Annotated in this window: 53 protein-coding genes and 3 tRNA genes (2 of these 56 running past the window's edge); 12 read left to right on the forward strand and 44 right to left on the reverse strand. The window is 58.6% G+C overall.

Features of this window, described 5'->3' with window-relative positions:
• The 20 genes from fusA to ONZ54_RS20965 all read right to left on the reverse strand — a co-directional run.
• Positions 1–1,862, reverse strand: partial view of an elongation factor G gene (gene fusA / locus ONZ54_RS20870; RefSeq protein WP_005318585.1) — the 5' portion only. The gene continues 244 nt to the left of window position 1, outside the view; the window shows 1,862 of its 2,106 coding nt (coding positions 1–1,862); it begins with the start codon at positions 1,860–1,862; the stop codon falls past the left edge of the window.
• 74 nt (positions 1,863–1,936) lie between these two features.
• Entirely contained in the window at positions 1,937–2,407 is a 471-nt protein-coding gene (gene rpsG / locus ONZ54_RS20875) for a 30S ribosomal protein S7 (RefSeq protein ID WP_005318583.1), read from the reverse strand.
• A 93-nt stretch (positions 2,408–2,500) separates the two neighbouring features.
• Positions 2,501–2,875 carry a 30S ribosomal protein S12 gene (gene rpsL / locus ONZ54_RS20880; protein WP_005306278.1) on the reverse strand — a complete coding sequence of 125 codons (375 nt, stop codon included), beginning with the start codon at positions 2,873–2,875 and terminating at the stop codon, positions 2,501–2,503.
• A gap of 183 nt (positions 2,876–3,058) precedes the next feature.
• Complete coding sequence (gene tusB / locus ONZ54_RS20885) at positions 3,059–3,337, reverse strand: sulfurtransferase complex subunit TusB (protein WP_271787060.1); 279 nt, start codon at positions 3,335–3,337, stop codon at positions 3,059–3,061.
• 7 nt (positions 3,338–3,344) lie between these two features.
• Positions 3,345–3,701 carry a sulfurtransferase complex subunit TusC gene (gene tusC, locus ONZ54_RS20890; protein WP_219593104.1) on the reverse strand — a complete coding sequence of 119 codons (357 nt, stop codon included), beginning with the start codon at positions 3,699–3,701 and terminating at the stop codon, positions 3,345–3,347.
• A 9-nt stretch (positions 3,702–3,710) separates the two neighbouring features.
• Positions 3,711–4,103 carry a sulfurtransferase complex subunit TusD gene (gene tusD, locus ONZ54_RS20895; RefSeq protein WP_271787061.1) on the reverse strand — a complete coding sequence of 131 codons (393 nt, stop codon included), beginning with the start codon at positions 4,101–4,103 and terminating at the stop codon, positions 3,711–3,713.
• 86 nt (positions 4,104–4,189) lie between these two features.
• On the reverse strand, positions 4,190–4,570 hold the full coding sequence (locus ONZ54_RS20900) for a RidA family protein (RefSeq protein WP_005318574.1): 381 nt from the start codon (positions 4,568–4,570) through the stop codon (positions 4,190–4,192).
• Between the two features lie 25 nt (positions 4,571–4,595).
• Positions 4,596–5,312, reverse strand: coding sequence for a helix-turn-helix transcriptional regulator (locus tag ONZ54_RS20905; protein ID WP_005318572.1), 717 nt, complete (start codon positions 5,310–5,312; stop codon positions 4,596–4,598).
• A 196-nt stretch (positions 5,313–5,508) separates the two neighbouring features.
• Positions 5,509–9,813, reverse strand: coding sequence for a DNA-directed RNA polymerase subunit beta' (gene rpoC, locus ONZ54_RS20910; RefSeq protein WP_005318570.1), 4,305 nt, complete (start codon positions 9,811–9,813; stop codon positions 5,509–5,511).
• 91 nt (positions 9,814–9,904) lie between these two features.
• The gene (rpoB, locus tag ONZ54_RS20915; RefSeq protein ID WP_271787062.1) at positions 9,905–13,933 is read right to left on the reverse strand and encodes a DNA-directed RNA polymerase subunit beta; all 4,029 of its coding nucleotides are present in this window, start codon (positions 13,931–13,933) and stop codon (positions 9,905–9,907) included.
• A 222-nt stretch (positions 13,934–14,155) separates the two neighbouring features.
• Positions 14,156–14,518 carry a 50S ribosomal protein L7/L12 gene (rplL, locus tag ONZ54_RS20920; protein ID WP_005318565.1) on the reverse strand — a complete coding sequence of 121 codons (363 nt, stop codon included), beginning with the start codon at positions 14,516–14,518 and terminating at the stop codon, positions 14,156–14,158.
• A 51-nt stretch (positions 14,519–14,569) separates the two neighbouring features.
• Positions 14,570–15,070 carry a 50S ribosomal protein L10 gene (gene rplJ / locus ONZ54_RS20925; protein ID WP_005318563.1) on the reverse strand — a complete coding sequence of 167 codons (501 nt, stop codon included), beginning with the start codon at positions 15,068–15,070 and terminating at the stop codon, positions 14,570–14,572.
• Between the two features lie 256 nt (positions 15,071–15,326).
• Positions 15,327–16,028: a 50S ribosomal protein L1 gene (gene rplA, locus ONZ54_RS20930; protein WP_005318560.1), complete on the reverse strand. Its 702-nt coding sequence runs from the start codon at positions 16,026–16,028 to the stop codon at positions 15,327–15,329.
• Positions 16,029–16,032: 4 nt separating this feature from the next.
• Entirely contained in the window at positions 16,033–16,461 is a 429-nt protein-coding gene (gene rplK, locus ONZ54_RS20935; RefSeq protein ID WP_005318556.1) for a 50S ribosomal protein L11, read from the reverse strand.
• A gap of 133 nt (positions 16,462–16,594) precedes the next feature.
• Complete coding sequence (gene nusG / locus ONZ54_RS20940; RefSeq protein ID WP_005318554.1) at positions 16,595–17,146, reverse strand: transcription termination/antitermination protein NusG; 552 nt, start codon at positions 17,144–17,146, stop codon at positions 16,595–16,597.
• Positions 17,147–17,155: 9 nt separating this feature from the next.
• Positions 17,156–17,527 (reverse strand): preprotein translocase subunit SecE, encoded by a 372-nt coding sequence (secE, locus tag ONZ54_RS20945; protein WP_005318552.1) that lies wholly within the window; start codon positions 17,525–17,527, stop codon positions 17,156–17,158.
• A gap of 60 nt (positions 17,528–17,587) precedes the next feature.
• Positions 17,588–17,664 (reverse strand) — tRNA-Trp (locus tag ONZ54_RS20950).
• 53 nt (positions 17,665–17,717) lie between these two features.
• Entirely contained in the window at positions 17,718–18,902 is a 1,185-nt protein-coding gene (tuf, locus tag ONZ54_RS20955; RefSeq protein WP_011898272.1) for an elongation factor Tu, read from the reverse strand.
• 174 nt (positions 18,903–19,076) lie between these two features.
• A tRNA-Gly gene (locus ONZ54_RS20960) sits at positions 19,077–19,151 on the reverse strand.
• Positions 19,152–19,189: 38 nt separating this feature from the next.
• Positions 19,190–19,274: transfer RNA gene (locus tag ONZ54_RS20965), tRNA-Tyr, on the reverse strand.
• A gap of 261 nt (positions 19,275–19,535) precedes the next feature.
• Between ONZ54_RS20965 and coaA the strand changes: the two genes are divergently transcribed.
• Positions 19,536–20,474 (forward strand): type I pantothenate kinase, encoded by a 939-nt coding sequence (gene coaA / locus ONZ54_RS20970; RefSeq protein ID WP_011898271.1) that lies wholly within the window; start codon positions 19,536–19,538, stop codon positions 20,472–20,474.
• 80 nt (positions 20,475–20,554) lie between these two features.
• Here coaA and birA read toward each other — a convergent pair whose 3' ends face one another.
• Both birA and murB read right to left on the reverse strand, forming a co-directional pair.
• Positions 20,555–21,520, reverse strand: a complete 966-nt coding sequence (birA, locus tag ONZ54_RS20975) for a bifunctional biotin--[acetyl-CoA-carboxylase] ligase/biotin operon repressor BirA (RefSeq protein WP_271787063.1) — start codon at positions 21,518–21,520, stop codon at positions 20,555–20,557.
• Complete coding sequence (gene murB / locus ONZ54_RS20980) at positions 21,517–22,554, reverse strand: UDP-N-acetylmuramate dehydrogenase (RefSeq protein WP_059113710.1); 1,038 nt, start codon at positions 22,552–22,554, stop codon at positions 21,517–21,519. Before murB ends, birA begins: the two co-directional genes overlap by 4 nt.
• A gap of 127 nt (positions 22,555–22,681) precedes the next feature.
• Here murB and ONZ54_RS20985 point away from each other — a divergent pair, with 127 nt between their 5' ends.
• Both ONZ54_RS20985 and ONZ54_RS20990 read left to right on the forward strand, forming a co-directional pair.
• Positions 22,682–23,335: a potassium channel family protein gene (locus ONZ54_RS20985; RefSeq protein WP_005318531.1), complete on the forward strand. Its 654-nt coding sequence runs from the start codon at positions 22,682–22,684 to the stop codon at positions 23,333–23,335.
• A complete protein-coding gene (locus ONZ54_RS20990) occupies positions 23,332–24,687 on the forward strand; it encodes a TrkH family potassium uptake protein (protein ID WP_059168186.1) in 1,356 nt (451 codons plus the stop codon). Before ONZ54_RS20985 ends, ONZ54_RS20990 begins: the two co-directional genes overlap by 4 nt.
• An 80-nt stretch (positions 24,688–24,767) precedes the next feature.
• On the opposite strand, the gene ONZ54_RS20995 is transcribed toward ONZ54_RS20990, so the two are convergent.
• Positions 24,768–26,738, reverse strand: coding sequence for a DNA topoisomerase III (locus tag ONZ54_RS20995; RefSeq protein WP_271787064.1), 1,971 nt, complete (start codon positions 26,736–26,738; stop codon positions 24,768–24,770).
• A 366-nt stretch (positions 26,739–27,104) separates the two neighbouring features.
• Here ONZ54_RS20995 and ONZ54_RS21000 point away from each other — a divergent pair, with 366 nt between their 5' ends.
• Both ONZ54_RS21000 and torA read left to right on the forward strand, forming a co-directional pair.
• Positions 27,105–28,235, forward strand: a complete 1,131-nt coding sequence (locus ONZ54_RS21000) for a NapC/NirT family cytochrome c (RefSeq protein WP_271787065.1) — start codon at positions 27,105–27,107, stop codon at positions 28,233–28,235.
• A 22-nt stretch (positions 28,236–28,257) separates the two neighbouring features.
• Entirely contained in the window at positions 28,258–30,738 is a 2,481-nt protein-coding gene (gene torA, locus ONZ54_RS21005; RefSeq protein ID WP_271787066.1) for a trimethylamine-N-oxide reductase TorA, read from the forward strand.
• Positions 30,739–30,888: 150 nt separating this feature from the next.
• Here the strand turns inward: torA and ONZ54_RS21010 are convergent, their stop codons facing one another.
• From ONZ54_RS21010 to ONZ54_RS21025, 4 genes are all read right to left on the reverse strand, one after another.
• A complete protein-coding gene (locus ONZ54_RS21010) occupies positions 30,889–31,350 on the reverse strand; it encodes a hypothetical protein (RefSeq protein WP_058395093.1) in 462 nt (153 codons plus the stop codon).
• A gap of 130 nt (positions 31,351–31,480) precedes the next feature.
• The gene (locus tag ONZ54_RS21015) at positions 31,481–32,830 is read right to left on the reverse strand and encodes a sensor histidine kinase (RefSeq protein WP_021139858.1); all 1,350 of its coding nucleotides are present in this window, start codon (positions 32,828–32,830) and stop codon (positions 31,481–31,483) included.
• 37 nt (positions 32,831–32,867) lie between these two features.
• A complete protein-coding gene (locus ONZ54_RS21020; RefSeq protein ID WP_005318517.1) occupies positions 32,868–33,524 on the reverse strand; it encodes an AHA_4052 family stress response regulator transcription factor in 657 nt (218 codons plus the stop codon).
• Between the two features lie 106 nt (positions 33,525–33,630).
• On the reverse strand, positions 33,631–33,963 hold the full coding sequence (locus ONZ54_RS21025) for a PepSY domain-containing protein (protein WP_271787067.1): 333 nt from the start codon (positions 33,961–33,963) through the stop codon (positions 33,631–33,633).
• A gap of 63 nt (positions 33,964–34,026) precedes the next feature.
• On the opposite strand from ONZ54_RS21025, the gene ONZ54_RS21030 reads away from it, so the two are divergent.
• Positions 34,027–34,275 (forward strand): PepSY domain-containing protein, encoded by a 249-nt coding sequence (locus ONZ54_RS21030; RefSeq protein WP_005318514.1) that lies wholly within the window; start codon positions 34,027–34,029, stop codon positions 34,273–34,275.
• Positions 34,276–34,322: 47 nt separating this feature from the next.
• On the opposite strand, the gene ONZ54_RS21035 is transcribed toward ONZ54_RS21030, so the two are convergent.
• Together ONZ54_RS21035 and msrP are read right to left on the reverse strand one after the other, a co-directional pair.
• Positions 34,323–34,955, reverse strand: coding sequence for a protein-methionine-sulfoxide reductase heme-binding subunit MsrQ (locus ONZ54_RS21035; RefSeq protein ID WP_271787068.1), 633 nt, complete (start codon positions 34,953–34,955; stop codon positions 34,323–34,325).
• Between the two features lie 73 nt (positions 34,956–35,028).
• Positions 35,029–36,033 carry a protein-methionine-sulfoxide reductase catalytic subunit MsrP gene (msrP, locus tag ONZ54_RS21040; RefSeq protein WP_219614743.1) on the reverse strand — a complete coding sequence of 335 codons (1,005 nt, stop codon included), beginning with the start codon at positions 36,031–36,033 and terminating at the stop codon, positions 35,029–35,031.
• Positions 36,034–36,405: 372 nt separating this feature from the next.
• On the opposite strand from msrP, the gene ONZ54_RS21045 reads away from it, so the two are divergent.
• Positions 36,406–36,888 carry a DUF1097 domain-containing protein gene (locus ONZ54_RS21045; protein WP_271787069.1) on the forward strand — a complete coding sequence of 161 codons (483 nt, stop codon included), beginning with the start codon at positions 36,406–36,408 and terminating at the stop codon, positions 36,886–36,888.
• Between the two features lie 55 nt (positions 36,889–36,943).
• Here ONZ54_RS21045 and ONZ54_RS21050 read toward each other — a convergent pair whose 3' ends face one another.
• From ONZ54_RS21050 to cydH, 4 genes are all read right to left on the reverse strand, one after another.
• Positions 36,944–38,224, reverse strand: a complete 1,281-nt coding sequence (locus tag ONZ54_RS21050) for a sigma 54-interacting transcriptional regulator (protein WP_005318504.1) — start codon at positions 38,222–38,224, stop codon at positions 36,944–36,946.
• Positions 38,221–38,736, reverse strand: coding sequence for a hypothetical protein (locus ONZ54_RS21055; RefSeq protein WP_058395097.1), 516 nt, complete (start codon positions 38,734–38,736; stop codon positions 38,221–38,223). The genes ONZ54_RS21050 and ONZ54_RS21055 overlap by 4 nt, the downstream gene beginning before the upstream one ends.
• Positions 38,737–38,744: 8 nt before the next feature.
• Positions 38,745–40,145, reverse strand: a complete 1,401-nt coding sequence (locus ONZ54_RS21060; RefSeq protein WP_058395098.1) for a sensor histidine kinase — start codon at positions 40,143–40,145, stop codon at positions 38,745–38,747.
• Between the two features lie 104 nt (positions 40,146–40,249).
• On the reverse strand, positions 40,250–40,342 hold the full coding sequence (gene cydH, locus ONZ54_RS21065) for a cytochrome bd-I oxidase subunit CydH (RefSeq protein ID WP_096071838.1): 93 nt from the start codon (positions 40,340–40,342) through the stop codon (positions 40,250–40,252).
• A 126-nt stretch (positions 40,343–40,468) separates the two neighbouring features.
• Here cydH and ONZ54_RS21070 point away from each other — a divergent pair, with 126 nt between their 5' ends.
• Complete coding sequence (locus ONZ54_RS21070; protein WP_059113720.1) at positions 40,469–41,029, forward strand: 2-amino-4-hydroxy-6-hydroxymethyldihydropteridine diphosphokinase; 561 nt, start codon at positions 40,469–40,471, stop codon at positions 41,027–41,029.
• Here the strand turns inward: ONZ54_RS21070 and ONZ54_RS21075 are convergent.
• Positions 40,955–41,659: an SDR family oxidoreductase gene (locus ONZ54_RS21075; RefSeq protein ID WP_111588569.1), complete on the reverse strand. Its 705-nt coding sequence runs from the start codon at positions 41,657–41,659 to the stop codon at positions 40,955–40,957. The genes ONZ54_RS21070 and ONZ54_RS21075 overlap by 75 nt on opposite strands.
• 141 nt (positions 41,660–41,800) lie before the next feature.
• Between ONZ54_RS21075 and ONZ54_RS21080 the strand changes: the two genes are divergently transcribed.
• A complete protein-coding gene (locus ONZ54_RS21080) occupies positions 41,801–42,205 on the forward strand; it encodes a CBS domain-containing protein (protein WP_059113722.1) in 405 nt (134 codons plus the stop codon).
• Here ONZ54_RS21080 and ONZ54_RS21085 read toward each other — a convergent pair.
• On the reverse strand, positions 42,202–42,738 hold the full coding sequence (locus ONZ54_RS21085) for a DUF2301 domain-containing membrane protein (RefSeq protein ID WP_271787070.1): 537 nt from the start codon (positions 42,736–42,738) through the stop codon (positions 42,202–42,204). The two genes, ONZ54_RS21080 and ONZ54_RS21085, sit on opposite strands and share 4 nt — an antisense overlap.
• 85 nt (positions 42,739–42,823) lie before the next feature.
• Between ONZ54_RS21085 and ONZ54_RS21090 the strand changes: the two genes are divergently transcribed.
• Positions 42,824–43,588, forward strand: coding sequence for a substrate-binding periplasmic protein (locus tag ONZ54_RS21090; RefSeq protein ID WP_021139847.1), 765 nt, complete (start codon positions 42,824–42,826; stop codon positions 43,586–43,588).
• Positions 43,589–43,609: 21 nt separating this feature from the next.
• On the opposite strand, the gene asnC is transcribed toward ONZ54_RS21090, so the two are convergent.
• Entirely contained in the window at positions 43,610–44,071 is a 462-nt protein-coding gene (gene asnC / locus ONZ54_RS21095) for a transcriptional regulator AsnC (RefSeq protein ID WP_005318482.1), read from the reverse strand.
• A gap of 153 nt (positions 44,072–44,224) precedes the next feature.
• On the opposite strand from asnC, the gene asnA reads away from it, so the two are divergent.
• A complete protein-coding gene (gene asnA, locus ONZ54_RS21100; RefSeq protein ID WP_271787071.1) occupies positions 44,225–45,217 on the forward strand; it encodes an aspartate--ammonia ligase in 993 nt (330 codons plus the stop codon).
• A 217-nt stretch (positions 45,218–45,434) separates the two neighbouring features.
• Here asnA and ONZ54_RS21105 read toward each other — a convergent pair whose 3' ends face one another.
• The 4 genes from ONZ54_RS21105 to rluD all read right to left on the reverse strand — a co-directional run bounded on the left by ONZ54_RS21105 (position 45,435) and on the right by rluD (position 50,930).
• Entirely contained in the window at positions 45,435–46,259 is an 825-nt protein-coding gene (locus ONZ54_RS21105) for an MBL fold metallo-hydrolase (protein ID WP_271787072.1), read from the reverse strand.
• A 60-nt stretch (positions 46,260–46,319) separates the two neighbouring features.
• Complete coding sequence (clpB, locus tag ONZ54_RS21110; protein ID WP_096118907.1) at positions 46,320–48,893, reverse strand: ATP-dependent chaperone ClpB; 2,574 nt, start codon at positions 48,891–48,893, stop codon at positions 46,320–46,322.
• A gap of 171 nt (positions 48,894–49,064) precedes the next feature.
• Complete coding sequence (pgeF, locus tag ONZ54_RS21115) at positions 49,065–49,814, reverse strand: peptidoglycan editing factor PgeF (protein WP_271787073.1); 750 nt, start codon at positions 49,812–49,814, stop codon at positions 49,065–49,067.
• A 135-nt stretch (positions 49,815–49,949) separates the two neighbouring features.
• Complete coding sequence (gene rluD, locus ONZ54_RS21120) at positions 49,950–50,930, reverse strand: 23S rRNA pseudouridine(1911/1915/1917) synthase RluD (protein ID WP_005318472.1); 981 nt, start codon at positions 50,928–50,930, stop codon at positions 49,950–49,952.
• 117 nt (positions 50,931–51,047) lie between these two features.
• On the opposite strand from rluD, the gene ONZ54_RS21125 reads away from it, so the two are divergent.
• On the forward strand, positions 51,048–51,803 hold the full coding sequence (locus ONZ54_RS21125; RefSeq protein ID WP_034523948.1) for an outer membrane protein assembly factor BamD: 756 nt from the start codon (positions 51,048–51,050) through the stop codon (positions 51,801–51,803).
• Between the two features lie 124 nt (positions 51,804–51,927).
• Here the strand turns inward: ONZ54_RS21125 and ONZ54_RS21130 are convergent, their stop codons facing one another.
• The 4 genes from ONZ54_RS21130 to ONZ54_RS21145 all read right to left on the reverse strand — a co-directional run.
• On the reverse strand, positions 51,928–53,256 hold the full coding sequence (locus ONZ54_RS21130; protein ID WP_271787074.1) for a CoA-disulfide reductase: 1,329 nt from the start codon (positions 53,254–53,256) through the stop codon (positions 51,928–51,930).
• Between the two features lie 87 nt (positions 53,257–53,343).
• Positions 53,344–54,744, reverse strand: coding sequence for an L-cystine transporter (locus tag ONZ54_RS21135; RefSeq protein ID WP_271787075.1), 1,401 nt, complete (start codon positions 54,742–54,744; stop codon positions 53,344–53,346).
• 239 nt (positions 54,745–54,983) lie between these two features.
• A complete protein-coding gene (locus ONZ54_RS21140; protein WP_271787076.1) occupies positions 54,984–56,291 on the reverse strand; it encodes an L-cysteine desulfidase family protein in 1,308 nt (435 codons plus the stop codon).
• A 24-nt stretch (positions 56,292–56,315) separates the two neighbouring features.
• Positions 56,316–56,934, reverse strand: partial view of a helix-turn-helix transcriptional regulator gene (locus ONZ54_RS21145; protein ID WP_021139839.1) — the 3' portion only. Its footprint extends 50 nt past the window's final position; only the last 619 of its 669 coding nucleotides appear in the window; its start codon lies beyond the right edge, outside the window; the stop codon is at positions 56,316–56,318.

Consider the following 56,934-nt stretch of genomic DNA (forward strand, 5'->3'; position numbering starts at 1 on the left):
TCCGGAGTCTCGACTTCGACCTTCATGATCGGTTCGAGCAGTACCGGATTGGCTTTCATGTAACCAGACTTGAAGGCCATGGAAGCAGCGATTTTGAACGCCAGTTCGGAGGAGTCGACATCATGGTAAGAACCGAAGTGCAGACGCACGCCCAGATCCATTACCGGATAGCCTGCCAGCGGGCCGGATTTCAGCTGCTCACGGATACCCTTGTCAACACCCGGGATGTATTCACCAGGAATCACGCCGCCTTTGATGTCGTTAACGAACTCGTAGGCTTTGCCGGCTTCCAGCGGGTACATGTCGATAACGACGTGACCGTACTGACCACGACCACCAGACTGCTTGGCGTGCTTACCTTCGACATCCTTGACGGTTTCGCGGATGGTTTCACGGTAGGCAACCTGAGGCTTACCTACGTTCGCTTCAACCTTGAACTCGCGACGCATACGGTCAACGATGATATCCAGGTGCAGCTCACCCATACCGGCGATGATGGTTTGGCCAGATTCTTCGTCAGTCCATACGCGGAAAGACGGATCTTCCTGCGCCAGACGGCCGAGTGCCAGACCCATCTTCTCTTGGTCAGCCTTGGTTTTCGGCTCAACCGCGATGGAGATTACCGGCTCCGGGAATTCCATACGCTCGAGGATGATCGGTGATTTTTCGTCACACAGGGTGTCACCAGTGGTCACGTCTTTCAGACCGATGGCGGCAGCGATATCGCCTGCGCGAACTTCTTTGATCTCTTCACGCTTGTTGGCATGCATCTGAACGATACGGCCGAAACGCTCGCGCTTCTCTTTGACAGAGTTCAGCACTGAGTCACCGGAGTTAACCACACCGGAGTAAACGCGGAAGAAGGTCAGGTTGCCTACGAACGGGTCGGTGGCAATCTTGAACGCCAGAGCAGCGAACGGCTCGTCATCAGATGCATGACGCTCGTCTTTGGTAACGCCGTCCAGCTTCAGGCCGTCGATGGCAGCTACGTCGGTCGGAGCCGGCAGATAGTCAACCACGGCATCCAGCATGGCCTGTACGCCCTTGTTCTTGAACGCGGAGCCACAGGTAACCAGGATGATTTCATTGTTCAGAACGCGCAGACGAAGAGCTTTCTTGATCTCTTCCTCGGTCAGTTCTTCACCACCCAGGTATTTTTCCATCAGGTCTTCAGACGCTTCAGCAGCGGCTTCAACCAGGGACATGCGCATTTCTTGCGCCTGTTCCAGCAGCTCGGCCGGGATCTCTTCGTAATCGAAGGATACGCCCTGGTCAGCTTCGCTCCAGTTGATGGCTTTCATCTTGACCAGGTCGATAACGCCCTTGAAGTTCTCTTCTGAACCGATGTTCAGTTGCAGAGGAACCGGGGTACCTTTCAGACGGGTCTTGATGTGCTCAACGCAGCGCAGATAGTTCGCACCGGTACGGTCCATCTTGTTGACGAACGCAATACGGGGAACTTTGTATTTGTTAGCCTGACGCCATACGGTCTCAGACTGTGGCTGTACGCCACCTACGGCACAGTACACCATCACGGCGCCGTCCAGAACACGCATTGAACGCTCTACTTCGATAGTAAAGTCAACGTGGCCGGGGGTATCGATGATGTTGATACGGTGCGGTTGGAACTGTTTACCCATACCGGACCAGAAAGCGGTGGTCGCGGCGGAGGTGATGGTGATACCACGCTCTTGTTCCTGTTCCATCCAGTCCATGGTGGCTGCGCCATCGTGAACTTCACCGATCTTGTGACTTACACCGGTGTAAAACAGAACGCGCTCGGTAGTAGTAGTCTTACCGGCGTCGATGTGAGCGGAGATACCGATATTACGATAACGCTCAATGGGGGTTGTACGAGCCATTGTCATCCTCTTACTAGGAGCGGACCCCTAGATAACTGAAGGTGCGCAGAGCCAAAAGACCCTGCGCAAGCGGATTACCAGCGGAAGTGAGCGAAGGCCTTGTTCGCTTCAGCCATACGGTGAACGTCTTCACGTTTCTTGACAGACGAACCCTTATTGTCAGCGGCATCCAGCAGCTCGCCAGCCAAACGCTGAGCCATTGATTTTTCACCACGTTTACGAGCGGCGTCAACCAACCAGCGCATTGCCAGGGCATTGCGACGGACCGGACGAACTTCTACCGGCACCTGATAGGTTGCACCACCGACACGACGAGATTTAACCTCGACGGCCGGACGAATGTTGTCCAGGGCTTCTTCGAATACGGCCAAGTGATCTTTGCCAGATTTGGTGGCAATGATGTCCAGCGCGCCATATACGATGGCTTCGGAAACAGATTTCTTACCGTCAACCATTACTACGTTGACAAATTTAGCCAGCAGCTCTGATCCGAACTTGGGATCCGGCAGGATTTTACGCTGACCAACAACACGACGTCTTGGCATTTCAAATTCTCCGTAACTTCAGGGGTTACCCAAAACTAGAAAGTTATCTAACTAGAAACGAATTAACGTTTGGCCTTACTTAACGGAGAACCATTAAGCTTTCGGACGCTTCACGCCATACTTGGAGCGAGCCTGCTTACGGTCTTTAACACCGGCACAGTCCAACGCACCACGAACGGTGTGGTAACGAACACCTGGCAAGTCTTTTACACGACCGCCACGGATCAGCACAACGGAGTGCTCTTGCAGGTTGTGACCTTCACCACCGATGTAGGAGGTGACTTCGAAGCCGTTGGTCAGACGTACACGGCATACTTTACGCAGTGCAGAGTTAGGCTTCTTCGGGGTGGTGGTATATACACGAGTGCACACGCCACGCTTCTGAGGGCACGCTTCCAGCGCAGGCACGTTGCTTTTAACAACGAGCTTGATGCGTGGCTTGCGAACCAACTGGTTAATAGTTGCCATCAAAAGGCTCCTGATAATGACTTCATAAACATGTGAAAAATCCTCCCCGCAGATACGGGGACGCGAAATTTTATGCCCTGTTGTCAAGGGAGTCAAGATTTATACAATCCGTGCCGTAAAAGGGCACAATGGATCCCTTGTAAAGAGTCATAACTGACTGAACTTCATCGATAAAAATGGATGCTAGCCGCCCCAGGTCTGTGGTGACCCTTTTTCGACGATCAACGCGACCAGACCTGCCATATCCAGATCCATCCCGATCCTCTGCTGCAATCCCCTCGCCTGCAAGTCTTCTCGCATCACATAGAGCGGAATATCTGCCAATCGCTCGCACCATTGAGGGGCCGTAGCCGCGATAACGGCATCCTGCATCAGCACCAAGAGATCATCCGACTGGCGATAGCAGAGCGCCTGTTCCAGATCCCGGCTCAGGAAGGGGGACGTCAGTATCAGCTGTATCATGGTCACCTCAAAAACAGATATGGGTAGCGCATTGGCCCCACTGGCGGCAGATATCGGCACGGGAGAGGCTCTCAGCAGGGATCAGCAGGTCATCCATCGTCAGACCTCGTTCGGCAAGCGAGTCGGCACACACATAGACTTCCTCGATGTCATACAGCTCCAGCAGCTTGAAGGTCGGTGCATAGTGGCGCTGCAAGATGGCTTGAGGCTGCTGCTCCCTGACCAGCTGCAAGACACCGTCACCGATGAGGAACAGGGCGAGCGACTCAGTCAGCGCCGAGGTCGCCAGCAAGGCATCCAGCCCTTCCCGTCCAGCGGCGGTACCATGGGGACCACGCCGGCAGATGAAAGCTATCTTGTTCATCTCACCCTCCTAGAACTGGACAAAGCGATCGGCGGTCAGGCTGGCTTCGGCCAGCTGACCCAGCCCACTCAAGCAAAATGGTGCCTGCAGGTTGAACTGCACCTTGCCTGCCCCCTTCGCCTCAGCCTCATCAAGCACACCACGCCGCATGGCGGCGGCAACGCACACATCGATACGTATCCCCTGCCCTATGGCCAACTCACGCCACAGCGCCACCAGGTTGCTCTCATCGGAGGCGGGAGCGTGCAGTTCGTTGCTATTGCAGACCCCATCTTGATAGAAGAACAGGTGTGATAGCCGGTGCCCTTGTTCGACGAGGCTCAAGGCAAAACGGTAGGCGGTGCTGGCCGACTGGGTGCCATAGGCAGGCCCCGTCACCAGCAGGGCGAAACTCAGACTCATATCCGGACTCCTGTGCAGGTCTCTGTCCATTCTACGCCAAAGACAAAAAAGCCCCTCCAGGGAGGGGCTCTTCATTCAGCCGTGGATCAGACGTAAGCGATGGCTTCGACTTCAACCAGCACATCTTTGGGCAGACGGGCCACTTCCACACAAGAGCGGGCCGGCGCCGAGTCACCAAAGTAGCGTGCATAAACCTGGTTAAAGGCAACGAAGTTGTTCATGTCGCTGAGGAAACAGGTGGTCTTCAGCACCTTGCTGGTGTCGGCACCCGCCGCCTTCAATACTGCAACCAGGTTCTTCATCACCTGCTCGGCCTGCGCTTCGACGCCGCCAGCCACGATCTCCATGGTGGCAGGATCAAGCGGGATCTGCCCGGAGGTGAAGACCAGCTCGCCCAGTTTGGTAGCCTGAACATACGGACCAATTGCGGCTGGTGCCTTGTCGGTTGCAATAACTTCTTTAGCCATTCTTGTCTATCCCCTTCTATGGCGCTTACTCGTTCTCGTCTTCACCCTGCTTGCGCTGTCGGATGTACAGATAAACGGTATGTTTGGAAATATTCAGTTTGTCGGCGACCAGATTGATCGAGTCCTTGATATCAAATATGCCCTTCTCGAACAGCTGGGTCACGATAAACCTGTTTTTAGCATTGTTGGCAACGGTCGGATCACGGTTGATCTCATCGATGGTGTTATCCACCGTCTGAGCAACCAGCTCTTCCACACTGTTGGCAAACGTCTCCGGTGACTGGCGCTCAACTTGTTGCGGCGTCGGAAAAAACTCGGCGACAAACTCGTGAAAAGGCGCATTGATGTGCAAGTTGATGCAGATAAGACCGATCACCTGCTTGTCACTGTTCCTGATGGCGATGGTACTCGACTTCATCAGGGCACCGGTACGGCTGCGGGCAAAATAACTCTGGGTGTAATCCTGGCCGGTATTCTCTATGTCCTTGAGCATACGCAGCGCGAGATCGGTAATGGGGGCCCCCTCATTACGTCCCGTATTGAACCCGTTGGCAATCTTGATCACGGACTCGTGCAGATTTTCCAGGGAGTGAAGAACCACTTCACAGTGCTTGCCGAACAGTTCGGCCAAGCCTTCGATAAGCCCTCCATAGGAGCGCAACAATTCCCTGTCTTCGTCTGTAAAAGTGCGACCGATCAGCTGCTCTTCGGGAAGCATCACTTCCTCGATACCGACAGTCATGTTCTACCTCTGTAATAACCATTCAACTTTCCCGAGTTTTCAATTGCGGGGGGGCAAAGTCAACTTTTTTTGATTTTTTACTCTCCAACCTTGCTCTGGATCATCCGAATATCCGCGTGGCGACTGGCTTTGACGAGAAAACAGCCAATAAAAAGGGCCCCTTGAAGGAGCCCTTTTCGATCACTGCAGCAGAAGATTACTCTTCGTCAAAACTGCCGGATGCGTTGAGCAGATCCGCCAGATTTTGCTGAGCTTCGTCGGCAGTCACCTGCGGCACACCGACAGCACGGGCTGCGGCGGCACGCTGGTTGATCCGGGCATGGTGGTAGGCAAAGCCGGTACCAGCCGGGATCAGACGACCCACGATCACGTTCTCTTTCAGGCCACGCAGTTCATCACGCTTGCCGCCAACGGCCGCTTCGGTCAGAACACGAGTGGTTTCCTGGAAGGAAGCCGCGGAGATGAAGGACTCTGTGCTCAGGGATGCCTTGGTAATACCCATCAGGATATGACGGAAGGTGGCCGGAGTCTTACCCTCGGCAACCAGCTTACGGTTGGCAATCTTCACGCGAGCCACTTCAACCTGCTCGCCTTCGATAAGGTCAGTGTCGCCAGCGCTCAGGATCTCGCACTTGCGCAGCATCTGACGAACGATGACTTCGATGTGCTTGTCGTTGATCTTAACGCCTTGCAGACGGTAAACGTCCTGCACTTCGTTGGCGATGTAGTTGGCGACCGGGCTGATACCGCGCAGACGCAGGATGTCGTGAGCAGATTCAGGACCGTCTGCCAGCACTTCACCCTTCTCAACTTTTTCACCTTCGAACACGTTCAGGTTACGCCACTTCGGAATCATCTCCTCGTAGACGTCGCCACCATCAGTCGGGGTGATGACCAGACGGCGTTTGCCCTTGGTCTCTTTCCCGAAGGAGATGGTACCGGAGATCTCGGCCAGGATAGCCGGTTCCTTCGGTTGACGTGCTTCGAACAGATCCGCAACGCGCGGCAGACCACCGGTGATGTCCTTGGTACCACTGGACTCTTGCGGGATACGCGCGACCGCGTCACCCACGCCCACGTTGGCACCATCTTCCAGGTTCACGATCGCCTTGCCCGGCAGGAAGTACTGAGCGGCAACGTCGGTACCCGGGATCATGACATCCTTGCCGTTCTGGTCGACCAGCTTCACGGTCGGACGCATCTCTTTACCGGCGCTCGGACGTTCGTTGACATCCAGCACGACGATAGAGGAGAGACCGGTCAGCTCGTCGGTCTGACGAGTGATGGTCACGCCATCGATCATGTGCTCGAACTGGAGGCGACCCGCCACTTCAGTGATGATCGGGTGGGTATGCGGATCCCAGTTGGCGACGGTGTCACCGGCGCTCACGGCCTGGCCATCTTTCACTTCCAGCACGGAACCGTAAGGCAGCTTGTGGCTTTCCTTGGTACGGCCCATGTCATCCATGATGGTCAGTTCGGTAGAACGGGAAGTGATAACCAGTTTGTCATCGCTGTTGTGAACGAACTTGGCGTTCTGCAGCTTGATGCTACCTGTGTTCTTGACCTGGATGCTGCTCTCGGCAGCAGCTCGGGATGCGGCACCACCGATGTGGAAAGTACGCATGGTCAGCTGGGTACCCGGTTCACCGATGGACTGGGCGGCGATAACACCGACAGCCTCACCCTTGTTAACCAGGTGACCACGGGCCAGATCACGGCCGTAGCAGTGAGCACAGTTACCGAAGTCAGTTTCACAAGTGATGGCAGAACGTACCTTCACACGGTCAACGGAGTTGCGCTCCAGCAGGTCACACAGCTGCTCGTCGAGCAGGGTGTTGCGCGCTACCAGAATTTCGTCTTCAGTACCCGGCTTGATCACGTCATCGGCAACCACACGGCCCAGCACGCGCTCACGCAGCGGCTCGACCACGTCACCACCTTCGATCAGCGGAGTCATCCACAGACCTTCAACAGTGCCGCAATCGTCCTCGGTGATCACCATGTCTTGTGCCACGTCAACCAGACGACGAGTCAGGTAACCGGAGTTAGCCGTCTTCAGTGCGGTATCCGCCAGACCCTTACGGGCACCGTGAGTGGAGATGAAGTACTGCAGTACGTTCAGACCTTCGCGGAAGTTAGCCACGATAGGGGTCTCGATGATGGAGCCATCCGGCTTGGCCATCAGGCCACGCATACCGGCCAGCTGACGGATCTGGGCTGCGGAACCCCGCGCACCAGAGTCGGCCATCATAAAGATGCTGTTGAACGACGCTTGCTCTTCTTCTTCACCCAGAGAGTTGACATCACGCTCTTTGGACAAGTTCTCCATCATGGCCTTGGAGACGCGCTCGTTGGCGCTGGCCCAGATATCGATAACCTTGTTGTAGCGTTCGCCCGCGGTCACCAGACCGGACAGGAACTGGTCCTGGATCTCGGCAACTTCGGCTTCGGCAGCGGCGATGATGTCTTTCTTGGCATCCGGGATGACCATGTCATCGATACCAACGGACGCACCAGACAGGGCCGCATAATGGAAACCGGTATACATCAGCTGGTCAGCGAAGATAACGGTGTCCTTCAGACCCTGCTTGCGGTAGCAGGTGTTCAGCAGACGGGAAATGAGCTTTTTACCCAACGCCTTGTTGGAAACACTCTTGATCCAGTTCTGCGGATTGGCATCCAGATCGGCCTGCTCTGCGGCAGTCAGCACCTTGGGCTCATCGATCAGGGCATATTCCATGCCTTTCGGCAGGATCAGGCTCAGGATCGCACGACCAACAGTGGTGTTCTTCAGCTCGGTACGCTCTACCAGCGAATCATCTGCCTGACGGAGATATTCGGTGATACGTACTTTGACGCGAGCATGCAGATCGGCCAGACCGGCACGATATACCTTCTCGGCCTCTTTCGGGCCGGCCAGCACCATACCTTCGCCCTTGGCGTTGATACGGGCACGGGTCATGTAGTACAGACCCAAGACCACGTCCTGGGAAGGAACAATGATCGGCTCACCGGAGGCAGGCGACAGGATGTTGTTGGTAGACATCATCAGCGCACGCGCTTCCAGCTGGGCTTCCAGGGTCAGCGGTACGTGGACCGCCATCTGGTCACCATCGAAGTCCGCGTTATAGGCGGCACAAACGAGCGGGTGCAGCTGGATAGCCTTGCCTTCGATCAGGGTCGGTTCAAACGCCTGGATACCCAGACGGTGCAGGGTCGGTGCACGGTTCAGCAGAACCGGGTGTTCGCGGATCACTTCGTCCAGGATATCCCAAACGACAGCTTCTTCACGCTCCACCATCTTCTTGGCGGCCTTGATAGTGGTCGCCAGACCGCGGGATTCCAGCTTGCCATAGATGAACGGCTTGAACAGTTCCAGCGCCATCTTCTTCGGCAGACCGCACTGATGCAGACGCAGGGTCGGACCTACGGTGATAACGGAACGACCAGAGTAGTCGACGCGCTTGCCCAGCAGGTTTTGACGGAAACGACCTTGCTTACCCTTGATCATATCGGCCAAGGATTTCAGCGGACGCTTGTTGGAACCTGTGATGGCACGACCACGACGGCCGTTGTCCAGCAGGGCATCCACGGACTCTTGCAGCATGCGCTTTTCGTTGCGCACTATGATGTCCGGTGCAGCCAGGTCCAGCAGACGCTTCAAGCGGTTGTTACGGTTGATCACGCGACGATACAGATCGTTCAGATCGGAAGTCGCGAAACGGCCGCCGTCCAGCGGTACCAGCGGACGCAAGTCCGGAGGCAGCACAGGCAGCACTGTCATGATCATCCACTCCGGCTTGTTGCCGGACTGCAGGAAGGCTTCCATCAGCTTCAGACGCTTGGTGGTCTTCTTGCGCTTGGTTTCGGAGTTGGTTTGATCCAGCTCCTCACGCATGGTCTTGACTTCACCTTCCAGATCGATGGCACGCAGCAATGCAAGGATTGCTTCGGCACCCATCTTGGCGTCAAATTCGTCGCCCCACTCTTCCAGTGCGTCCAGATAGTTCTCTTCGGAGAGCATCTGGCTGCGCTCGAGGTTGGTCATGCCGGGTTCGATCACTACATAGGATTCGAAATACAGCACGCGCTCGATGTCACGCAGGGTCATGTCCAGCAGCAGACCGATACGGGACGGCAGGGACTTCAGGAACCAGATATGGGCAGTCGGGCTGGCCAGCTCGATATGGCCCATACGCTCGCGACGGACCTTGGTCTGGGTCACTTCTACGCCACACTTCTCGCAGATCACACCACGGTGTTTCAGGCGCTTGTACTTGCCGCACAGACACTCGTAGTCCTTCACCGGTCCGAAGATACGGGCACAGAACAGACCATCACGTTCCGGCTTGAAAGTCCGGTAGTTGATGGTCTCAGGCTTTTTGACCTCACCGAATGACCAGGAGCGGATCATGTCAGGAGAGGCCAGACCGATCTTAATACTGTCAAACTCTTCGGTCTTGGTCTGAGCCTTCAAAAACTTGAGTAAGTCTTTCACGTGTTTCCCCTGTCAGGAGTCTAACCTCGGCGCCCCTACTGCCAAAGCAGCGGGGCGCCCACGTCAATTCTCGAACAATAAGAGCGAGCTCTTACTCTTCGTCCAGCTCGATGTTGATACCCAGAGAGCGGATCTCCTTCAACAGTACGTTGAAGGATTCGGGCATGCCCGGCTCCATACGGTGGTCGCCATCCACGATGTTTTTGTACATCTTGGTACGGCCATTCACATCGTCAGACTTGACGGTCAGCATTTCCTGCAGGGTATATGCCGCACCGTAAGCCTCCAGGGCCCACACTTCCATCTCACCGAAACGCTGACCACCGAACTGCGCCTTACCACCCAGCGGTTGCTGGGTAACCAGGCTGTAAGAACCGGTAGAACGCGCATGCATCTTGTCGTCTACCAAGTGGTTCAGCTTCAGCATGTACATGTAACCCACGGTGACCTTACGCTCGAAGACGTTGCCGGTACGACCGTCGAACAGGGAGATCTGACCGGATTCCGGCAGATCGGCCAGCTTCAGCAAGGCTTTGATTTCGTGCTCTTTGGCACCATCAAAGACAGGTGTAGCGACCGGCAGACCCTTGCGCAGGTTACCCACCAGGGTACGTACGTCGTCGTCAGACAGCTCGCCGATGTCCACTTGCTTGGTGTCCTTCTCGCCCAGGTCATAGACCTGTTGCAGGAAGTCACGCATCTCGTGCAGCGCGCGCTGTTCCTTGATCATGCGGTCGATTTTCTCGCCGATACCCTTGGCAGCAAGGCCCAGGTGTACTTCAAGGATCTGACCGATGTTCATACGGGACGGTACGCCCAAGGGGTTCAGTACGATGTCGACCGGACGGCCGTATTCGTCATGAGGCATATCCTCGACCGGGCAGATCTTGGAGATAACACCCTTGTTACCGTGACGGCCTGCCATCTTGTCACCCGGTTGGATGCGACGCTTGACTGCCAGGTAAACCTTGACGATTTTCAGTACGCCCGGCGCCAGATCATCACCCTGGATAATCTTGCGACGCTTGTTCTCGAACTTCTTGTCGAAGTCGGCTTTCAGCTCGATGTGCTGTTCGGCGATCTGTTCCAGCTCGATCTGCTTGGCTTCATCTTCGATGGCCAATTCAAACCACTTGGTACGATCCAGCTTGTTCAGACGATCTTCGCTGTAACCGGCGGCCAGCAGCAGGTTGCGGGAGCGGCCGAAAATGCCGTCTTCCAGGATCTTGAACTCTTCGGTCAAGTCCTTCTTCGCTTCCTTCAGCTGCATCTCTTCGATTTCTTTGGCGCGCTTGTCTTTTTCCACGCCATCGCGGGTAAAGACTTGCACGTCAACCACGGTACCGTACACACCGTTCGGCACACGCAGGGAGGAGTCCTTCACATCGGAGGCCTTCTCACCGAAGATGGCGCGCAGCAGCTTCTCTTCCGGCGTCAGCTGGGTTTCACCTTTCGGTGTTACCTTACCGACCAGAATGTCGCCGCCCTTCACTTCGGCACCCACGTAGACGATACCGGACTCGTCCAGCTTGGACAGAGCAGCTTCACCCACGTTCGGGATGTCGGCAGTGATCTCTTCCGGACCCAGCTTGGTGTCACGGGAGATACAGGCCAGTTCCTGGATATGGATGGTGGTCAGGCGATCTTCCTGAACAACACGCTCATTCACCAGAATCGAGTCTTCAAAGTTGTAACCGTTCCACGGCATGAACGCGACGCGCAGGTTTTGGCCCAGCGCCAGTTCGCCCAGATCGGTAGACGGGCCGTCAGCAACCACGTCACCGGCCATGACCGGCTCACCCAACATCACGCAAGGACGCTGGTTGATACAGGTGTTCTGGTTGGAACGGGTGTACTTGGTCAGGCTGTAGATGTCGATGCCGGCTTCGCCTGGCAGCAACTCATCTTCGTTGACCTTGATAACGATACGGGAGGCATCGACGTAGTCGATCATGCCGCCACGCTTGGCCACTACGGTTACACCGGAGTCAACGGCCACGGCGCGTTCCATACCGGTACCTACCAGCGGCTTGTCAGCACGCAGAGTCGGTACGGCCTGACGTTGCATGTTCGACCCCATCAGGGCTCGGTTAGCATCATCGTGTTCCAGGAAGGGGATCAGAGCTGCTGCCACAGATACGATCTGCTGCGGGCTCACGTCCATATACTGGATCTGGTCGGCGTTCATAAAGGTGGATTCACCTTTGTGGCGGCACGGGATCAATTCATCTTTCAGACGGCCATCTTCGGTGGTCGCGGCGTTAGCCTGTGCGATCACGTACTTGCCTTCTTCAATAGCAGACAGATAGTCCACTTCGTCGGTGATCACACCGTCAATGACTTTACGGTACGGTGTCTCGAGGAAACCATACTCGTTGGTACGAGAGTACACGGACAGAGAGTTGATCAGACCGATGTTCGGACCTTCAGGAGTCTCGATAGGGCACAGACGACCGTAGTGAGTCGGGTGCACATCTCGAACTTCAAAACCGGCACGCTCACGGGTCAAACCGCCCGGGCCCAGCGCAGAGATACGGCGCTTGTGGGTGACTTCGGACAGTGGGTTGTTTTGGTCCATGAACTGAGACAGCTGGCTGGAACCAAAGAACTCTTTGACTGCGGCGGAGATCGGCTTGGCGTTGATCAGATCCTGCGGCATCAGAGTGTCCAGGTCGCCCAGGGAGAGACGCTCCTTGACCGCACGCTCGACACGCACCAGACCGACACGGAACTGGTTTTCAGCCATTTCACCGACAGAACGGATACGACGGTTACCCAGGTGGTCGATATCGTCCACTTCGTCATTGCCGTTACGGATGTCGATCAGGCGCTTCATGACTTCGACGATGTCGTCTTTGGTCAGAGTGCCAGCGCCGGTCTCATCTTCACGGGACAGACGACGGTTGAACTTCATCCGACCTACGGTAGACAGGTCGTAACGCTCGGAAGAGAAGAACAGGTTCTCGAACAGCTGTTCTGCTGCTTCACGGGTGGGCGGCTCGCCCGGACGCATCATGCGATAAATTTCGACCAGGGCTTCCAAACGGCTGGAGCTGGAGTCGATACGCAGGGTCTCGGACATGTAGGCACCGTGATCCAGTTCGTTGGTGAACAGAACCTCGAAGTGCTTGAAGCCGGCTTGGGACAGGTTGGCAACCGCTTCCAGGCTCAATGCCTGGTTGGCAGTCACAACCATTTCGCCAGTTTGCGGATGCGTGTAGTTCTTGGCAGCAACTTTGCCAACAACATACTCAACCGGTACCTCAATCTGGGTAACGGCATCTTTTTCCAACTGACGGATGTGACGCGCAGTCACACGACGACCGGTCTCAACCACCACGGCGCCATTGGCCACGATGTCAAAGGTCGCAGTTTCACCACGCAGGCGCTCCGGCACCAGATCCATCATCAACTTGCCATCTTTTACTTCAAAACCTATGGTCTCGAAGAAGTTGGCCAGGATTTCTTCGGAACTGAAGTCCAGGGCGCGCAGAATAATGGAAGCCGGCAATTTACGACGACGGTCGATACGGACAAACAGGTTGTCTTTTGCATCGAACTCGAAGTCCAGCCAGGAACCACGGTAGGGGATAACGCGGGCGTTATACAGCACCTTACCGGATGAATGAGTTTTGCCTTTATCGTGGTCGAAGAAGACGCCCGGGCTACGGTGCAGCTGGGAGACGATTACCCGCTCGGTACCATTTATAACAAAGGTGCCGTTCTCGGTCATGAGCGGAATTTCGCCCATATATACTTCTTGTTCCTTGATGTCTTTGACGGTGCCGGCAGCTGCTTCACGATCGTACAGAACCATACGAAGCTTGACACGCAGCGGCGCGGAGTAGGTCACTCCACGGATCTGGCATTCTTTTACGTCAAATACCGGCTCACCCAGGCGATAGCTGACATACTGAAGCTCAGCACTACCGGAGTAACTGGTGATCGGGAAAACGCTACGGAAAGCGGCCTCTAGGCCATATTCACCTTCCGGGTCAGCCTCGATGAACTGCTTGAAGGAGTCCAGCTGAATGGACAACAGATAAGGCGTGTCCAGTACCTGGTCTCGCTTACCGAAGTCCTTACGAATGCGTTTTTTTTCGGTATAAGAGTAAACCATAGGGTTCCTCAGCTCGCTGATAAGTGACCCACTCTGTCCCGCGGGACAGCTCTGTCTCAACACCGTTTTGTGTTGGCCCGGACGATGATACGGTCCGGATTGCTGGTGCACCGAGAGTCGTAAACGGTGTGAAATGCTCTCAGTCTACAGCGCAAAAAGGCTGGTGAACAAATATTCACCAGCCCTAGCCTGTTTTATCAGGCTAATCTACATAAATGCAGATTATTTGATCTCAACAGAAGCACCAGCTTCTTCAAGCTGCTTCTTCAGAGTTTCAGCTTCATCTTTGGAGATGGCTTCTTTCAGGTTGGCAGGAGCGGCTTCTACCAGGTCCTTGGCTTCTTTCAGGCCCAGACCGGTAGCGGCACGAACGGCCTTGATGACGGCAACTTTGTTGGCGCCAGCAGCAGTCAGAACTACGTCGAACTCGGTTTTCTCTTCTACTGCTTCAGCAGCCGGACCGGCAGCAACAGCAACAGCGGCAGAAACACCGAACTTCTCTTCCATAGCTTCGATCAGCTCAACAACTTCCATTACGGACATGGAAGCAACGGCTTCGATGATTTGGTCTTTAGTGATAGACATGACAAAAATTCCTGATGTTGAATAAACTCAAACAGCCTAAATAGGCGAGAATCAAGCAGCAGCTTGTTTCTGATCACGCACAGCAGCGATGGTACGAACCAGCTTGCCAGCAGAGGCTTCTTTCATAGTCGCCATCAACTTCGCAATTGCTTCGTCGTAAGTCGGCAGCGTGGCCAGACGATCAATTTGTGCTGCGGCGATAAACTCACCGTTAAAAGCGCCGGCCTTGATTTCGAACTTTTGGTTCGCTTTGGCAAACTCTTTGAACAGACGAGCAGCAGCGCCCGGGTGTTCGTTGGAGAAAGCAATCAAGGTAGGACCAGTCAATACGTCGTTCAGGCACGCGAATTCGGTACCTTCAACCGCGCGACGCAGCAGGGTGTTACGCACAACGCGCATGTACACACCGGCTTCACGAGCGGTTTTACGCAGGACGGTCATCTTGTCTACAGTGACGCCGCGAGAATCGGCTACAACTGCGGACAGGGCGCCTTTGGCAGCTTCGTTGACTTCAGCAACAATTGCCTTTTTGTCTTCGAGTCCCAATGCCATTGGCTTAACTCCTGGATTGAATCTGAGTCTCATGACTCAGTACTGACACATCCCCCCTACCTTCACAACAGAGGGGAACGATGCGGTAGCAGGATTCCAGAAGAGAAAGAATCTTTCTCGCTGGGTTTCCGGCACCGTCTACGCAGGAAGGATTAAGGCTTTGCAGCCTCCTGCGGTCTTGGACGGAGGTCGAAGCCCCCAACCAATCAAGGCGCAAAATTATAGATTAAATTTTGCGCCTTGTAAAATCCATCAATTAGCCCTGAGCTTCCAGAGAAGCTTGGTCTACGGCAACACCGGCACCCATGGTGGTGGAGATGCTGACTTTCTTGATGAAGATACCTTTGGCGGAAGACGGCTTGGCCTTTTTCAGGGCAACCAGCAGTGATTCCAAGTTTTCTTTCAGCTGAACTTCGTCGAAAGAAACCTTACCCAGAGTGGTATGGATGATACCATTCTTGTCATTACGGTAACGAACCTGACCGGCTTTGGCATTCTTCACAGCTTCAGCAACGTTCGGGGTTACAGTACCGACTTTCGGGTTCGGCATCAGGCCACGCGGGCCCAGGATTTGACCCAGTTGACCAACAACACGCATGGCATCCGGGGATGCGATCACGACGTCGAAGTTCATCTCGCCTTTCTTGACCAGATCGGCCAGGTCATCCATACCAACCAGTTCAGCACCGGCAGCTTTGGCAGCTTCGGCGTTGGCACCCTGGGTGAATACGGCAACACGTACATCACGACCGGTACCGTGCGGCAGTACAGTAGCACCACGAACGTTCTGGTCAGATTTACGAGCATCGATACCCAGGTTGACAGCAACGTCAACGCTCTCAACGAACTTGGCGGTAGCCAGTTCTTTCAGCAGGGCAATGGCTTCGTTGATGGAGTACTCTTTGGTACCGTCAACTTTTTCGCGAATAACGCGCATACGCTTGGAAAGTTTTGCCATTGTCTTAATCCTCCACTACCAGGCCCATGGAACGAGCGGAGCCTGCGATGCAACGTACTTTTGCATCCAGATCGGCACCGGTCATATCCGGCTCTTTGGTCTTGGCGATTTCTTGCAGCTGGGCAACAGTCACCTTACCAACCTTGTCTTTGTTCGGCTTGGCTGAACCAGACTGGATACCGGCAGCTTTCTTCAACAGGAAGGCAGCAGGCGGAGTCTTGGTTTCGAAGGTGAAGGAACGGTCGCTGTAAACGGTGATCACGACCGGAGTCGGTGAGCCTTTTTCCAGCTTCTCTGTACGAGCGTTGAACGCCTTACAGAATTCCATGATGTTAACACCGTGCTGACCCAGAGCAGGACCAACGGGAGGGCTGGGGTTAGCACTGCCAGCCTTAACTTGCAGCTTGATATAAGCTGTGACTTTCTTAGCCATTAGAAAAATACCTCAGAAATGGGTTCTAGCGCCTCGGAGACATGCTCCTGCAAACGGCTCCCCAACTAATAAAGGGGCAGCGAATTATAGTGACATTCGCTGCCCCTGACAACCGTTAACGTACAGAGTTTAATCAGCCCTTTTCGACCTGACCAAAATCCAGTTCTACCGGCGTTGAGCGACCGAAGATCAAAACGGAGACCTTCACGCGGCTCTTCTCGTAGTCCACCTCTTCAACGGTACCGTTGAAGTCGGCAAACGGACCATCGGCAACTCGCACCATTTCACCCGGTTCAAACAGGGTTTTCGGGCGCGGTTTGTCGTGGGCATCTTGCAGACGGTTCAGGATCGCATCGGCTTCCTTATCAGAGATAGGAGCCGGGCGATCAGAGGTGCCACCAATGAAGCCCATCACACGCGGTACGTTACGCACCAAGTGCCATGTGGTTTCATCCATGAGCATCTGAACCAGCACGTAGCCCGGGAAAAATTTGCGCTCACTCTTGCGCTTCTGGCCAGCACGCATCTCGACCACTTCTTCAGTCGGGACCAGTACTTCACCGAACATGTCTTCCATGCCATGCATCTTGATATGTTCGCGCAGGGATTTAGCTACCCGACCTTCATAGCCGGAGAATGCCTGCACGACATACCATCTCATACGTTGTTCACGTTGTTCAGTCATGGCTTATCCTTACACTCCGGTAATCAAGTTGACCAACCAGACCAAGGCACCGTCCAGCATGAACAGCAACAGCCCCATCACGGCAGTCACCGCCAGCACAATCAGGGTTGTCTGAATGGCTTCCTGACGGGTCGGCCATACGACCTTGCGGACTTCCAGGCGAGACTCACGGGCAAATGCCAGTGTCGCCTTTCCCTTGGTGGTTTGCAGGGCTACTGCACCAGCAGCAGCAATGACAACGACCACACCCAGGGCGCGGACGGCAGCGACAACATCGTTGAGCAGGTAATTACCCACTACAGCGGCCGCCAGGATGATGAAAACCAGGCCCCAAAGCAGGGTATCCTTGCTTCCGCCCTGGCTCTCAGAACTAACACTCATACAACCCACCTGTATCTGACGTAACCAAAGACACAAAAGCCCCGTACGAGACGAGGTATATGGCAGGGGCGGCAGGACTCGAACCCGCAACCATCGGTTTTGGAGACCGCTGTTCTACCAATTCGAACTACGCCCCTACATAAGAAAGCCCCTATTATAGGGGCTTTGCTTTATTTATGTAAGCCAAAGATTAAGCAATCACGCTGGCTACAACACCAGCACCTACGGTACGGCCACCTTCACGGATAGCGAAACGCAGGCCGTCGTCCATCGCGATCGGCGCAATCAGGGTAACAACCATTTTGATGTTGTCGCCTGGCATTACCATTTCAACGCCTTCCGGCAGTTCGATGGTACCGGTCACGTCGGTTGTACGGAAGTAGAACTGCGGACGGTAGCCCTTGAAGAACGGGGTATGACGACCACCTTCTTCTTTGGACAGTACGTACACTTCAGATTCAAACTTGGTGTGCGGCTTGATGGAGCCCGGCTTGGCCAGAACCTGACCACGCTCTACGTCTTCACGCTTGACGCCACGCAGCAGCGCGCCGATGTTCTCGCCTGCACGACCTTCGTCCAGCAGCTTGCGGAACATTTCAACACCGGTACAGGTAGTAGAAACGGTATCTTTGATACCCACGATTTCTACGGTCTCACCGACTTTGACGATACCGCGCTCGACACGACCGGTAACTACGGTACCACGGCCAGCGATGGAGAATACGTCTTCGATAGGCATCAGGAACGGCAGGTCAATTGCGCGCTCCGGCTCCGGGATATAGGTATCCAGGTGGTTAGCCAGCTCGATGATCTTCTCTTCCCATGCAGCGTCACCTTCCAGCGCTTTCAGCGCGGAACCACGAACTACCGGCAGGTCATCACCCGGGAAGTCATATTCGGTCAGCAGTTCACGAACTTCCATCTCGACCAGTTCGAGCAGCTCTTCGTCATCTACCATGTCGCACTTGTTCATGAACACGATCATGTACGGGATACCAACCTGGCGACCCAGCAGGATGTGCTCACGAGTTTGCGGCATCGGGCCGTCGGTCGCAGCTACTACCAGGATCGCGCCGTCCATCTGGGCAGCACCGGTGATCATGTTTTTAACGTAGTCGGCGTGACCCGGGCAATCTACGTGCGCGTAGTGACGGATGGCGGTGTCGTATTCTACGTGGGAGGTGTTGATGGTGATACCACGCTCACGCTCTTCCGGCGCCTTGTCGATCTGGTCGAAGGCGAAAGCTTTACCACCGAAGTGCTTGGCCAGCACGTTGGTGATGGCGGCGGTCAGGGTGGTTTTACCGTGGTCAACGTGGCCGATGGTACCCACGTTAACGTGCGGTTTATTACGCTCAAATTTTTCTTTAGACATGATCGTCCCTCTAAACTAACGCTGAGTACGCGGTGGCAAGCTAACCACAGAACAGTTTATATGATGGATTTGAATCTGGTAGGGAAGAGAGGTTGGTGCTGGCAGCCAGGTTCGATTGCCGAACTCACCCGCTAAGGTGTGACTCTTGCTATCGCCTGAGCCATATCAGCATCTTGGAGCGGGCAGCGGGAATCGAACCCGCATCATCAGCTTGGAAGGCTGAGGTAATAGCCATTATACGATGCCCGCATTTCTCTAACCCAAAGAACTCAAACCGCAGAGAAATATGGTGGAGGGAGAAGGATTCGAACCTTCGAAGGCAGAGCCGTCAGATTTACAGTCTGATCCCTTTGGCCGCTCGGGAACCCCTCCGGTGCATAAATGCCACAACGGTAATTCTGCTTGCACCCGTTGTTTTATCGCTTTTGCCGGGCAAATAGACGACAGACATCCAAGCGTCGCGCATTTTATTGTAAGGATTTTGGGGATGCAACCATTGCGCCTTGCAAAATGTGCATTATTGCCGGGAAGTATGCAAAAAAGGACTCACTCCCTGCTCGGATCCGCAGCATAGCTTGTCGCTCCCCACCCCTTGGTGTATGGTCGCCCTGCCCAAGAAACAGTGATGACACCATGACGACAGAGCATAACCCCTATTTGCAATTCACCCGCGAACAATGGGCGTTATTGCGCGATGCGGTCCCCCTGACCCTGACCGAACACGATCTGCAGACCCTGCGCGGTATCAATGAAAAGGTGTCATTGCAGGAGGTGGAAGAGATATACCTGCCCCTCTCTCGCCTGCTCAATCTCTACGTCAAGGCCAAGCAGCGCCGCAGCCGGGTGCTGGAACAGTTCCTCGGCCAGTCCCGCGGCAAGGGCACTTACATCATCAGCATCGCCGGTAGCGTGGCGGGGGGAAAGAGCACCACGGCCCGTATCATGCAGGCGCTGCTGGAGCGCTGGCCGGAGCATCCACGGGTAGAGCTGGTCACCACGGATGGCTTCCTTTATCCCAACAAGGTGCTGGAAGAGCGGGGCCTGATGCGCCGCAAGGGCTTTCCGGAATCCTACGACATCCGCCATCTGGTGGAGTTTGTCGCCAATATCCGCGCCGGCCATGAGAAGGTAGAGGCGCCTGTCTACTCCCACCTCATCTACGACATCATTCCGGATGAGAAGAAGGTGGTGGAACAGCCGGATATCCTGATCCTGGAAGGGCTCAATGTGCTGCAAAGCGGCATGGACTATCCACAGGAACCCCATAGAGTCTTCGTGTCAGATTTTGTCGATTTCTCCATCTATGTGGATGCCGAGACCGAGTTGCTGCGCACCTGGTATGTCGAGCGCTTCCTCAAGTTTCGTAGCGGCGCCTTCTCGGATCCGGACTCCTACTTCCACCACTACGCCAAGTTGGCGGAGAGTGAGGCCAGCAAGATCGCCAACACCATCTGGCAAGATATCAACTATCTCAATTTGCAGGAAAACATCCTGCCGACCCGGGAGCGGGCCAATCTGATCCTGACCAAGGGTCATGAGCATGCCATCGAGCAGATCAAACTGCGCAAGTGATGGCGGGTGAGCACAGTACATGAACGAAGAGGGGGCCTGCAGGCCCCCTCTTCCATTGGTGTCTCTGGCACTCCGGGATATCAGTCGCCCCGTCGCAGGGAAATCTCTCCCCCCAGATAGAACTTGATCCCCTCGCTCGTCTCCAGTCGCAGGGCGCCGCGATCATCGATGCCACGGGCGATGCCCCGGATCTCCTGCTCCCCCATCAAGAGGCGCACCGGCCGACCGGCGAAGTGATCAAGCCGGTTCCAGTCATCGACAAAGTGCGACAGTCCCTGCTGCTCGAAGGTCAACATGGCCTGTTGCAGGTGGCCGAGCATGCGGGCGGCCAGCAGATTGCGATCCACCAGTTCCGGTTGGATGTGGCGAAGCTCGGACCAGGCCTGATCGATCCGCTCCCCCTCCCGGGCCGGCATCGCCAGATTGAGGCCAACCCCGATCACCAGGTTGCAGCTGGCGCCGGCGCTGCCGCTCATCTCCACCAGAATGCCAGCCAGCTTGCGGCCCTGATAATAGAGATCGTTCGGCCACTTAAGCTCGACCCCCGGATAACCCAGAGATTCCAGCGCCTGCACCACGGCCACTCCGACCGCCAGACTGAGGCCCATGGCCGCCGCCATGCCCTGCTCGAGTCGCCAATACATGCTCAGGATCAGCTGGCAGCCGAAGGGGGAAACCCAGGGCTTGCCACGGCGACCACGACCGGCAGTCTGGCACTCGGCCAGACAACTCTCACCGGACTGCAGCTGGTTGACTCGCTCCAGCAGATACTGGTTGGTGGAGTCGATCACCGGGAAGCAGTGCACCAGCGCCATGGGGGCCAGCGCCTGCAACTGCGCCTGATCGTACAGCGCCATTGGCACCGCCAGCCTATAGCCCTTGCCGGTCAGACTGAACAGGTCCAGCCCCAGCTCCTTGAGCGCAGCCATGTGCTTGCCCACTGCCGCACGGCTGATACCGAGCTGCTCGCCGAGCTGCTCGCCGGAGTGAAACTGGCCATCGCTGAGCAAGGTGATCAGCGTCTGCCTGATGGGAGTAAGCGTCATGCCAGTACCTCATCGAGCCAAGTCTCACCGGTCAGCCCCATGAAGCGCACTTCGTGCTCCAGCACCACCCCGAATTTCTGCTCCACGCTGTCGCGCACATGGGCCGCCAGAGCGATGAGCTCCATGGCGCTGGCCCCCCCCAGATTGACCAGCACCAACGCCTGCTCCTGGTGGACGGCTGCGCGGCCGATGGCAAAACCCTTGAGACCGCACTGATCGATGAGCCAGCCAGCCGCCAGCTTGGCCTGCCCTTCCCCAGCCGGGTAGCAGGGCATCTGCGGGTATTGCTGCTTGAGCGTGTCGGCCAGCGTCGTCGTTACCACGGGGTTCTTGAAGAAGCTGCCCGCATTGCCGAGCAGGTTGGGATCCGGCAGCTTGGCCATCCGGGTGGCGCAGACGGTATCGAAAATGGCCTGCGCCGTGGGCGTGTCACCGAGCGCCGCCAGCGGGCCATAACCCAGCATAGGCGTCCAGGCCTTGGGCAGACGCAGACCGACGGCGGTAATGAAGTGAGAATCCTGACAGGCGTGCTTGAAGATGCTGTCACGGTAGCCGAAATGACAATCGGCGGCCTTGATCCGCTCCACCTGACCGCTCTGCCAGTTGAATGCCTCCACATAGGCACAGAAACGAGCCAGCTCGACCCCGTAGGCACCGATATTCTGCACCGGCGCGGCGCCGACTGTGCCCGGGATCAGCGCCAGATTCTCCAGACCATACCAGCCCTGTTGCAGGGCATGACACACCAGTTGATGCCAGTCCTCACCGGCGGCCACATGCAACAGCCAGTGCTCCCCCTCATCCTGCAGTGCGATACCCTTCAGCCGGTTGAGTACCACCAGGCCAGCGAAATCATTGCAAAACAATATATTGCTGCCGCCACCCAACACCAGGCGGGGCAATTCTGCCAGTTCAGGACTGGCCAGGATCTGCGGCAGGTCATCAAGATTGTCTACCTCCGCCAGCCAGAGGCAGTGGGCATCGAGGGCCAGGGTGTTGAGCGTCAACAAGGAGGCGTGGGGGGTGAGTTTCATCTGCGTGTCCCGACAATAGCAAGCGGGCAGTCTACCTTATATTCCCGCCGGACGAAAAATCCCGCCCTCTTTTCGGACTCGATCTGCTGGAGTAGAGTATCCGGCTCCGACTCCTGAGGAAGTACTCATGAACAACCAATTTGCCGTCATCGGACTGGGTCTGTTTGGCAGCGCCCTGTGCGAAGAGCTGCAACGGCAGGATGCCGAGGTGCTGGCGATTGATATCGACGAAAGCAAGACCCGCCAGATAGCCACCCTGTGCAGCCATGTCGTCGTCGCCGATGCGACCGATGAGGCTACCGTAGCCGAGCTGGGGCTGGCCAACTTCGATATCGTTTTCGTCGCCATCGGTGACAACCTCGAGACCAGCATACTCACCACGCTCGTCCTGAAAGAGGCGGGCGTGAAGAAGGTGTGGGTCAAGGCCCGTGACAAGTTTCACGCCAAAATCCTGCATAAAGTCGGGGCCGACAAGGTGATCAATCCGGAGTGGGACATGGGCCGACGGGTCGCCCAGAGCATGCTGGACAACCGGTTGTTCGACTATCTGGAGCTGGGCCACGATATGGTGCTGACCGAAGTCGTTATCGGTCTGCAGCAAAATGCCCGCAATCTCGGTGACTTGCATCTGCTGCAGCAGAACGACTTCCAGCTACTCGCCATCAAGCGAGGCGATGTGCTGCATAACGTGCTGACCGGCAAGATGGAGCTGCAACTGGGCGACATACTGATCATGGCAGGCAACAAACACGCCATCGACCACTGGCTGGAAACCCTATGATCAATTGGCGCAGCAGCTACGCCTTCGCCCTGCATCGGGATGACAACTCCCGCTGGAGCGAAGCCAAGCTGATCCTGGGCAGCTTTCTGGTCATCCTGTTGATCGGCACCATTTTTCTGGTACAACCCTCCAGCCACAATGGCGAAGTGACCTTCGTCAACGCCCTGTTCACCGCCACCTCGGCCATCAGCGTGACCGGGCTCGGTGTGGTGGATACAGGTACCGCCTTTACGCTGCAGGGGCAGATCTTCCTGTTGATATTGATGGAGATTGGCGGTCTGGGTCAGATGACAATGACACTGCTGCTGATCGCCATGTTCAGCAAGCGGGTCGGCCTGCGCCAGCAGGTGCTGGCCAAGGAGGCGCTGGGACAGGAGGGCTCGGTCAACATAGTGGGGCTGGTCAGACGCATAGTGCTGTTTGCCTTTATCGCCCAGCTGATCGGCACTGCTGTCATGGCCATCCGCTGGGTGCCCGATATGGGCTGGGAACACGGCCTTTACGTCAGCTTCTTCCATGCGGTTTCTGCCTTCAACAACGCCGGTTTCTCGCTATTTTCCAATAACCTGATGAACTACCGGGATGACCCCATCATCAGCCTGACCATCGCTGGTCTGCTGGTCCTCGGGGGGATCGGCTTTACTGTCGTCGTCGATCTGGTGCGCAACCGACGCTGGCGCAAGCTGAAGCTGCACAGCAAGCTGATGCTGGTGATGACCCCAGCCCTGCTGCTGCTGGGCACCCTGATGTTCTGGCTGCTGGAGCGCAACAATCCGGGCACTCTTGGCGCCACCTCCTTTGGAGGACAGTGGCTGGCTGCCTTCTTTCACTCTGCCAGTGCGCGGACCGCGGGCTTCAATACCATAGATATCGGGCTGATGACCCCTGCGGCCCTGCTATTCCTGATGATGCTGATGTTTATCGGGGCGGGTACCACCTCTACCGGCGGTGGTATCAAGGTGACCACCTTTGCGGTGGTGCTGCTGGCGACCCGTGCCTTCCTGAGCAAGCGACCCCATGTCACAGCCTTTGGTCGCACCTTGTCACCCCAGATAGTGACCCGCTCGCTGGCCATCATCATAGTCAGCACCATGGTACTGATGCTGGCGATGTTCCTGCTGATGGTGACCGAGGATCTGCCGTTCGACAAAATCATGTTCGAGACCGTCTCTGCGTTCGCCACTGTGGGGCTTTCTACCGGCATTACTGCCTCCTTGAGCGAGCCGGGAAAGCTTATCCTGGTACTGGTGATGATCTGTGGTCGTCTCGGCCCGCTGACCCTGGCCTTCATGCTGGCTCGCCCGAGCGAAACCCGCATCAAGTACCCGGAAGAGAGTGTCTATACGGGCTAGTCCAGGTGCAATATAGAAAAAGGGGCCAAGGGCCCCTTTTTCTATTTGGCTTATCCAGCCTGGTATTGCGGCGCGGCGACTCAGGTCGCCTTGCTCTTGGCCGGGCGCTTGCCGGCACTCTTGCGAGGAGTGCCAGTGGTGCCTGCACTGCTCTTGCGACGGGTAAAACGCGGCTTGCCGGCCCCCGCCGCCGCCTTGGGCAGCGCGCTGAAGCTGGCGCCGGAATCCTGCCGAGCTACCTCAATCAAGGCGTTCAACTGATCTGTCAGTGGCCCCATAAATTGCTGATAGCTGGCGTGCCGCTCGGCAATCTGGCCCAGGCTCTGCTCCCACAGAGCCGTCATGTCCGGCGTGGTAGCGGTGGCGGGCAGAGCCAGGATCAGTGCCCGTCCGGTGGGCGTGCCCTTGATGCTCTTGCCCTGGCGCACCAGAAAACGGCGCCTGAACAGCAGGTCTATGATGCCGGCCCGGGTCGCCTCGGTGCCAAGACCGTCCGTTTCGCGCAGGGTCTTGCGGATCTCGGGATCCTGCACGTAGCGGGCTATGCCGGTCATGGCGGCCAGCAGGGTAGCGTCGGTGAACGACTTGGGCGCCTGGGTCATCTTCTCCAGTAGCTCGCCGCGCTCGCACAGCAGTTGCTCCCCCTCTTTCAGGGCGGGCAGGGTACCGGCTTTCTCTTCGTCGTCATCTTCTTCCACCCCCAGCAGCGCCTTCCAGCCCGCCTTGAGGATCCGCCGCGCCTTGGCCTGGAACAGGCCACCCGCGATACGCAGCAGCACCTTGCTGTCGTTGTACTCGAACGGTGGGTAGAACTGCAGCAGGTATTGGCGCGCCACCAGACCGTAGATTTTGGCCTCATCGCCGCTGAGGCTGCCCTCGTTGCCACGCTTCTCGGTGGGGATGATGGCGTGGTGGGCATCCACCTTGCTGTCATTCCACGCCTTGCTGCGGATCTTGCCGTCCGCCTCGCTCACCGCCCTGGCGAATGCCGGCGCAGTAGCAGCGATGGCCTCCCGTACCTGGGCCGCCCGATTGAAGTGATCGCTGGGCAGGTGACGGCTGTCGGATCTGGGATAAGTGATGAGCTTGTGGCGCTCGTAGAGTCCCTGACAGACATCCAGCACTCGCTTGGCATCCATGCCAAAGCGCTTGGCAGCATCGATCTGCAAACTGGAGAGGTTGTAGGGCAGCGGTGCTGCCTGCTTGCGGGCCTGTTCCTCTACCTCTTCTACCGATGCTGGTTGGCCATTGATGCGACTGACCACTTTCTCCGCCAGCGCCCGGTTGAGCACCCGCCCCTCCTCATCCTGCCAGGGCAGGCAGGCCTCGGAGGGCAGCCACTTGGCGCTGAAGCGCTCGTTGCCCTCGGTCACCACATGGGCCAGCACCTCGTAGAAGGGCTTGGGCACGAAGGCCTCTATCTCCAGATCCCGCCGCACAACCAGCCCCAGCAGCGGGGTCTGCACCCGGCCGACCGACAGCAGCTCGCTGCAACCGCCCTTGCGGCCGAGCAGGGTGTAGGCCCGGGTCATGTTGATGCCATAGAGCCAGTCGGCGCGACTGCGGGCCAGCGCCGATACCGCCAGCGGCACGAACTCCTTGTTGTCTCTGAGCTTGTCGAGGGCGCGGCGCACCGCCGGCGGATTGAGATCGCTGATAAGACAGCGCTGCACCGGTCTGGTCTTGGGGTAACCGAGAAAGTCGATCACCTCGTCCACCAGCAGTTGCCCTTCCCTGTCCGGGTCACCGGCATTCACCACGCAGTCGGCCAGCTTGATCAGCCGCTTGATGACGGTGAGCTGGGTCTTGGTCTTGGGCTTGGCCACCAGCTGCCACTGGGCGGGGATAATGGGCAGTTGCTCCATGCGCCACTGCTTGAAGGCGGCGTCGTAGGCATCCGGCTCAGCCTGCTCCAGCAGGTGGCCGATGCACCATGTCACCACATCCCCCTGGGCTGTCTCGATGAAACCGTCCCCCTTCTTGTGGGGCTTGGGCAACACATCGGCAATGGCTCGGCCAAGACTGGGCTTCTCGGCGATAAAGAGTCGCATGGTAAACACACCTGAATACTGTATATGCGAACAGTATATACCGAGCCTTTTGCAAAGCCCAAGACTGGCCATCCGCGGGTTCGCTGATCATGAGCACGCTGTCGGTCAGAGGTGCGACTCGGGATAAAGCGGGCGACTACCCTTCAAGATGCTCATGCAGGCCATGTGATGAAACCTGACCCGAACGAGTTCGAATTGGATAGGGAACGCGTGGATATTAAATTAAATTCAATTAAATGATAAAATACAAAATAATAAATATATTTAAAATAACATTACAAAATAAAAATCATGATAGAGGTCAATCCCCTACCTCTCTCTAGCTACTACTATATTGGTAATATTTGATCGTAGGAAAATGCCGCCATGCTTGGAAAATTATTGAGAAAGACCTGGTTCTGGCTCCTGCTGCTCGGAGCCCTGCTGGGCGTCGCGGCATTGGGTGTCACCATGACAGTGATGCATAAAACCAGTTCTACCGAGTTCTGCGTCTCCTGCCACTCCATGCAAACCCCGCTGGCCGAGTATCAGGGCAGCGTCCACTTCCAGAACGTGAAGGGGATCCGCGCCGAGTGTGCAGACTGCCACATCCCCAATGAACCCAGCGCCTATCTGTGGACCAAGATCCGCGCCGTGAAGGATATCTATCACGAGGCGATCGGCACCCTCGACACCCCTGAAAAATACGAATCGCACAAGCTGCGCATGGCCCAGACCGTGTGGGACCAGCTCAAGGCCAATGACTCTGCCAGCTGCCGCAGCTGCCACAGCTACGCCGCCATGGATATTCTGGCCCAGCGCCCCAATGCCCGGGCCGAGCACCCGGTCGCCATCAAGGAAGGCCAGACCTGCATCGACTGCCACCGCGGTGTCGCCCACATCATGCCTGACATGAGCGAGCTGGCTGCCGCCGGTGCGAGCGAGCTGGCCCAGGCTGCCGCCCAGACCCCGGCCAACGTCACCACCCGTTACGCCATCGCCACGGCGCCGCTGTTCCTCGATGCCGCCGCCAAGACAGACGAAGGCACCCTGATGCCCTCCACCAAGGTGGAAGTACTGGCCAACGAAAATGGCCGTGCCCAGGTGCAGATCGAAGGCTGGCAACAGGACGGCGTGCGCGAAGTCTTCTACGCCGCTCCCGGCAAGCGGATCCTGAGCGTGCTGGTAGGCGATGCCGCCAAAAAATCCCTGGTCACCGGCCAGAGCGAAACCGACAGCGCCACCAACCTCACCTGGCATCAGGTCAAACTGACCGCCTGGGTGGATCAGACCCAGCTCATTGGCGATCAGGGCAAGCTGTGGCAATACGCCTCCACCCTGATGTCCAACAACTGCACCGGCTGCCACGGCCTCACGGCGCTGGATCACTTCAATGCCAACCAGTGGATCGGCGTCATCAAGGGGATGGAATCCCGTACCTCCCTGACCCCGGAACAGGCTCGCATGCTGACCCAATACGTCCAGAAACATGCCAGTGACATGAGCGCGGCGCACTAAGGCTGGCACAGAGGAAATCGTCATGACTTTTTTTACCGATAAGAACACCAATCTGTCCCGCCGCAACCTGCTCAAGGGGCTCGGCGCCTGCGCGGCACTGCCGCTGCTCGCCGGCATCTTCCCGAAGAGTGCTCTGGCCAAGGCCATCAGCACCGCACTGGAGCAGTTCCCGACCCTGGTCCCGGCCCAGAAGGGCATACTGACCGGCGCCCACTGGGGTGCCTTCGAAGCCATAGTCGAAGATGGCCGCATGGTGCGCGTCCAGCCGGTGGCCGATGATCCGGCACCGAACGATCTCATCGACATGGCCCCGTTCCAGGTTCACGCCAAGAACCGCATCAAGTACCCCATGGTGCGCAAGAGCTGGCTGGAGCACGGCCCTGGCGCCAGACCCGAGCTGCGCGGCGCCGACGAATGGGTGCGGGTGAGCTGGGACAAGGCCATCGAGCTGGTGGCCGGCGAGATTGGCCGGGTGCAGAGCGACTTCGGCCCGCAGGCGATCCACGCTGGTTCCTACGGCTGGAAGAGCGTCGGCATGTTCCACAACAGCCGGACCCTGCTGCACCGCCTGATGAACCTGGCCGGTGGCTTCACCGGTTATGCCGGTGACTACTCCGCCGGCGCCGCCCAGGTAATCATGTCCCACGTCATGGGCTCCATCGAGGTATATGAGCAGCAGACCGCCTGGCCGAACGTGATCGAACACGCCGAACTGGTGGTGCTGTGGGGTGTCAACGCCCAGGTGACCCTGAAGAACAGCTGGAACATGCCGGACCACGAGGGTCAGGCCGGCTTCCAGGCACTGAAGGATAAGGGCACCCGCATCATCAGCATCGACCCCGTCTACAACGAGACCGCCAAACTGGCCGGGGCAGAGTGGATTGCGCCAAACGCCTATACCGACGTGGCCATGATGCTGGGGGTGGCCCACACCCTGTATACCGAACAGAAGCACGATCAGGCCTTCCTCGATCGTTACACCAGCGGTTTCGACAAGTTCCTCGCCTACCTGCTGGGCAAGGAGGATGGCCAGCCGAAGAGCGCCGAATGGGCGAGCACTGTCTGCGGCGTCGATGCCGCCGTGATCCGTCAGCTGGCCCTCGACATGGCGTCCAAGCGCACCATGATCATGGCGGGCTGGGGCATGCAGCGCCAGCATCACGGCGAGCAGCCCAACTGGATGCTGGTGACCCTGGCCGCCATGCTGGGCCAGATCGGCCTGCCAGGCGGCGGCTACGGCTTCAGCTACCACTACTCCTCCGGTGGCAGCCCCACCGCCAAGGGCGGCATCCTGGCGGGTATCTCGGCCGGCAACGCGCCCAAGAACAGTCCGGCCCCGATCCCGGTGGCCCGCATCGCCGACTGTCTCGCCAACCCGGGCAAGACCATCGACTTCAACGGTCGTCAGGTGACTTATCCGGACATCAAGCTGGTCTATGTGGCGGGTGGCAACCCCTTCCACCACCATCAGGACACCAACAACCTGCTCAAGGCGTGGCGCAAGCCACAGACGGTGATAGTCCACGAGCCCTACTGGACCGCCACCGCCAAGCACGCAGACATAGTGCTGCCGGCCACCACCAGCTATGAGCGCAACGATCTGGAGATGGGGGGCGATTACTCCCAGCGCTACGTGTTTCCCATGCACCAGTGCGTACCGCCCCAGCACGAGTCCCGCAACGACTTCGACATCTTCAGCGCCATTGCCGCCAAGCTGGGCCTGCTGGAAGCCTACACCGAAGGCAAGGACGAGATGCTGTGGCTCAAGCAGATGTATGACGGCATGGCTGCCCAGGCCCGTGGTGCCCGCGTGGCGCTGCCGCCGTTCAACATGTTCTGGGAGTCCAACAACTACATCCGCTTCCCAGTGCCCGAGGCAAACCGCCAGTGGATTCGTCACGCCGATTTTCGCGAGAATCCCTTGCTCAACCCGCTCGGCACCCCGTCCGGCAAGATCGAGATCTTCTCCAACACCATCGCCGGCATGGGGTATGCCGACTGCGCCGGCCATCCCAAGTGGTATGAGCCCAAGGAGTGGGTGAAGAGCGAAACGGCCAGCCGTTATCCGCTGTCGCTCAATACCTCGCACCCGACCCAGCGCCTGCACTCCCAGCTGGACAACACGCCGCTGCGAGACAAGTTCGCTATCGCCGATCGGGAGGCCATCCTGATCCACCCGGATGATGCCAAGGCTCGTGGCATTCAGGATGGGGATCTGGTGCGCGCCTTCAACGATCGCGGCCAGATCCTGGTGGGCGCCATGGTGTCGAAAGACATACGTCCTGGCGTGGTGCGCATCTGTGAAGGGGCCTGGTTCGACCCGGCCAAACCGGGTGAGGCGGGGGCCATCTGCAAGAACGGCAACGTCAACTGCCTGACCTTCGACGAGGGCACCTCCAGCCTGGCGCAGGGCAACTGCGGCCACATGGCCCAGCTGCAGATCGAGAAATACAGGGGCCCGGCACTGGCCAATACCGCACACACGGTCCCGGCCAACGGCTGAGTCCACGCTCGACCAACAAAAACGGCGCCATCAGGCGCCGTTTTTTATTGCTATCAATTTGCTATGGCAGTGGTGACTCAGAGGTCGCCTTCCTGTATGCACTCTTCGCGCACACCACCCGCTCTGCAGCCGGAGCATGGGCAAAGTGACTCAGAAGTCGCCTTCCTGCATATACTCTTCCGCGCACTCCACCAGCTGGGGCCAGAGCTCTTCCGGCACCCAGGCATCCGGGTCATCTTCGTCGCCATCGTATTGGGTCCAGAAATAGCGGCGCAGGCCGGCGGCGAAGTCATCACTGACTTCGGCCAGCTCGGAGAGCGGCCCCAGCCAGGCGATACGGCGCAGGCCGGAGGCGAGATCGTTGAGCGCATCCACCAACGCACGATCGTCGCTGATCTGCTCCACCAGCAGGGTGAAGCGCTCGCGGGCGCTGGCAACTTCGTCTTCGTCCAGCTCACCTGCATCGGCCAGCAGATCGATGAAATCTTCCAGCAGGAATGCGATCAGGCTATCTCTGTCTTCAAACCACTGAAGCTGTGCCCCCTTGATCCCCAACACGGAGGAATCGAACGAGTCATCAAGGTGACATAGTGCCCATGGATCGTCTGTCATTGCTACCCTTCCTCAGGCTTGAACAAGTGTCTTATCTTATGCCTGACCCTCCCCCCTTGCCACCTGGGCAGTGAAGGGACGCGGCCAGACCACCACAATTCCATCCGCCCCATAACGGGGCTGATAATATCTAGCTCTCTACCCTGGCCACCTTGGGCAGTGACAGAGACGCAGCCAGACCACCCAACTCGGCCCGACCCATGATGAGGTTGCCTCGATAGGCCTCGGCCAGATCGGAGACTATGTTGAGGCCGAGCCCAGAGCCCGGCACCTTCTCGTCGAGCCGTACCCCGCGCAACACCGCCTTGGCGATCTGATCCTCGCTCATGCCGGGGCCGTCATCCTCGATGCGCAGGGTGATCCAGCCCCCCAGCTCCGCACTGGAAATACGCAGCTGACCGGCCGACCACTTGTAGGCGTTCTCCAGCAGGTTGCCCACCATCTCGTCGAAGTCCTGCTCCTCCACCCCGACCGCCAGATTGGCCGGCACCTGCAGATCCACCTCCTTGCCCGGATAGAGACGGGAGAAGGCGCGGCAGATGTACTCCACCCGTGCCCGCACCGGGGTCGACACCCCGAGGATCTTGGCGGCGCCGGTCACCCGCGCCTTGCCGAGGTGATAGTCGATGTGGCGCTGGATCTGGTCGAGCTGCTCACCGATGGCGGCTTGATCCTCCGGCGACAACTGGGCCACCTGATTGCGCATTATGCTGAGCGGCGTCTTGAGGGCGTGAGCCAGATTGCCGGTGTGGGAGCGGGCTCGCTGCAGCAGCTCGCTGTAGTGGTGAAGCAGGCGGTTGATATCTTCCACCAGCGGCTGTATCTCCAGCGGATAACGCAGCCGGAATCCCTCCTGATGCCCCTGATGTACCCGTCCCAGTTCGCGGCGCAGCAAATGCAGCGGACGCAGACCATAGACGATCTGGAACATGAAGCCCAGCACCAGACCCGTGGCGGCGAAGCCGAGGCCCAGGAACAGGCTGATGCGGGTCTTCTTGAGGGTCTGGGTCAAGGCGCTGCTGTCCTTGGCCATCACCAGAGTAAACGTCCGATCCGACCCGGGCAGCAGCACGGTACGCGTCATGATGAGCAGGGGCTCCTTGTTGGGTCCCCTGCCGACAAACAGATCCGGATCGCCGAACGCCGACTTCAGACCCTGCACCTTGAGGTGCACATCCCACAGGGATCGCGAGCGGCTGACCACCTCATCCCCCAGCTCCAGCTGCCAGTAGTAGCCGGAATAGGGTTGACGAAAGCGGGGGTCGGCCATGGGCTCGGTGACGATGGGCAGGCCGTCTGGCTGGATCTCGAGGCGAGAGAGCAGATCGTAGAGCTGCAGGCGCAGGCCGTCTGCTTCCGCCTCTTGCCAATAGTTGCGCATCATGGTCTGCAGGCTGAAACCTGTGGCAAACAGGAAGAGACCACACCAGACCAGCGCTATGACTACCAGTCGCCCCCGCAGGGTCCTGACCAGCCTCATTCACCGCACCCTGGCAGGGGTTGTATCAAGGCCCGACTCATTCGTTGATCCGGTATCCAAGGCCACGCACAGTCTCAATGAGATCGGCGTGGGTCTTCTTGCGGATCCGGCCGATGAAGACTTCGACGGTATTGGAGTCGCGGTCAAAATCCTGGGCATAGATGTGGTCGATCAGCTCGCTGCGCGACACCACCTTGCCCCTGTGCTGCATCAGGTAGCCAAGCACCCGAAATTCGTGGGCGGTGAGCTTGATGGGGGTGCCTTCGTACCACACCTGGGAGGCCGCCATGTCGAGCCGCACTCCGCCGATCTCCAGGATCGAACTGGCATTGCCTGCTGCCCGTCGCACCAGCGCCTGCACCCTAGCTACCAGCTCGGCCACCTGGAACGGCTTGGTGAGGTAGTCGTCGGCTCCGGCATTGAGCCCCTCAATCTTCTCGTGCAGCTGGCCGCGGGCGGTCAGTACCAGCACAGGGGTGTCGATCCCCTTGCTGCGCCACTCCTTCAGCACGCTCAGGCCATCGCGACCCGGCAGGCCGAGATCCAGGATGATGGCGTCATAAGGTTCGGTCTCGCCGAGAAAGCCGGCCTCGTTGCCATCGTGGCAGAGGTCGGTCACGAAACCGGACAGACGCAGCTGTTCGGCCAGCTGGCCCGCCAGGGTCTTCTCATCTTCAACTATCAGAATTCGCATAAATGGGTATCCAAAGCAGGGTTACTCTTGCGTCAACGGAGATGGGAGGGTTGAACAGCGGTGCCGGATTGTCAGTTTGGAGCCCAACCTGGCACCCACCCAAAGGTCAATCTTCCTCTTGCGCCGGGCGTGGCTCGAACAGCCGCTCGAGATGGTGGCCCTTGAGCCACACCATCTCCAGGTTGTCGGCGCGATAGCCGACCTTGATGACGCTGTTCTCGCTGTCGATGAGCTTGAGCTCATACAGCCAGATGCCATCCTCTTCCCCCAGGTCGACGCGCAGCACGCGTACCGGCAGGCGGGAGGCCACCTCCATCACCTCATGAAAGGGCCTGACCCGACCCTCGCTGACAGCTTGTTGCAGCAAGGCCTCGTTCGGCGTGGTCGCCTGCGCCATCACGGGCAGCAGCAACCCAAGCAGAGACAGGGCTCTATTCATGGGTGATTCATCTCCAAAAACCTAACATAATGCCGTTTATAGTCTGCCAGCCATGAATCCGGAATGAATATGATCCCACGCAGTTTCCTGCTGATCCTTTGCCTTTTCTCCACCCTCGGCTGGGCGGCCCAGGCGCGTCTCGACATGCCGGCGCTGGTCAAGTTGTTGTTGGCCCAAGGGTACCACGACATTCGGGAAGTGGAGCTGGAAGGAGATAAATTCGAGGTAGAAACCCTGGATGCCGACGAACAGCGAGTGCAGTTGCTGGTCGATGCCTACACGGGCGACATCACCAAAAAAGAGGCCGATTAGGCCTCTTTTGCTATGCGAGTTCTGCGCTGTGATGCCTGAGCGGCAACTCACGCCTCTTTCAGTTTATGGCGTTGACGTTGACGCCAGGGGCGCAGCAACTTCTCCCGCCGTGGCCATAGCAGAGCACAGGCCAGCAGCAGGTAGATGAGCGGTTCCTGCCAGCCACTCTTCACCGACCACCAGTAGTGCACCGGCACCAACAGGGCAACGGCATAGATCCAGTTGTGCAACTTCTGCCAGGCCGGCCCCATGACCCGTAGCAGGGCGGGGATAGAGGTCAGACTGAGCACTGCCAACAACAAGAGCGCCACTGCCCCCACCAGTATGTAGCTGCGCTTCACCAGCTCACCGCCAATAAGCTCCCAGTCGAATTGCAGATCCAGCCCCAGCCACACCATAAAGTGCAACCCGGCCCAGGCCGCGCACCAGAGCCCGAGAGGGCGGCGCAGCTTGATGAGCTGCCCCTGCCGCCAGCGCTTGGCGAGCGGTGACACCAGCAGGGTGATCAGCAAGAGATTGAGCGCCCCCTTGCCGAGATAGTGGGTCAAACCCTGCACCGGGTCCCCCCCCAGCAACCCGGCTGGCAAGGCATACCCCAGCCAGAGCAGAAAGCCGAGAGAACCCAGATGCACCAGCACTCGCAGGCTCTTGATGTGAACCGCTGTCAGTCTCAGTACCATTTTCTTGGATCCATGGCTTGATAAGTGAAGACCACCCCATGGGGGCGGCCCTTGGTATGAGCGGTTGTCAGTCTCAGTACCATTGTCTCAGATCCATTCCCTGATAGAGCGAGGCCACCTCGTCGGCATAACCGTTGAACATCAGGGTAGGCTGACGCTTGGCACCGAAGATGCCACCCTCCCCGATGAAGCGCTCGCTGGCCTGACTCCAGCGCGGGTGATCCACCTCCGGGTTGACGTTGGCGTAGAAGCCATATTCGTTCGATGCCAGCAGATTCCAGGTGGTCGGTGGCATCTCTTCCACCAGCCGGATGGAAACTATGCTCTTGATGCTCTTGAAGCCGTACTTCCAGGGCACCACCAACCGGATCGGTGCCCCGTTCTGGGCGGGCAGCGTCTTGCCGTAGAGGCCCATCGCCAGGAAGGAGAGCGGGTTCATCGCCTCGTCGATACGCAGCCCCTCCACATAGGGATAATCTATGCCCCCTCCAAGAGAACGGGATGCCTGCCCTGGCAACTGCTCGGGATCATAGAGGGTCTCGAAGGCCACGAACTTGGCGCGACTGGTGGGCTCGGCACGGCGAATGAGCTCCGCCAGACTGATACCGCTCCAGGGCAGCACCATGGACCAGGCCTCTACGCAGCGCAGCCGGTAGATGCGCTCCTCCAGCTCTGTCTTGTTGATGAGGTCCCACACATCCAGGGTGAAGGGCTTGGCCACCTCCCCCTCTACCCGCAATTGCCAAGGCTCGGGTTTTAAATAGTGACCGTTGCGAGCCGGATCCCCCTTGTCGGTACCCAGCTCATAGAAGTTGTTGTGGGTGGTGGCCTTCTCCTCCGGGGTGATGATCACGCCCTCAGGTCTGGCGGCGGCGCGAATGTTGAGCGGTCTGGTCGATGCGGCAGGTGCCGATTTGTCGGCGGAGAAGAGGTCAAGCACGCCAGCCTGAGCGGGAAACGCCAGGGTGGCAGCCCCCAGGCCCAACCCTTTCAGGATAAGGCGGCGATCCTGATAGACGGCTTCCGGGGTAACATCCTGTTCGGTGGGATGATGAGAAGAACGGCGCTTGATCAACATGGAAAAACTCCCGGGGCTATGAGGGTAACAACCATAAGACCTGCCCCGGCCGAGTTTTATTTCACGAAAATTTACATGAGCTGGTAAAGGGGCAGAGCCTTGGCCATGGTTCCGACCAGGAACAATGCTACGAATACCAGCAGAGGAACGATCACATTTGGCACCATCAGACTCACTCCATGAGCAGGACAGGGCCCATAACTATGGTGCAGGGTCGAGCACGCCTCCAATGAATTTTTTTCGCGAGCGCAAGCGTATTCCTGAGTTGAAATGAGTGATGAAGATCACACACAATCTCGCCCCTGCTTGCCGCCCCCCCTGCGCGGGGTAGGCTCCCTTTCTTTACGAATTCCACTACTGAAGAGTCACGCCATGAGCCCATTGATCGCCATCGCCATCACGACCGGGATCCTCTCTGCCGTCTGGGGCTGGGTTGCCGTCACACTCGGCCTCATCTCCTGGGTCGGCTTTATCGGCTGCACCAGCTACTTCGCCTCCAGCGGTGGCTACAAGGCACTGTTGCAAACCATGCTGTGCAATGGGAGCGGCATGCTGTGGGCATTGCTGCTGATCCACGGGGATGCCTGGTGGGGAACGGGCATGGCGGGTTATGTGATGACGGGGGTGGTCGCAACATTGATGTGCGTGCAGGCCAAGCAGCAGTGGCTGGGCTACATTCCCGGCACCTTCGCCGGTTGCTGCGCCACCTTCGGTGCCGCGGGGGAGTGGCGCCTGATACTGCCGTCCCTGGTGATAGGCGCACTGTTCGGTTACCTGATGAAAGCGAGCGGGCTCTGGCTATCCCAGAAAACCCAGAAAGCCCAAACCTCTACCGCCGTAGTCGATCCCGCCTGAATGGCACTCACCTGCGAATAATCCTTCGCCGGGACGCAAGCCTATACTGTCCGGCTTATCCCTTAGACTTGAAGTTTGCCGCCTCTATGCCGTGCCGATTCAACAACTTGTAGAAATCGGTACGGTTTCTGCCCGCCATGTTGGCCGCCAGGGTCACGTTGCCCTCAGTGGTACGCAGCAGACGGATCAGATACTCCTTCTCGAACTCGGCCCGCGCCTCGTTGAACGAGGGGATGCCACCGCCACCGCCACTCAGGGCGGACTCCACCATGGACACCCCAATCACAGGACTGCAACAGAGGCTCGCCAGCTGTTCCACCACGCTGTAGAGCTGACGCACGTTACCGGGCCAGGCTGCGGCCGCCAGCATGGCCAGCGACTCGGGTGAAAAACCCAGGGCCGCACAGTCACTGTGACGACTGCGATATTCGTCCAGCGCCTGTCTGGCCAGCAGCGGAATGTCTTCACTGCGGGCGCTGAGAGGTGGCAAGGTGATGTTGGCCACATTGAGGCGGTAGAAGAGATCTTCCCGAAAACGCCCCTCTTCCATCGCCGTCACCAGATCCTGATGGCTGGAGCTGATGACCCGCACCTCGGGCGTACCCTGACCGTACTCCTGCAACACCTGCAACAGCTTGGCCTGTAGCGACTCCGACAGGTCCCCTATCTCGTCGAGAAACAGGGTCGCGCCTTTGGCTTGTTCGAACAGGCCGGACTGACCGTCCTCGCCAAACAGCTGCAGATCCAGCGCAGGCCACGGCAAGGCAGCGCAGTTGATGACGTGCAACGGCTTGTCACGGCGACTGCTGGCCTGATGCAGGGCTTGAGTCATTACCCCTTTGCCTGAGCCGGACGGCCCCATGATCAGCACGGGCACTTCCATGCCGGCTATGCTGTTGGCCTGGATCAGCAACTGTTCCATCTGCGGATTGCGGGTCAGGATCAGCGATTGCCACTCCTGTTGCTGCTTTGGTCGTGTCAGGCTCAACGCATGCTCTATGGTGGCAAACAGCTCATCCTTGTCGATGGGTTTGGTGAGAAAACTGAACACCCCGGAGCGGGTAGCCTGGATGGCATCGGGAATGGTGCCGTGGGCTGTCATTATGATGACAGGCAACCCCAGCCACTGTGACTGGATGCGCTCGAACAGCGCCAGGCCGTCCATGCCGGCCATGCGCAAGTCGCTCAACACCAGATCGGCCCGTTGCTGGCGCAGTCTGTCCAGCGCCCCTTCGGCGCTGTCGGCGGTATCCACTTCGTAGCCCTGGCTGCGCAGGCGCATGCTCATCAGCTTGAGCAGGCTGACATCGTCGTCAACCAGCAGGATCCGGCTCATGGCAGGGCCTCGCCACTGCCGTTGAGCTTGCGTTGATTGAGCTGTTCATCGATGGCGGAGAGCTGTTCAATCTGGCGGCGCAGACGCTGCACCTCCTGACTCTGGTCGTCACGACGGCTGTCACGTACCAGCAGCTCCTCACCCAGCGCAATCCAGCTGCGCAGGAAAGCCTGGGCATCGAGCCCGAGCTCGGGCAGCAGGCTCTTGAGTTTGTCCAGCCCGGCCCGACGGTTTGCCACCGACTCGGAGGGGTGGGTATTGACCATGGCCAGACTGACCCGGCTCTCGACATCGGTCGCACCCTTGAGGCGCTGACGCTCCTGCGCCCGCTGCTGAGCGTGACTGGCCAGCAGCCAGTCCGAGTATTGCAGGCGTACCTGCATCTCCTTGTTGGCAAACTCCATGCGCTTGGCGAGGGCGAGATCCGGCGACGCCGCCGGGTCACGCGCAGGCAGCAAAGAACAGCCTGTGAGCAGGCCCATCATCAATACCGGAACAACACATTGTTTCATCTTTTGCTTCACTTCAACGTCAACCGGAAACAGACATCAGCCTGTTCGTCTTCAATCAATACCAATTCACCGCCAAGGCTCATCGCCGACTCGCGGGCGATGGAAAGCCCCATGCCGGAGCCTTTCAACAAACCTTGCCGTACTATACTGCCCTGCTCGAATGGCTCGAAGATCCGCTCCCGTTCGGCTACCGGAATGACGGGCCCTTCGTTGGCCACCTCCAACCAGCCGCCGTTGGCATCCTGCCCGGCGCGGATCCAGATCTGGCCCCCCCTGGCGCCATAGCTGACCGCATTGGAAAACAGATTATCGAGGATCAACCGCAAGCGATACGGCTCCGCCTGCAGCATGATGGGATCGGTCGGCAAGTGTACACTGATTTGTTTGGATTCCAGCGCCAGCCGGTACTCTGCGGTCAACTCTGACAGCAAGGGCGCCAGCGCCACCGGCGTCAGGGTAAACACTTCCTGCTGGCTGAGGCGGTTGAAATCGAGCAGACGTTCGATCAGGGTCTGCAATCGGCGACTGTTCTCTTCCAGCATCTGGCAGATCTCCTGCTGATCCGGCGTAAGCGGCCCCACCAGCTGTTCGCCAAGCAGGTCCGAGCCCTCCCGCAGCACCGCCAGCGGCGTCTTGAGCTCATGGGAAACATGGCGCAGGAACTGGTATTTCTGCTGTTCCAGCTCCTTGAGCTTGTCGTGCAACCAGTTGATCCGCTCCCCCAATACCACCAACTCTGCCGGCCCGTCCACGGGTCGTTTGTCCGGCTCCACACCTGCGCCCAGACTCAAGATCCGCGACTCAATCTGACGCACAGGGTGGATAATCAGATAGGTAAACAACAACACCAGCAGCAGGCTGAGCACGGCCACGAAACCGCTGACCCACCAGATCTCTCTCATCAATTCTGCAATCATGGCGCGTACCCGGCTCACATGCTCATCGACCTGGCCTCGGGTAATCACTTCAAGCTGCTGATTAATTTGATTAAATTCATCAAATTGCGGGCTGGCCGAGGCGGCTCTGGCCTTGGCCAGATCCTGCAAGCTCTCGAGCCAGGCCAGCACCTGCTCGAGGCCGGTGTAAGCCTCGGCATCCGGGATCGAGCCCTGATGAGCAGCGAGCAGGCTGCGGTAACTGGCAAGCTGCTGCTGGTAACTGGCCAGGATGCGCTCATCCCCCAGTACCGCATAACGGCGAAGAGTACGTTCCAGATCAATGGCCTGGGTTGTGAGCAGGGTCGCCCGACGGGTATCGCGCACCGCCCGCTCCAGCTCGTCGCTGGTCAACTGGCTTAAGTGTTCGAGGGCCTGACTGTCGTGCCAGATCATGCCGCCCAGCGGCATCAATACCAGGACGAAGCCCATCAATACCACTTGCAGCAAGGAACGTGGGCGTACCTTGGTCATCTTGTGCTGTCTCGATTCATCATGGGTGGGTCAGCATATCTGCACTCCCCCAAAAAGCAAAACCGGCCACGAGGCCGGTTCATACCGCAAATGAGGGACGGGGTTCACGCCAGACCGACGGATGCCACACAGATAATCAGGATCATTGCCAACGCGCTGGATGCGGTCAACAGTGCCCATTTCAGTTCCACACTCATGCAAACCTCCTTTCTTGCCAACAAGAGCCTGATCACAACAGACAAATGTATGTTAATGCATAGTTAATCCCATAACCGTGAGCCGTGTATACATTTCAGATGAGCCCAACCCAAGGATCGGTGAGCATGTTCTATCTGTGCAGCATTGGATCGAATCTTGATCCCCATATTCACGTCAGTCAGGTGGTTGGCGAACTGCTTGAACACTTTGGCCGCCTGCAGCTGAGTTCGGTGATCCAGACCAAACCGGTGGGAATGCACTCCAGGCACGACTTCCTCAACTGCCTGTTCGTTGCCGAAAGCGGGCTGACAACCCAGCAGTTGAAAACCCTCTTCATCGCCATGGAACTGGCCCATGGCCGGGATCGCAGCGATCCGAACTGCAAGGTGCTCGACCGGCCGCTGGATATCGACATTCTGGCCAGCAGTGCCGCAGACGATTTTGCCGCGACTCGCGTCGATGCCTATCTCAATGAACTGCTGGCCGAGCTGTATGGCCAGGGAGAAGTGCATGACCGCAAGGTCACGCTGCCACTGCATACCCGGCTGATGAAGGGCAAGGTGATCGAGGAGCTGCAGGTAGGCTTGACCCCCTTGCGGCTCAGTCAGGGTTCAGATGACCGCCAGGCTGCGGCCGCCATCTACCCGGATGCTGGCCCCCGTCATGTAGTCGTTCCCCATCAGTAGCTGCACCGCCTGCCAAATAGGCTCAAGCCCGCCTTCCCGCGCCAGCGGCGTCTTCGCCAGCACTTGCTGGCGCCACGCGTCGCCATGTTCGTCGAGAAACAGGATAGGGCCCGGCTCTATGGTGTTGACCCGGATGGCAGGCGCCAGTTCGCGGGCAAAGCTCATGGCAAGGGAGTGGGCTCCGGCCTTGGTGGCCACATAGCTGGCAAACTGGGGCGCCGGAGCATGAATGTAGATATCCGTGATATGGATGATGCTGGCATTGGCATTGCGGGCCAGCTGGGGTGCCAGTGCCCGGTTGAGTCTAAATGGCGCCGCCATGTGTACCCGATAGAACTGATCGAACTGGGCCAGCTGCGCCGCAGCATCTGCCGCCTCTGGTTCGAAGGCCGAGGCATTGTGGATCACCAACGCCAGATCCTGCTGTGATGCCAGCACCTCAATGAGCTGGCCGACCTGCTCTTCACAAGCGAAATCCGCCTGCACCAGCGTCACTCCCAGGGCGCGCAGCCGAGCCAGCTCGGGTCGCTCGCTGCGATAGCTGCCCGTTACCTGCCAGCCTGCCGCCACCAGCTGTTCACACAGGTAGAAACCGAGTCGACGGCCACAACCCGTTACCAATGCACGCATAACCTCTCCTTTTGTCATTGCTCACCAGCCACTGGCATACCCGCGACGGCGGTACCTATCAATCCCCATGGCACAAACCACTGGCCTTGTCCGCCTCACAGCGCCCATAGTGGCACTACACCCCGCTTCTGGAGCCATCATATGCTACATATTCGCGATCACATGAGTCGCCTGACCCACTTCCTCACCCCGCAACTCGGTCTGGCCGAAGCGCTGGATCGGCTGCACCACTCAGGGCTGAGCGGCCTGCCTGTGCTGGATGACCAACAACAGCTGGTCGGGTTTCTCTCCGAACAGGACTGCATTCCCAGTCTGATCACCGGCAGCTACCACTGCGATACCCGCACTCAAGTGGAAGACATGATGAGCCGGACGCCTCTCTCGGTCGACCCGGACGACAGCATTCTGGATCTGGCGCGCCAGATGACCGGGGCAAAACCCAAGATCTATCCGGTGCTGGAGCAGGGCAAAGTGATCGGCATCATCAGCCGCCATCAAGTGATGCAAGCCCTCAATCAGCAGATGAAAGGCTGCCATCAGACCTAAATCTGGTAACGCCCCTTGTCACCGATGTCGAAGTGCAGGGGCATCCGCCACTTTGCCAGACAGAGCAAGCCAAGCAACAGGCCGCACGCCAGGGCAACCGGCGCGGCGGCCCAGCCCAGTTGCGCCCACTCCAGTCCCCACAGCAACGGCAACAACAGGGGCAGCGCCTTGATGCCCGGAATGGCGAAGCAGAACTGCTCCTTGAACGCCAGTCCGGAGAGCGTCGCCAACGACGCCCCCAACACCAGCACCTGGGGTGCTCCGCTGGCACTCAGTACCAGGCCACCCCAGGCAAACACCTGCAAGATGAAACGGATGCGCTTGTCATAGACATGCAGGCAGAGTCCGCATACCCCGCTGGCCACCACCAGCGCCGTCAACCAGACTGAGGGCGCTAAAAAATCCTGCCCGATCAGCAGGCTGGCCCCTCGACACACCAGCAATAAAGCTGCCAGACTCAAGCCAAGACGATAGAAGCAGACAGATAACCTGTCGATGCCATCCAACTCACTTTCGATTTCAGGATTTGCCATCCGGGGTCGTCTCTGTTGAATATTCGGGCCAATATACTTGAATCATGCCCGTGGGCGATTCCCTATTCCGTGCAGGAGATGTGGTTTGCGAAAGTTACCCCTGCTCTGTCTGCTGTTCCCTCTCTGGCTCCAGGCCAAAGAACTGGTCATAGGCGGCACCCTTGAGCCGCCGCTGAAGTTTCTGGATGACAAGGCCCAGCCTGGCGGACTCGATGTGGACGTGGTCACCGCCATCTTCAACAAGCTCAAGATCCCCATCAAGATCGAACTGACCGATGCGGGTGCCCGCCTCACCCGCAATGCCGAGACCGGCGTGTATGACCTTGTGATGACCCACTCCTACAAGCCGGAGCGAGAGAGCTACCTGCTCTATCCACAGCAATCCCATCTGCGCCACAGCTGGCACTTCTTCGTGCGCAAAGCCGACATGCTGAGGATCCGCTACGATACCCTGGAAGACCTCAAACCCTGGCGCATCGGGCTGACCAAGGATTTTGCCTACACTCCCGAACTGGCTGCAGCGCTCAAGGACCCCGCCTATCAGATCCAGGAGATCCCCATCAACCAGCTGCAACTGCGCAAACTGATCGCCGGGCGCATCGATACAGTGCCCATGCCGCTGGTTACCGCCTTCGCCCAGATCAGAGAGGAGGGGCTGGAGGGCAAACTCGATTACCTGCCCAAGCCACTCAAGGCCAGCCCCTACTACACCGTCTGGACCAAGGCCAAGGCCGATGCCGATACACCAGCCATGATGGCCGCCTACGATGCCGAGTTGTTGCGCATGAAGCGGGATGGCCGACTCAAGGCCATCTACGACAAGTACGGCATTCCCTATATCGAACCCTGATCCCGACGGTCAGGTGGCTCGTCAAGGTTTCACGTCCCTCAATATCGGGTTCTGCAGCGAAATGAGCGTTTCGGTGGACTGTATCTCATCTATGGTCTGGATCTTGTGGATCAGCACAGTCTGCAACTCGTCGATGGAGCGGGTCATCACCTTCATGAAAATACTGTAGTGACCCGTGGTGTAGTAGGCCTCCACCACCTCGTCCAGCGCCTGCAACTTGGCCAGTGCCGAGGGGTAATCCTTGGCGCTTTTGAGATTGATCCCGATGAAGCAACAAACGTCGTAACCCAGCTTCTTGGGGTTCACCTGCACCCGGGTGCCTTCGATGATCCCCGCCTGCTTCATCTTCTCCACCCGCACATGGATGGTACCCGGGCTGACCGCCAGCTGTTTGGCCAACTCGGCATAAGGGATCCGCGCATTCTCCATCAGGGCGGTGAGGATGGCCTGATCGAGATTATCGATCCGATAATTTTCCGGCACTTTTTTGCACTCCCGTTGACGATATCTCATTAATTTTCGGTTTATTTTGAACAAAAAAATGTGTAAAGCCTATTTCTATTATCGAATATTGAATTTAGTGTTCATTCTGTTGAAGAATCGTCACATCCAACGGGTTCTAGACAGGTATTCAGCATGAAACAGCACTACATTCGCAGCCAACAGCAGATCAGCTTCGTCAAAGAGATGTTCTCCCGCCAACTCGCCCAGCAACTGGGCCTGATGGAGGTGCAAGCCCCCATTCTGAGCCGGGTCGGAGATGGTACTCAGGACAACCTGTCAGGCAGCGAGAATGCGGTGCAGGTCAAGGTGAAGACACTCCCCGGACACAGCTACGAAGTGGTTCACTCGCTTGCCAAGTGGAAGCGCCAGACCCTGGGTCGCTTCGGCTTCGGCCCGGGTGAAGGCATCTACACCCACATGAAGGCACTGCGCCCGGACGAAGACAAGCTCACCCCCATCCACTCCGTCTACGTTGATCAGTGGGACTGGGAGAAGGTGATGCCAAGCGAGCGCCGCGATCTCGCCTATCTGCAAGAAACCGTGCGCGGCATCTGGGCCGCCATCAAGGCCACCGAGCGTGCCGTCTGCGCCGAACACGAACTGACTCCCTTCCTGCCGGGCGAGATCCAGTTCCTCCACAGCGAAGCGCTGCTGGCCCGCTACCCGGATCTCGATGCCAAGGGGCGCGAACGCGCCATCGCCAAGGAGCTGGGTGCAGTCTTCCTCATCGGCATCGGCGGCGCCCTCTCCCACGGCGAGCGTCACGATGTGCGCGCCCCGGACTATGACGACTGGAGCAGCCACAGCGAACTGGGTCTGGCGGGTCTGAACGGTGACATTCTGGTGTGGAACCCTGTGCTGAAAGACAGCTTCGAGATCTCCTCCATGGGGATCCGGGTGGACGCAGAGGCCCTGCGCCGCCAGCTCGCCATCACAGGTGATGAAGGTCGCCTGCAATATGACTGGCACCAGGATCTGCTGGCAGAGCGGATGCCGCAGACCATAGGGGGCGGCATAGGCCAATCCCGTCTGGCCATGTTGCTGCTGCAAAAAGAGCACATAGGTCAGGTTCAGGTCGGCGTTTGGCCCTCAGAGATGAAGGCCGCCATCCCTGGCATGCTGTAAGCAAGATGATTCAATGGGTCTGACCCGCATGCTGCGGCGTTCAGGTCAGGCCTGACAGGTGTGTGGCCGCCCGGGATGAGAGAGCGCATCACGGGCATGCTGTAAGCAGAGGATCATTCCGACCCTCTGCGAAACCGGGGCTTGCCCCTGCGACCCGCTCAACCCACGTCAGGTCGCATGACTACATTCCTCCCGGCAATCTTAGGATTGCCGTTTTTTATGGCGGAAATACATATGCGAACCCCGCACCTATGTTGGTCTGCCGTGGCAGCCCTACTTTCCGCTTGCCGGTGCAATGGCAGGCAAAGAGGCTTTCCACTCCCTCCTGTTGCAGATACATACCCAGCGCCACCGCCCGTTGCGGGCCGGAAAACTTCAGGTGAAGGCCACCGATAACGGCATGCACCCGCTCATCACCGCACACATCCCTGGCCCGTTGCACTATGTTTTCGACCCCGGAGTGGCCGCAGCCGATGAAGATGATGAGTCCACGTGGGCTCTTGTAGGCCAGAGCCGAATCATCCGATATGGCATCCTTCTCTATTCGCCCACCTCGCAATATGTAACCAAGCAGCGAAGGGGTTGCCCTGTCGCGCCGCGAAATGCTCCCGAGGAACACCAAACGATCAGAGAGCCACACCGGCTCGGCGGAGCAGTGGGGGAGAAGCCCCTTTGCGCTCAGCGACTCCCGCTCAAGATCCCCCGAGAGGCGATAGAGGTTGCGACGCAAGAAGGGGAGCGATAGAAAATAGCCACGTTCGCAGAACACATCCGGACAGGCGATCAGAGGAATAGCTGGTGAGTAGAGGGGTAGCGAACCAATACCACCCACATGATCATAATGACCGTGGGACAGCACCACGTGGGTGAGCGAGGCGAGATCGATCCCCATCACATCAGCATTGTGTTGCAACACCTGACCACGGCCGCTGTCAAACAGCACCTTGAGGCCATCGCACTCCAACAGTAACGACAGCCCCTTTTCAGGCAAGCAGCCGGGTAGATGCACATCATCATCCACCAAGATGGAAAACTTCATCATCTCAATCCCCCAGAAAACAAAACGCAGGCACAGGGCCTGCGTTTTTCATCGACAATCCCATTACTGGGTCATGGTCAGGCCGTTGCTGTCGGCCCCCAGCAGCAGTTTCTTGCCGGGAACGATGCGACCGGAGAGCAGTGCCTGGGCCAGCGGGTTTTCCACCTTGTGCTGGATCGCCCGCTTGAGGGGCCGTGCCCCGTAGACGGGGTCGAACCCGGCGTGCACCAGCTTCTCGAGCAGCGCCTCGCTCACCTCCACCTCGTAACCCTGGGCCTCCAGACGACCCATCAGGCTCTTGAGCTGGATGCGGGCAATGGACTTGATGTGATCCTCGCCAAGCGGATGGAACACCACTGTCTCGTCGATCCGGTTGATGAACTCCGGTCGGAAGCTGCGGGTCAGCACCTCCATCAGCAGGGCCTTCATCTCGTCGTAATCCTTCTCGGAGTGGTGCTCCTGGATCAGATCCGACCCCAGGTTGGAGGTCATGATCACCACAGAGTTGCGGAAATCGACAGTGCGACCCTGACCATCGGTCAGGCGGCCATCATCGAGCACCTGCAGCAGTATGTTGAACACATCCGGGTGCGCCTTCTCCACTTCGTCGAGCAGGATCACCGAGTAGGGACGACGGCGTACCGCCTCGGTCAGATAACCGCCCTCTTCGTAACCCACATAGCCGGGAGGTGCACCCACCAGACGGGCCACACTGTGTTTCTCCATGAACTCGGACATGTCGATCCGCACCATGGCATCCTGGGTATCGAACAGGAACTCGGCCAGCGCCTTGCACAGCTCTGTCTTGCCCACCCCGGTCGGCCCGAGGAACAGGAAGGAACCTATGGGCCGGTTCGGATCGGAGAGCCCGGCACGGGAGCGACGAATGGCGTTGGAGACGGCCTCGACCGCTTCCTCCTGACCGATCACCCGGCTGTGCAGCTTATCTTCCATCCGCAGCAGCTTGTCGCGCTCTCCTTCCAGCATGCGTGCCACCGGAATACCGGTCCAGCGGGCCAGCACATCCGCTATCTCCACGTCAGTGACGCGGTTGCGCAGCAGGCTGGTCTCCTGCATCTCTGCCTGGGTGGCGAGATCCAGCTGTTTCTCCAGCTCGGGGATGCGGCCGTACTGCAGCTCTGACATCCGCCCCAGGTCGCCAGCACGACGGGCGACATCGAGATCCTGACGGGCCTGTTCCAGCGCCGCCTTGATGTGCTGGGTACCGGCGAGGGCAGCCTTCTCGGCCTTCCACACTTCATCCAGCTCGTTGTATTCCCGATCCTTTTCGCCAATCTCCTTGCTGATGAGATCCAACCGCTTGCGGCTGGCATCGTCATCCTCTTTCATCAACGCCTGCTGCTCCAGTTTCAACTGGATGATGCGTCGCTCAAGCCGGTCGAGAGATTCTGGCTTGGAGTCAATCTGCAGACGAATGCTGGCCGCCGCCTCGTCAATGAGGTCGATGGCCTTGTCAGGCAGCTGACGATCCGCGATATAGCGATGAGACAGCTGGGCTGCCGCCACAATGGCGGGGTCCGTGATCTGCACATGGTGATGCAGCTCATAACGCTCTTTCAGGCCGCGCAGTATGGCGATGGTATCTTCCACACTCGGCTCTTCCACCAGCACTTTCTGGAAGCGGCGCTCGAGGGCTGCATCCTTCTCTATGTACTGACGGTACTCATCCAGCGTGGTCGCACCGACGCAGTGCAGGTCGCCACGGGCCAGCGCGGGCTTGAGCATGTTGCCCGCGTCCATGGCACCCTCGCCTTTACCGGCGCCGACCATGGTGTGCAGCTCGTCGATGAAGAGGATGACGTTGCCCTCCTCCTTGGCCAGATCGCTCAGCACGGCTTTCAGCCGCTCTTCAAACTCGCCGCGATACTTGGCACCGGCCACCAGGGACCCCATATCCAGCGACAATACCCGCTTGTTCTTGAGCCCTTCCGGCACTTCACCGTTGATGATGCGCTGGGCCAGCCCTTCGACGATGGCGGTCTTGCCGACGCCGGGGGCACCGATCAGCACAGGGTTGTTCTTGGTCCGGCGTTGCAGCACCTGTATGGTGCGGCGGATCTCTTCGTCGCGACCGATCACCGGATCCAGCTTGCCGAGTTCGGCCCGCTCCGTGAGGTCTATGGTGTACTTCTCCAGCGCCTGGCGATTCTCCTCGGCGTTGGCATCATCGATCTTTCTGCCGCCACGCACCTTGTCGATGGCAGCTTCGAGTTTCTCTTTGGTCAGCCCCTGGGCACGCAGCAGCTCACCCAGGTTGCCCTTCTCGTCGAGGGCCGCCAGCACGAACAGCTCGGAAGAGATGAACTGATCCTTGCGCTGCTGGGCCAGCTTGTCACAGACGTTGAGCAGGCGGCCGAGACCGCTGGAGAGCTGAACGTCGCCCTCCACGCCACTCACCTTGGGCAGACGATCCAGCTCAATCCCCAGGCGTGAGCGCAGGGTATTGATGTCCATCCCGGTCAGGGTGAGCAGTGGACGAATGGAGCCGCCATCCTGATTGACCAGCGCAGTCATCAGATGGACGGGTTCGATAAATTGGTGATCACGACCCAGTGCAAGAGACTGGGCATCGGAAATAGCAATCTGGAATTTGCTGGTAAGACGATCGAGGCGCATTGCACTCCCCCTTCAAGGCAGACGCCGCTTGCGCGGCAAACAACATAACTTTCTGACAAGAAAGATGAGGCCCGTACGGGTTATTTCAAGGGCAAGAGCTGGTTATTTTTTCTGCAAGGCGGGGATGGGCTGAATCCCGGCCCTTTTCCGGAGAAAAGAGCCGGGCACAGGCTATTGTGCCAACCAGACAAGCGATGCCATGCGGCCCGTCTGGCCATCGCGGCGATACGAGTAAAACCGCTCGCCATCGCCGAAGGAGCAGAACTCCCCACCGTAAACGGCGCCGACCCCGGCACGGGCCAGCCGCAGCCTGGCCAGCAAGTAGATATCCGCCAGCCATTTCCCCTCGTTGGATGAAGGTACGAATGCAGCTTCTGCTTCGGCCTGCTGCGCCATAAAGGCGTCGCGCACTTCGCCCCCCACTTCGAAGGACCCGGGGCCTATGGCGGGGCCAAGCCAGGCGAGGATATCGGCAGGATTGCACCCCATGGCCTGAATGCTGGCTTCCAGTACGCCACCCTGCTCATTGCCCAACAATCCGCGCCAACCGGCATGGGCTGCCGCCACGACAGTGCCGGCTCTGTCACAGAACAACACCGGCAGGCAATCTGCTGTCATCACTATGCAAGCCAACCCCGCCTCATGGGCACAGGCTGCATCGGCATCCGGCACGACATCATACTGGTTGCTGACCTGATGCACTGCGGTGCCATGCACCTGATTGAGCCAGTTGAGGGGGCCTGGGATCTGCGCCGCCTGCTGCAGGCGGGCCCGATTGGCCTCAACCCGCGCCACTTCATCACCCACATGGGCTCCCAGGTTGAGACCGGCGAAGACACCCTGGCTCACTCCGCCATCCCGGGTGGTCGACAGCGCTCTGACACGAGCCGGTGCCGGCCAGTCGGGTTCGATCCATTTCATCTGTGGCTCCTCTCACATTTCTACATATAAAAACGGGGCTCCTTCGCTGTTGCCAGTCAAGGAGCCCCGTTTCAGGCATGATTCAAGGCCGGGCAACGGCAGAAACCGTCGCTGACCGCCTTGTTCATCAGCTCATCAGTTCCAGACCAAATCATCCGGATTGGCAAGGGTATCGGCCCGCATCACTTCCATCAGATCCAGCATGTCCTGCGGCGTGGGCGAGTGCCACTGCATCACTTCCCCCGTGATGGGGTGAGCCAGTTGCAGCATGGTGGCATGCAGTGCCTGACGGTTGAAGTTACGCAGCGCCAGGGTCAGCTCGGGTGTCGCATTGCGCAGCGGGCGCAGACGACCACCGTAGGCGGGATCCCCAACCAGCGGATGCTTGATGTGAGACATGTGTACGCGGATCTGGTGGGTACGACCGGTTTCCAGTCGCAGACGCAGACGGGTGTGGCCACGGAACTTCTCATGTACCCGATAGTGGGTCACGGAAGGACGGCCATTGGGCACCACGGCCATATGGGTACGCTGGGTAGGGTGACGACCTATGGGGGCATCTACCGTGCCACCTGCGGTCATGTGACCGATGGCGATGGCTTCGTACTCACGGGTGATCTGGCGCGCCTGCAGCGCTTCCACCAGATGGGTCTGGGCCGGTACCGTCTTGGCCACCACCATCAGACCTGTGGTGTCTTTGTCCAGACGGTGCACTATACCGGCGCGAGGCACCTCGGCGATGTCGGGATAGCGGTGCAGCAGGGCGTTGAGAATGGTGCCATCCGGCGTGCCTGCGCCCGGGTGAACAACCAGACCGGCCGGTTTGTCGATCACCAGAATGTGTTCATCTTCGTAGACGATGTTGAGTGCTATGTCCTGGGCATCCCAGCGGGTGTCATCTTCCAGCTCGACATCTACATGCACCTGTTGCCCGGCAAGTACCTTCTCGCGCGGCGTGTTCGCAACCTGACCATCCAGGGTCACTCTGTCCTGTAAAATCCACTCCTTGATGCGGGTTCGGGAGTAGTCTGGAAACAATTCGGCCAGGGCCTGGTCGAGTCGCTGCCCGAATTGGTGATCCTGAAATTCGCCTGTCAGTTCAATATGCTGGCTCATGTATGGTCTCTTGAGCGGGGGGTATCAATTCGAAATAATCCGGGTATTCTAGCTTTTCTTTTAGCCAAGCATAACGGATACTTTGCCAATTTCGTGGAAATGGACCGGATGTTGTTGATGGGAAAGAAGTCTCACCTGCTGATGTCACTCGCCTTGGTCGCTACCTTGATCACAGGCTGTTCCAGCACAAAACCCAAGGTACCCGACGAACCGCCGGAGACCCTGTACCAGAAAGCACGCCTCAAGCTGGATGCCGGTAACTATGTGAATGCTATCGAGTTACTGGAAGCTTTGGACTCGCGCTATCCTTTCGGCGCCTACTCCAACCAGGTTCAGCTTGACCTGATTTACGCCTATTACAAACAGGACGATACCGCTCAGGCGATCGCCAATATCGACCGTTTTATCCGCCTCAATCCGGCGCATAAAAATATCGATTATGTGTTCTACATGCGCGGTCTGACCAACATGGCCGGCGATTACAACTTCTTCCAGGACTTCCTGGGCATCAATCGGGACGATAAAGACCCCTCTTATGCCCGTCAGGCCTTCCAGGACTTCAAGACACTGTTGCAGAATTATCCCAACAGCGTCTATGCCGCCGATGCCCGTGCTCGCATGATCGGCCTGAAGAACCGCCTTGCCCGCTACGATCTGAGCGTGGCCGAGTACTACGTGAAGCGTGATGCTCTGATCGCCGCCGCCAACCGTGCCAAGCTGATTGTCGAGACCTATCCCGACACGGCCGAAACCGAAAAGGCGCTGGAGATCATGGTCGAGTCCTACGACACGCTGAAGATGCCGGCCCTGGCTCAGCATGCCCGCGAAGTGCTGGCCAAGAACTACCCGGACAACCGCCTCGGCCGCGGCTGAGTGAAACGGCTAGACAGGTAGCAACAAAAACCGATGCCCAGGCATCGGTTTTTTTATACCTGCAATGTGGTCCGGCTGTGACGGGGAGGATGGCGCAGTGCTCTGCGCCATCCTCCCTATCCTGTTATTTGGCGACATTGCCCGCCACGTTAAGCACATCCCAGGTGCGGGAGAAAGGCGGCGCATAGGCAAAGTCCAGCATGCCGAGCTGCTCGGTAGTGACCCCCATTGTGATGGCGACCGCCAGCGCATCTATGCGGTGTACTGCCCCCTTGCGACCCAGGATCTGGCCACCCAGCAGGCGCTTGCTACCCGCCTCGTAGACCAGCTTGACGTGGATGTCTGACTGGCCTGGGCAGTAGTTGGTGTGACACTTGTCCTTGATGACGACGGTGCGGTAATCGATGCCCATCGCCTGGGCTTCTTGCTCAGAGAGACCAGTGCGACCCGCCTCCAGCCCCAGCACCTTGAGCGCCGCAGAGCCTAGCGTGCCCGGGAACACCTGCTCGGCCCCGGCCAGGTTCTCGCCCACCATGCGCCCCAGCTTGTTGGCTATGGTGGCGAGCGGTACATAGACCTGCTGCTGCTTGACGCTGTGCCAGACACTGGCGCAGTCGCCAGCCGACCAGACGTTGGCCAGCGAGGTGCGGCCCTGCCTGTCCACCTCGATGGCACCATTGGCCAGCCGCTTGATGCCGGTGTCGGCCAGGAACTCGGTGTTGGGCTTGACCCCGGTGCAGACCACCACTATATCGGCCTCATACTCTCCCTTGTCGGTACGCACGCCGGTCACCCTGCCATCCCCCAGCAAAGCCTCGACTCGCTCACCCAGATGGACACAGACCCCTTGCTCGCGCAGCTCGGTTTCGATGTGCCGGGTGATTTCGCTGTCGAAGGCATCCGGGATGACCCGATCCGCCAGTTCGATGAGGCGCACTTCTTTACCCTGATGCACCAGCGCCTCAACCACTTCCAGTCCGATAAAGCCGGAGCCGATCACCAGGGCCCGGGTACTACGCTTGTCCTGCACAGCCGCCTTCAGCGCCAGACCGTCGGCCATGCGGCGCAGGCCGAACACCCCTTGCTGCTGCAGGCCGGGAATGGGGGGCATCACTTCACGGGCACCGGTGGCAACCATCAGACGATCGTATGTGTCGGTGAAGACATCCCCCTGGTGCTCCACTTGCACAGTACGGGCGCTGGCATCGAGCGACAGCACCTTATGGCCCGTCTTGACCTCGATCCCCTTGGCGGCGAACTGCTCGGGGGTGAACTCGGCCATGTATCCCGGCTCCTGAAACTCGTCGCCGACAAAATAGGGCAGGCCGCAGGCACCGAAGGAGATCACCTCGGACGCCTCATACACCACGATTTCAGCATCCTTGGCCAGACGGCGGGCCTTGGCCGCCGCACTCATACCGGCGGCTTCGCCACCTATGATCAGGATTCTCATACTTTCTCCTTTCAATGGCAGAGGGAGGGCATGCCCTCCCTCTGGTCTATCGATGGGCAGGGGCTGGCCCCTGCCCTGGCAAGCGGGTCAGATGGTGGACTCTTCGCCGTCCAGACACACTTCATGCTCGCTGTTGAACACCTGCATGTCTGTCTCGCCCAGCAAGCGGCTGGTGACAGTGCCCGCGGTGATGGAACCGGAGACGTTCAGGGCGGTGCGGCCCATGTCGATCAGCGGCTCGATGGAGATGAGCAGGCCCGCCAGCGCCACCGGGAAGTCCAGAGCTGAGAGCACGATCAAGGCGGCGAACGTCGCACCACCACCTATCCCGGCCACCCCGAAGGAGCTGACCGTGATGATGGCGATCAGCGTCATGATGAAACTGGGATCCATGGGATTGACCCCCACAGTGGGAGCTATCATCACCGCCAGCATGGCCGGATAGATGCCTGCGCAGCCGTTCTGGCCGATGGTGGAGCCGAAGGAGGCGGCGAAGTTGGCGATCCCCTCTGGAATGCCGAGCGCCTTGGTCTGGGTCTGCACGTTCATCGGGATCGAGCCCGCACTGGTGCGAGAGGTAAAGGCAAACGCCAGTACCGGCATGATCTTCTTGAGAAAACGCAGCGGATTGATCCCAACCAGCCCCACCAGCAGCAGATGCACGGCGAACATGATGGCAATGGCGCCGTAAGAAGCCATGACGAAGTTGAGCAGGTTGAGGATGTCGGCATAGTTGGAGCCGGAGACCACCTTGGCCATCAGCGCCAGCACGCCATAGGGGGTGAGGCGCAGTACCAGAGTCACCATCCGCATCACTATGACGTGGGCCACCTCCATGAAGCGGCCGAAGCTCTCGAAGATCTCGGGTTTCTTGCGGGCTATGCCGGTGGCGGACAGACCGATGAAAATGGAGAAGATCACCACGGCTATGGTGGAGGTCTTGCGCGAACCTGTCATGTCGAGGAAGGGGTTGGCAGGAATGAATTCCAGCACCATCTTGGCAAAGGACATGCTTTCGACGCTGCCGAGGGTGGTCTGCAATGCCGCGCCCCTGGCGGTCTCGGCGGCACCGGCGGTGAGTCCTTCAGCGGTCAGACCGAACAGGTTGGACATCAATATGCCTGCGCCGGCAGCAAGCATGGTGGTGAAGATCAGCACCCCTATGGTCATGGCGCTGATCTTGCCAAGGGCAGTGCCGCCATTGAGCTTGAGGATGGCCCCTATGATGGAGACCATGATGAGCGGCGTGATGATCATCTGCAGCAGCTTCACATAGCCACTGCCGACGATATCCAGATAGTCGATGGTCTGGCCTATGACCCCTGCGCCAGCCCCGTAGAGCAGTTGCAAGGCGGCACCAAACAGTATGCCCAGCCCCAGACCCGCAAACACCCGACGGGTGAAGCTCACATGTTTTTGCTGCAAGCGATAGAGAAACAGCAGCAAGATGGCCGCAATGGCCAGATTACCTATAACGCTAAGAGTCACGACGATATTCCCCAAAATAATCGGGCCGGGCCCGAGGTGTACGGACGAGTGCCCGGTACGCACACTCCTCCCTGAAACTCGCCGCATCGTGGCGGCACGTCCCCCGGTGCAACCGGGGTGACGCAAAACCGGGACGTGCCGGGCAGGCATCTCCCTGACATCGACCGCATCGGACGCTCCGTGGCCGGAGTGGCGTCAGCAGACGGAAAAACAGAGGGTGGCCTGCGCCACCCCTTTCATCACTGGGCCTTGCCTTGTTGCTTGGCCCGCATGATGTTGATGATCTCGATATCGGTATCCAGCATCCCCAGTTTGGAGAGGCGACCCAGGTTGGCGATGGTTTCGTCCACGTCGTCGGAGACGATGCCTTCGCTCTGGGGCACGTGCAGATTGTTGATGGCCATCAGCGACGATTTGACTGCCGCCGAGGTGGAGGTAGAGACCTTCATGGAGCAGGCACTGCCCGCGCCGTCGCAAATGATACCGGAAACATCGCCGATCATGTTGTTGATGCAGTGACTAATTTGCTCGAATTGCCCCCCCAGCAGCCAGGTAATGGCGGCTCCCGAGCCCATGGCGGCAGTACTGGCGGCGCACAGCGCCGACAGCTTGTTCTGATGGGTCTTGATGTAGATGGCCACCAGATGGCTCATCACCAGCGCCCGGGTCAGCTGCTCGTCGCTCGCCTTGAGGAAGCGGGCGGCGGCAACCACCGGCATGGTGGCTGCTATGCCCTGGTTGCCGGAGCCCGAATTGGACATGGCAGGCAACATGGCACCGTCCATCCGCGCATCGGAGGCTGCGGAGGAGAGCCGCATGGCCAGCGTCATCAGATCGTCCGAGAGCAGCTTACGCTCCACCTGCTCGGTCAGGATCTTGCCGATGCGCAGGCCGTAACCCTGCAGCCCTTCATCCGCCAGCGCCTGATTCATGGTGGCCGCCGCACCGATGAAGTCGATCTCCGCCAGCGGCACCTCCAACGCAAACGCCACGATTTCGCGCAGTGTCATGGCGGGCTTGTCAGACTTGGCGGGCTGGATCTGCACGCCCGGGGCACTGTTTTGCTCCATCAGCACTTCACCATCCAGCTCCATCAAGACGATGCGGGTGTGATCGGTGCAGATCACCACACGGGCACTGTGACCCTCCACCTCGGCCAGTACCTCGGCGTAGAGCACATCCGGCACATCCTTCACGTCCACCTTGATGATGGGCAGCAGCGCCTTGGCCTCTTCCACCTGGGCCGGGGTCAGGGTATTGAGCACTTCCAGCCCCGCATCCGGGTTGCCGCCGGTGATGCCGACCGCCGCCGCCACCGGCAGACCTATCATGCCGGTACCCGGCACGCCGACCCCCATGCCGTTCTTGAACAGGTTGCCGCTGACCCAGACGCTGACACGGGTCGGCGTTTGTCCCAGCAGCTTGCGGCAGTTGGCAGCAGCCAGCGCCACCGACATGGGCTCGGTGCAGCCCAGGGCCGGCACCACTTCACGCTTGAGCAGGGTAATAAAGTCGGTCCATTGTGCTTTCATTGCTGTGTTTCTCATGTTCTGGCGCCCACGATCGGGCTGTTATTGTTCGTTCAGATCCGCTTTGCGGTTGCGGATATGCAGATAGACGGTATGACGGGAGATGCCGAGCATCTCGGCCACCAGCTGGGCGGCATCCTTGATCTCGAAGATGCCCATGTCGTAGAGCCGGTGCACGATCGCTTTGTTGCGTACGCTGCTGCCGAGGCTCGCATCCTGATCCACCTTGTGGATCACCTGGGCAACCAGATCGTCAACCGAGCTGGCAAAGGTCTCGTTGTTGAGGGGCGCTGGCGCAGCGGGCAGCGAGAAGGTATCGAGCAGGGCCCCGAGCGGCGTCTCCAGGCTGAAGTTCACACACAGCATGCCGATGGGTTTGCCCTCCCGGTTGCTGATGGTGATGGAGGAAGACTTGAGCAGACCCCCCTCCCGGGTGCGGGAAAAGTAGCTGCTCCACTGGCTGCCTGCGGCGCTCTGCAATTTGTTGAGGGCAAAGTCGGTGACAGGTGCCCCCTCTTCCCGGCCTGTGATATGGCCGTTGGCGATCTTGATGACGGAAGCGTGCAGGCTGTCAAAAGCGTGCAGCACCACTTCACAACCCGGGCCGAACAGGGCGGAGAGCGCCTCCACGGCAGGTTCGAAGCTGGCGATCAGGTGGCGC

Source organism: Aeromonas salmonicida (assembly GCF_028355655.1).
GTDB classification, from domain to species: domain Bacteria; phylum Pseudomonadota; class Gammaproteobacteria; order Enterobacterales; family Aeromonadaceae; genus Aeromonas; species Aeromonas salmonicida.

What these genes read in the sequence shown, in the direction of transcription:
- ONZ54_RS20990 (WP_059168186.1), top strand. Translation starts at nt 23,332, where the DNA reads ATGATCAATTGGCGCAGCAGCTACGCCTTCGCCCTGCATCGGGATGAC.
- murB (WP_059113710.1), bottom strand. Translation starts at nt 22,554, where the DNA reads ATGAAACTCACCCCCCACGCCTCCTTGTTGACGCTCAACACCCTGGCC.
- rplA (WP_005318560.1), bottom strand. Translation starts at nt 16,028, where the DNA reads ATGGCAAAACTTTCCAAGCGTATGCGCGTTATTCGCGAAAAAGTTGAC.
- tusB (WP_271787060.1), bottom strand. Translation starts at nt 3,337, where the DNA reads ATGATACAGCTGATACTGACGTCCCCCTTCCTGAGCCGGGATCTGGAA.
- nusG (WP_005318554.1), bottom strand. Translation starts at nt 17,146, where the DNA reads ATGACTGAACAACGTGAACAACGTATGAGATGGTATGTCGTGCAGGCA.
- msrP (WP_219614743.1), bottom strand. Translation starts at nt 36,033, where the DNA reads ATGTTGATCAAGCGCCGTTCTTCTCATCATCCCACCGAACAGGATGTT.
- ONZ54_RS21125 (WP_034523948.1), top strand. Translation starts at nt 51,048, where the DNA reads ATGGGAAAGAAGTCTCACCTGCTGATGTCACTCGCCTTGGTCGCTACC.
- tusC (WP_219593104.1), bottom strand. Translation starts at nt 3,701, where the DNA reads ATGAACAAGATAGCTTTCATCTGCCGGCGTGGTCCCCATGGTACCGCC.
- ONZ54_RS21080 (WP_059113722.1), top strand. Translation starts at nt 41,801, where the DNA reads ATGCTACATATTCGCGATCACATGAGTCGCCTGACCCACTTCCTCACC.
- cydH (WP_096071838.1), bottom strand. Translation starts at nt 40,342, where the DNA reads ATGAGTGTGGAACTGAAATGGGCACTGTTGACCGCATCCAGCGCGTTG.
- coaA (WP_011898271.1), top strand. Translation starts at nt 19,536, where the DNA reads ATGACGACAGAGCATAACCCCTATTTGCAATTCACCCGCGAACAATGG.
- ONZ54_RS21105 (WP_271787072.1), bottom strand. Translation starts at nt 46,259, where the DNA reads ATGATGAAGTTTTCCATCTTGGTGGATGATGATGTGCATCTACCCGGC.
- ONZ54_RS20905 (WP_005318572.1), bottom strand. Translation starts at nt 5,312, where the DNA reads ATGACTGTCGGTATCGAGGAAGTGATGCTTCCCGAAGAGCAGCTGATC.
- ONZ54_RS21010 (WP_058395093.1), bottom strand. Translation starts at nt 31,350, where the DNA reads ATGACAGACGATCCATGGGCACTATGTCACCTTGATGACTCGTTCGAT.
- ONZ54_RS21025 (WP_271787067.1), bottom strand. Translation starts at nt 33,963, where the DNA reads ATGAATAGAGCCCTGTCTCTGCTTGGGTTGCTGCTGCCCGTGATGGCG.
- ONZ54_RS21130 (WP_271787074.1), bottom strand. Translation starts at nt 53,256, where the DNA reads ATGAGAATCCTGATCATAGGTGGCGAAGCCGCCGGTATGAGTGCGGCG.
- birA (WP_271787063.1), bottom strand. Translation starts at nt 21,520, where the DNA reads ATGACGCTTACTCCCATCAGGCAGACGCTGATCACCTTGCTCAGCGAT.
- pgeF (WP_271787073.1), bottom strand. Translation starts at nt 49,814, where the DNA reads ATGAAATGGATCGAACCCGACTGGCCGGCACCGGCTCGTGTCAGAGCG.
- secE (WP_005318552.1), bottom strand. Translation starts at nt 17,527, where the DNA reads ATGAGTGTTAGTTCTGAGAGCCAGGGCGGAAGCAAGGATACCCTGCTT.
- ONZ54_RS21050 (WP_005318504.1), bottom strand. Translation starts at nt 38,224, where the DNA reads ATGAGCCGGATCCTGCTGGTTGACGACGATGTCAGCCTGCTCAAGCTG.
- tusD (WP_271787061.1), bottom strand. Translation starts at nt 4,103, where the DNA reads ATGAGTCTGAGTTTCGCCCTGCTGGTGACGGGGCCTGCCTATGGCACC.
- ONZ54_RS21055 (WP_058395097.1), bottom strand. Translation starts at nt 38,736, where the DNA reads ATGAAACAATGTGTTGTTCCGGTATTGATGATGGGCCTGCTCACAGGC.
- ONZ54_RS21020 (WP_005318517.1), bottom strand. Translation starts at nt 33,524, where the DNA reads ATGCGAATTCTGATAGTTGAAGATGAGAAGACCCTGGCGGGCCAGCTG.
- ONZ54_RS21030 (WP_005318514.1), top strand. Translation starts at nt 34,027, where the DNA reads ATGAATATGATCCCACGCAGTTTCCTGCTGATCCTTTGCCTTTTCTCC.
- ONZ54_RS21140 (WP_271787076.1), bottom strand. Translation starts at nt 56,291, where the DNA reads ATGAGAAACACAGCAATGAAAGCACAATGGACCGACTTTATTACCCTG.
- ONZ54_RS21035 (WP_271787068.1), bottom strand. Translation starts at nt 34,955, where the DNA reads ATGGTACTGAGACTGACAGCGGTTCACATCAAGAGCCTGCGAGTGCTG.
- rplJ (WP_005318563.1), bottom strand. Translation starts at nt 15,070, where the DNA reads ATGGCATTGGGACTCGAAGACAAAAAGGCAATTGTTGCTGAAGTCAAC.
- rpoB (WP_271787062.1), bottom strand. Translation starts at nt 13,933, where the DNA reads ATGGTTTACTCTTATACCGAAAAAAAACGCATTCGTAAGGACTTCGGT.
- clpB (WP_096118907.1), bottom strand. Translation starts at nt 48,893, where the DNA reads ATGCGCCTCGATCGTCTTACCAGCAAATTCCAGATTGCTATTTCCGAT.
- rpsL (WP_005306278.1), bottom strand. Translation starts at nt 2,875, where the DNA reads ATGGCAACTATTAACCAGTTGGTTCGCAAGCCACGCATCAAGCTCGTT.
- ONZ54_RS21085 (WP_271787070.1), bottom strand. Translation starts at nt 42,738, where the DNA reads ATGGCAAATCCTGAAATCGAAAGTGAGTTGGATGGCATCGACAGGTTA.
- ONZ54_RS21060 (WP_058395098.1), bottom strand. Translation starts at nt 40,145, where the DNA reads ATGACCAAGGTACGCCCACGTTCCTTGCTGCAAGTGGTATTGATGGGC.
- rluD (WP_005318472.1), bottom strand. Translation starts at nt 50,930, where the DNA reads ATGAGCCAGCATATTGAACTGACAGGCGAATTTCAGGATCACCAATTC.
- ONZ54_RS20995 (WP_271787064.1), bottom strand. Translation starts at nt 26,738, where the DNA reads ATGCGACTCTTTATCGCCGAGAAGCCCAGTCTTGGCCGAGCCATTGCC.
- ONZ54_RS21045 (WP_271787069.1), top strand. Translation starts at nt 36,406, where the DNA reads ATGAGCCCATTGATCGCCATCGCCATCACGACCGGGATCCTCTCTGCC.
- ONZ54_RS21015 (WP_021139858.1), bottom strand. Translation starts at nt 32,830, where the DNA reads ATGAGGCTGGTCAGGACCCTGCGGGGGCGACTGGTAGTCATAGCGCTG.
- tuf (WP_011898272.1), bottom strand. Translation starts at nt 18,902, where the DNA reads ATGTCTAAAGAAAAATTTGAGCGTAATAAACCGCACGTTAACGTGGGT.
- asnA (WP_271787071.1), top strand. Translation starts at nt 44,225, where the DNA reads ATGAAACAGCACTACATTCGCAGCCAACAGCAGATCAGCTTCGTCAAA.
- ONZ54_RS20900 (WP_005318574.1), bottom strand. Translation starts at nt 4,570, where the DNA reads ATGGCTAAAGAAGTTATTGCAACCGACAAGGCACCAGCCGCAATTGGT.
- rplL (WP_005318565.1), bottom strand. Translation starts at nt 14,518, where the DNA reads ATGTCTATCACTAAAGACCAAATCATCGAAGCCGTTGCTTCCATGTCC.
- ONZ54_RS21070 (WP_059113720.1), top strand. Translation starts at nt 40,469, where the DNA reads ATGTTCTATCTGTGCAGCATTGGATCGAATCTTGATCCCCATATTCAC.
- ONZ54_RS20985 (WP_005318531.1), top strand. Translation starts at nt 22,682, where the DNA reads ATGAACAACCAATTTGCCGTCATCGGACTGGGTCTGTTTGGCAGCGCC.
- ONZ54_RS21000 (WP_271787065.1), top strand. Translation starts at nt 27,105, where the DNA reads ATGCTTGGAAAATTATTGAGAAAGACCTGGTTCTGGCTCCTGCTGCTC.
- torA (WP_271787066.1), top strand. Translation starts at nt 28,258, where the DNA reads ATGACTTTTTTTACCGATAAGAACACCAATCTGTCCCGCCGCAACCTG.
- ONZ54_RS21075 (WP_111588569.1), bottom strand. Translation starts at nt 41,659, where the DNA reads ATGCGTGCATTGGTAACGGGTTGTGGCCGTCGACTCGGTTTCTACCTG.
- rplK (WP_005318556.1), bottom strand. Translation starts at nt 16,461, where the DNA reads ATGGCTAAGAAAGTCACAGCTTATATCAAGCTGCAAGTTAAGGCTGGC.
- rpsG (WP_005318583.1), bottom strand. Translation starts at nt 2,407, where the DNA reads ATGCCAAGACGTCGTGTTGTTGGTCAGCGTAAAATCCTGCCGGATCCC.